The 57,671-nt window shown below is 42.4% G+C and carries 53 protein-coding genes and 3 pseudogenes (1 of these 56 running past the window's edge); 26 read left to right on the plus strand and 30 right to left on the minus strand.

What is annotated here, in order from left to right; genetic code table 11:
- Positions 1–464: pseudogene (locus tag F6K49_RS06050) on the plus strand (sodium:glutamate symporter); the annotation flags it as partial.
- Between the two features lie 98 nt (positions 465–562).
- On the opposite strand, the gene F6K49_RS06055 reads toward F6K49_RS06050, so the two are convergent.
- Complete coding sequence (locus F6K49_RS06055) at positions 563–877, minus strand: hypothetical protein (protein ID WP_293019022.1); 315 nt, start codon at positions 875–877, stop codon at positions 563–565.
- 17 nt (positions 878–894) lie between these two features.
- Between F6K49_RS06055 and F6K49_RS06060 the strand changes: the two genes are divergently transcribed.
- The 3 genes from F6K49_RS06060 (at position 895) to F6K49_RS06070 (ending at position 2,085) form a co-directional block, all read left to right on the plus strand.
- Complete coding sequence (locus F6K49_RS06060; RefSeq protein WP_075903588.1) at positions 895–1,272, plus strand: GIY-YIG nuclease family protein; 378 nt, start codon at positions 895–897, stop codon at positions 1,270–1,272.
- Between the two features lie 4 nt (positions 1,273–1,276).
- Positions 1,277–1,483 (plus strand): hypothetical protein, encoded by a 207-nt coding sequence (locus tag F6K49_RS06065; RefSeq protein ID WP_071106566.1) that lies wholly within the window; start codon positions 1,277–1,279, stop codon positions 1,481–1,483.
- A gap of 308 nt (positions 1,484–1,791) precedes the next feature.
- Entirely contained in the window at positions 1,792–2,085 is a 294-nt protein-coding gene (locus tag F6K49_RS06070; protein WP_075903592.1) for a Uma2 family endonuclease, read from the plus strand.
- Positions 2,086–2,590: 505 nt separating this feature from the next.
- Here the strand turns inward: F6K49_RS06070 and F6K49_RS06075 are convergent.
- A complete protein-coding gene (locus tag F6K49_RS06075) occupies positions 2,591–2,956 on the minus strand; it encodes a 2OG-Fe(II) oxygenase family protein (RefSeq protein WP_293019024.1) in 366 nt (121 codons plus the stop codon).
- Positions 2,957–2,995: 39 nt separating this feature from the next.
- Complete coding sequence (locus F6K49_RS06080) at positions 2,996–3,214, minus strand: hypothetical protein (protein ID WP_293019025.1); 219 nt, start codon at positions 3,212–3,214, stop codon at positions 2,996–2,998.
- A 125-nt stretch (positions 3,215–3,339) separates the two neighbouring features.
- On the opposite strand from F6K49_RS06080, the gene F6K49_RS06085 reads away from it, so the two are divergent.
- Positions 3,340–3,561 (plus strand): hypothetical protein, encoded by a 222-nt coding sequence (locus F6K49_RS06085; RefSeq protein ID WP_293019026.1) that lies wholly within the window; start codon positions 3,340–3,342, stop codon positions 3,559–3,561.
- A 169-nt stretch (positions 3,562–3,730) separates the two neighbouring features.
- Here the strand turns inward: F6K49_RS06085 and F6K49_RS06090 are convergent.
- The 4 genes and pseudogenes from F6K49_RS06090 to F6K49_RS06105 all read right to left on the minus strand — a co-directional run.
- Positions 3,731–3,838: pseudogene (locus tag F6K49_RS06090) on the minus strand (IS1 family transposase); the annotation flags it as partial.
- A gap of 118 nt (positions 3,839–3,956) precedes the next feature.
- Positions 3,957–4,409, minus strand: a complete 453-nt coding sequence (locus F6K49_RS06095) for a class I SAM-dependent methyltransferase (protein ID WP_293019027.1) — start codon at positions 4,407–4,409, stop codon at positions 3,957–3,959.
- Between the two features lie 20 nt (positions 4,410–4,429).
- On the minus strand, positions 4,430–4,576 hold the full coding sequence (locus F6K49_RS06100; protein WP_293019029.1) for a hypothetical protein: 147 nt from the start codon (positions 4,574–4,576) through the stop codon (positions 4,430–4,432).
- Positions 4,577–4,611: 35 nt separating this feature from the next.
- Entirely contained in the window at positions 4,612–5,157 is a 546-nt protein-coding gene (locus F6K49_RS06105) for a hypothetical protein (protein WP_293019030.1), read from the minus strand.
- A 211-nt stretch (positions 5,158–5,368) separates the two neighbouring features.
- On the opposite strand from F6K49_RS06105, the gene F6K49_RS06110 reads away from it, so the two are divergent.
- Positions 5,369–5,740, plus strand: coding sequence for a zinc ribbon domain-containing protein (locus tag F6K49_RS06110; protein ID WP_293095026.1), 372 nt, complete (start codon positions 5,369–5,371; stop codon positions 5,738–5,740).
- A gap of 69 nt (positions 5,741–5,809) precedes the next feature.
- Here the strand turns inward: F6K49_RS06110 and nblS are convergent, their stop codons facing one another.
- Positions 5,810–7,822, minus strand: a complete 2,013-nt coding sequence (gene nblS, locus F6K49_RS06115; protein WP_293095310.1) for a two-component system sensor histidine kinase NblS — start codon at positions 7,820–7,822, stop codon at positions 5,810–5,812.
- Positions 7,823–8,526: 704 nt separating this feature from the next.
- On the opposite strand from nblS, the pseudogene F6K49_RS06120 reads away from it, so the two are divergent.
- The 4 genes and pseudogenes from F6K49_RS06120 to F6K49_RS06135 all read left to right on the plus strand — a co-directional run.
- Positions 8,527–8,934: pseudogene (locus F6K49_RS06120) on the plus strand (transposase); the annotation flags it as partial.
- A gap of 166 nt (positions 8,935–9,100) precedes the next feature.
- Positions 9,101–9,610, plus strand: a complete 510-nt coding sequence (locus F6K49_RS06125) for a methyltransferase domain-containing protein (protein ID WP_293019032.1) — start codon at positions 9,101–9,103, stop codon at positions 9,608–9,610.
- 20 nt (positions 9,611–9,630) lie between these two features.
- Positions 9,631–10,989, plus strand: coding sequence for a guanitoxin biosynthesis MATE family efflux transporter GntT (gene gntT / locus F6K49_RS06130; protein WP_293019033.1), 1,359 nt, complete (start codon positions 9,631–9,633; stop codon positions 10,987–10,989).
- Positions 10,961–12,790, plus strand: a complete 1,830-nt coding sequence (locus tag F6K49_RS06135) for an ABC transporter substrate-binding protein (protein WP_293064309.1) — start codon at positions 10,961–10,963, stop codon at positions 12,788–12,790. Before gntT ends, F6K49_RS06135 begins: the two co-directional genes overlap by 29 nt.
- A 33-nt stretch (positions 12,791–12,823) precedes the next feature.
- Here F6K49_RS06135 and F6K49_RS06140 read toward each other — a convergent pair whose 3' ends face one another.
- Positions 12,824–13,645: a sulfotransferase domain-containing protein gene (locus F6K49_RS06140; RefSeq protein ID WP_293095030.1), complete on the minus strand. Its 822-nt coding sequence runs from the start codon at positions 13,643–13,645 to the stop codon at positions 12,824–12,826.
- 1,333 nt (positions 13,646–14,978) lie between these two features.
- On the opposite strand from F6K49_RS06140, the gene F6K49_RS06145 reads away from it, so the two are divergent.
- The gene (locus F6K49_RS06145; RefSeq protein ID WP_293064318.1) at positions 14,979–16,190 is read left to right on the plus strand and encodes a VCBS repeat-containing protein; all 1,212 of its coding nucleotides are present in this window, start codon (positions 14,979–14,981) and stop codon (positions 16,188–16,190) included.
- 93 nt (positions 16,191–16,283) lie between these two features.
- The gene (locus F6K49_RS06150; RefSeq protein WP_293019040.1) at positions 16,284–16,973 is read left to right on the plus strand and encodes a class I SAM-dependent methyltransferase; all 690 of its coding nucleotides are present in this window, start codon (positions 16,284–16,286) and stop codon (positions 16,971–16,973) included.
- A gap of 273 nt (positions 16,974–17,246) precedes the next feature.
- On the opposite strand, the gene F6K49_RS06155 is transcribed toward F6K49_RS06150, so the two are convergent.
- From F6K49_RS06155 to F6K49_RS06175, 5 genes are all read right to left on the minus strand, one after another.
- On the minus strand, positions 17,247–18,047 hold the full coding sequence (locus tag F6K49_RS06155; protein ID WP_293019041.1) for a phytanoyl-CoA dioxygenase family protein: 801 nt from the start codon (positions 18,045–18,047) through the stop codon (positions 17,247–17,249).
- The gene (locus F6K49_RS06160) at positions 18,044–19,243 is read right to left on the minus strand and encodes a macrolide family glycosyltransferase (RefSeq protein WP_293095035.1); all 1,200 of its coding nucleotides are present in this window, start codon (positions 19,241–19,243) and stop codon (positions 18,044–18,046) included. Before F6K49_RS06160 ends, F6K49_RS06155 begins: the two co-directional genes overlap by 4 nt.
- A gap of 79 nt (positions 19,244–19,322) precedes the next feature.
- Positions 19,323–20,246 (minus strand): hypothetical protein, encoded by a 924-nt coding sequence (locus tag F6K49_RS06165; protein ID WP_293019045.1) that lies wholly within the window; start codon positions 20,244–20,246, stop codon positions 19,323–19,325.
- A gap of 32 nt (positions 20,247–20,278) precedes the next feature.
- Positions 20,279–21,199, minus strand: a complete 921-nt coding sequence (locus F6K49_RS06170) for a hypothetical protein (RefSeq protein ID WP_293095038.1) — start codon at positions 21,197–21,199, stop codon at positions 20,279–20,281.
- A gap of 925 nt (positions 21,200–22,124) precedes the next feature.
- Positions 22,125–23,411 carry an MFS transporter gene (locus F6K49_RS06175; RefSeq protein WP_293095041.1) on the minus strand — a complete coding sequence of 429 codons (1,287 nt, stop codon included), beginning with the start codon at positions 23,409–23,411 and terminating at the stop codon, positions 22,125–22,127.
- A gap of 281 nt (positions 23,412–23,692) precedes the next feature.
- Between F6K49_RS06175 and F6K49_RS06180 the strand changes: the two genes are divergently transcribed.
- Positions 23,693–27,886: a DUF2157 domain-containing protein gene (locus F6K49_RS06180; RefSeq protein WP_293095044.1), complete on the plus strand. Its 4,194-nt coding sequence runs from the start codon at positions 23,693–23,695 to the stop codon at positions 27,884–27,886.
- 328 nt (positions 27,887–28,214) lie between these two features.
- Here F6K49_RS06180 and F6K49_RS06185 read toward each other — a convergent pair whose 3' ends face one another.
- Complete coding sequence (locus F6K49_RS06185) at positions 28,215–29,420, minus strand: phosphoglycerate kinase (protein ID WP_293095047.1); 1,206 nt, start codon at positions 29,418–29,420, stop codon at positions 28,215–28,217.
- 191 nt (positions 29,421–29,611) lie between these two features.
- On the opposite strand from F6K49_RS06185, the gene F6K49_RS06190 reads away from it, so the two are divergent.
- The 3 genes from F6K49_RS06190 to F6K49_RS06200 all read left to right on the plus strand — a co-directional run bounded on the left by F6K49_RS06190 (position 29,612) and on the right by F6K49_RS06200 (position 32,393).
- Positions 29,612–30,028 carry a universal stress protein gene (locus F6K49_RS06190; RefSeq protein ID WP_293019054.1) on the plus strand — a complete coding sequence of 139 codons (417 nt, stop codon included), beginning with the start codon at positions 29,612–29,614 and terminating at the stop codon, positions 30,026–30,028.
- 128 nt (positions 30,029–30,156) lie between these two features.
- A complete protein-coding gene (gene ylqF, locus F6K49_RS06195) occupies positions 30,157–31,023 on the plus strand; it encodes a ribosome biogenesis GTPase YlqF (RefSeq protein ID WP_293095050.1) in 867 nt (288 codons plus the stop codon).
- 152 nt (positions 31,024–31,175) lie between these two features.
- On the plus strand, positions 31,176–32,393 hold the full coding sequence (locus F6K49_RS06200; protein WP_293095053.1) for a transposase: 1,218 nt from the start codon (positions 31,176–31,178) through the stop codon (positions 32,391–32,393).
- A gap of 788 nt (positions 32,394–33,181) precedes the next feature.
- Here the strand turns inward: F6K49_RS06200 and F6K49_RS06205 are convergent.
- Positions 33,182–33,691, minus strand: a complete 510-nt coding sequence (locus F6K49_RS06205; RefSeq protein WP_293072185.1) for a peptidase C15 — start codon at positions 33,689–33,691, stop codon at positions 33,182–33,184.
- A 67-nt stretch (positions 33,692–33,758) separates the two neighbouring features.
- Here F6K49_RS06205 and hisH point away from each other — a divergent pair, with 67 nt between their 5' ends.
- Together hisH and rsmD are read left to right on the plus strand one after the other, a co-directional pair.
- Complete coding sequence (gene hisH / locus F6K49_RS06210; protein WP_293095058.1) at positions 33,759–34,415, plus strand: imidazole glycerol phosphate synthase subunit HisH; 657 nt, start codon at positions 33,759–33,761, stop codon at positions 34,413–34,415.
- A gap of 71 nt (positions 34,416–34,486) precedes the next feature.
- Entirely contained in the window at positions 34,487–35,026 is a 540-nt protein-coding gene (gene rsmD / locus F6K49_RS06215; protein WP_293072183.1) for a 16S rRNA (guanine(966)-N(2))-methyltransferase RsmD, read from the plus strand.
- A gap of 35 nt (positions 35,027–35,061) precedes the next feature.
- Here the strand turns inward: rsmD and petG are convergent, their stop codons facing one another.
- The gene (petG, locus tag F6K49_RS06220; RefSeq protein ID WP_070395274.1) at positions 35,062–35,175 is read right to left on the minus strand and encodes a cytochrome b6-f complex subunit V; all 114 of its coding nucleotides are present in this window, start codon (positions 35,173–35,175) and stop codon (positions 35,062–35,064) included.
- A 440-nt stretch (positions 35,176–35,615) separates the two neighbouring features.
- Between petG and F6K49_RS06225 the strand changes: the two genes are divergently transcribed.
- A complete protein-coding gene (locus F6K49_RS06225) occupies positions 35,616–36,005 on the plus strand; it encodes a cytochrome c (RefSeq protein ID WP_293063866.1) in 390 nt (129 codons plus the stop codon).
- A gap of 380 nt (positions 36,006–36,385) precedes the next feature.
- On the opposite strand, the gene F6K49_RS06230 is transcribed toward F6K49_RS06225, so the two are convergent.
- From F6K49_RS06230 to F6K49_RS06240, 3 genes are all read right to left on the minus strand, one after another.
- The gene (locus F6K49_RS06230; RefSeq protein WP_293095062.1) at positions 36,386–37,813 is read right to left on the minus strand and encodes an HlyD family efflux transporter periplasmic adaptor subunit; all 1,428 of its coding nucleotides are present in this window, start codon (positions 37,811–37,813) and stop codon (positions 36,386–36,388) included.
- A 164-nt stretch (positions 37,814–37,977) separates the two neighbouring features.
- Entirely contained in the window at positions 37,978–40,344 is a 2,367-nt protein-coding gene (locus F6K49_RS06235) for an ABC transporter permease (RefSeq protein WP_293095065.1), read from the minus strand.
- A 283-nt stretch (positions 40,345–40,627) separates the two neighbouring features.
- Positions 40,628–41,338 (minus strand): ABC transporter ATP-binding protein, encoded by a 711-nt coding sequence (locus F6K49_RS06240; protein ID WP_293046773.1) that lies wholly within the window; start codon positions 41,336–41,338, stop codon positions 40,628–40,630.
- Between the two features lie 241 nt (positions 41,339–41,579).
- Between F6K49_RS06240 and F6K49_RS53225 the strand changes: the two genes are divergently transcribed.
- Positions 41,580–41,894 (plus strand): hypothetical protein, encoded by a 315-nt coding sequence (locus F6K49_RS53225; protein ID WP_366514135.1) that lies wholly within the window; start codon positions 41,580–41,582, stop codon positions 41,892–41,894.
- 258 nt (positions 41,895–42,152) lie between these two features.
- Here F6K49_RS53225 and cobU read toward each other — a convergent pair whose 3' ends face one another.
- Positions 42,153–42,758, minus strand: a complete 606-nt coding sequence (cobU, locus tag F6K49_RS06250) for a bifunctional adenosylcobinamide kinase/adenosylcobinamide-phosphate guanylyltransferase (RefSeq protein ID WP_293068854.1) — start codon at positions 42,756–42,758, stop codon at positions 42,153–42,155.
- A gap of 107 nt (positions 42,759–42,865) precedes the next feature.
- Here cobU and F6K49_RS06255 point away from each other — a divergent pair, with 107 nt between their 5' ends.
- Positions 42,866–43,591, plus strand: a complete 726-nt coding sequence (locus tag F6K49_RS06255; protein WP_293019094.1) for a hypothetical protein — start codon at positions 42,866–42,868, stop codon at positions 43,589–43,591.
- Positions 43,592–43,631: 40 nt separating this feature from the next.
- Here the strand turns inward: F6K49_RS06255 and F6K49_RS06260 are convergent, their stop codons facing one another.
- Complete coding sequence (locus F6K49_RS06260) at positions 43,632–44,879, minus strand: RNA-guided endonuclease TnpB family protein (RefSeq protein ID WP_070394933.1); 1,248 nt, start codon at positions 44,877–44,879, stop codon at positions 43,632–43,634.
- On the opposite strand from F6K49_RS06260, the gene F6K49_RS06265 reads away from it, so the two are divergent.
- Positions 44,878–45,174, plus strand: coding sequence for a hypothetical protein (locus F6K49_RS06265; RefSeq protein WP_293095072.1), 297 nt, complete (start codon positions 44,878–44,880; stop codon positions 45,172–45,174). The two genes, F6K49_RS06260 and F6K49_RS06265, sit on opposite strands and share 2 nt — an antisense overlap.
- On the opposite strand, the gene F6K49_RS06270 is transcribed toward F6K49_RS06265, so the two are convergent.
- A complete protein-coding gene (locus tag F6K49_RS06270; protein WP_293095075.1) occupies positions 45,149–46,282 on the minus strand; it encodes a two-component regulator propeller domain-containing protein in 1,134 nt (377 codons plus the stop codon). The two genes, F6K49_RS06265 and F6K49_RS06270, sit on opposite strands and share 26 nt — an antisense overlap.
- Before the next feature lie 491 nt (positions 46,283–46,773).
- Between F6K49_RS06270 and F6K49_RS06275 the strand changes: the two genes are divergently transcribed.
- From F6K49_RS06275 to F6K49_RS06285, 3 genes are all read left to right on the plus strand, one after another.
- Positions 46,774–48,204 (plus strand): form I ribulose bisphosphate carboxylase large subunit, encoded by a 1,431-nt coding sequence (locus F6K49_RS06275; protein ID WP_075902873.1) that lies wholly within the window; start codon positions 46,774–46,776, stop codon positions 48,202–48,204.
- Between the two features lie 81 nt (positions 48,205–48,285).
- Positions 48,286–48,675: a chaperonin family protein RbcX gene (locus F6K49_RS06280; RefSeq protein ID WP_293051483.1), complete on the plus strand. Its 390-nt coding sequence runs from the start codon at positions 48,286–48,288 to the stop codon at positions 48,673–48,675.
- A gap of 84 nt (positions 48,676–48,759) precedes the next feature.
- Positions 48,760–49,110 (plus strand): ribulose bisphosphate carboxylase small subunit, encoded by a 351-nt coding sequence (locus F6K49_RS06285; protein WP_293019099.1) that lies wholly within the window; start codon positions 48,760–48,762, stop codon positions 49,108–49,110.
- A 125-nt stretch (positions 49,111–49,235) separates the two neighbouring features.
- Here F6K49_RS06285 and F6K49_RS06290 read toward each other — a convergent pair whose 3' ends face one another.
- The 7 genes from F6K49_RS06290 to F6K49_RS06320 all read right to left on the minus strand — a co-directional run bounded on the left by F6K49_RS06290 (position 49,236) and on the right by F6K49_RS06320 (position 56,490).
- Entirely contained in the window at positions 49,236–50,054 is an 819-nt protein-coding gene (locus F6K49_RS06290; RefSeq protein WP_293095078.1) for a hypothetical protein, read from the minus strand.
- A 13-nt stretch (positions 50,055–50,067) separates the two neighbouring features.
- Positions 50,068–52,002, minus strand: a complete 1,935-nt coding sequence (locus F6K49_RS06295; protein WP_293095081.1) for an iron uptake porin — start codon at positions 52,000–52,002, stop codon at positions 50,068–50,070.
- Positions 52,003–52,052: 50 nt separating this feature from the next.
- Complete coding sequence (locus F6K49_RS06300) at positions 52,053–53,123, minus strand: serine protease (protein ID WP_293095085.1); 1,071 nt, start codon at positions 53,121–53,123, stop codon at positions 52,053–52,055.
- A gap of 53 nt (positions 53,124–53,176) precedes the next feature.
- A complete protein-coding gene (locus tag F6K49_RS06305; RefSeq protein ID WP_366514137.1) occupies positions 53,177–54,163 on the minus strand; it encodes a serine protease in 987 nt (328 codons plus the stop codon).
- Complete coding sequence (locus F6K49_RS06310) at positions 54,164–54,712, minus strand: COP23 domain-containing protein (RefSeq protein ID WP_293095089.1); 549 nt, start codon at positions 54,710–54,712, stop codon at positions 54,164–54,166.
- Positions 54,713–54,831: 119 nt separating this feature from the next.
- On the minus strand, positions 54,832–55,488 hold the full coding sequence (locus F6K49_RS06315) for a COP23 domain-containing protein (protein ID WP_293095092.1): 657 nt from the start codon (positions 55,486–55,488) through the stop codon (positions 54,832–54,834).
- A 36-nt stretch (positions 55,489–55,524) separates the two neighbouring features.
- Entirely contained in the window at positions 55,525–56,490 is a 966-nt protein-coding gene (locus tag F6K49_RS06320) for a COP23 domain-containing protein (protein ID WP_293095095.1), read from the minus strand.
- A gap of 447 nt (positions 56,491–56,937) precedes the next feature.
- On the opposite strand from F6K49_RS06320, the gene F6K49_RS06325 reads away from it, so the two are divergent.
- Positions 56,938–57,671 carry the 5' portion of a serine/threonine-protein kinase gene (locus tag F6K49_RS06325; RefSeq protein ID WP_293028730.1) on the plus strand. The gene runs 334 nt beyond the window's last position, so the window shows 734 of its 1,068 coding nt (coding positions 1–734); its start codon is at positions 56,938–56,940; its stop codon lies beyond the right edge, outside the window.

The following is a 57,671-nucleotide window of genomic DNA, read 5'->3' on the forward strand; positions in this document are numbered from 1 at the left end:
GGGTAGCGTTAGATGTGGTAATTGTGACCGCATTAGCGTCGATTTCCCTAAGAGTGCTGGGAAACAACCTCCTGCCATTTTTAATTCTTGCGATCGCTGGCATCGTCTGGAACATCTGGGCATTTGTTTTCCTCGCACCCCGTATACTCCCCAGATACTGGTTTGAGCGTGGCATCGGGGACATGGGACAATCCATGGGAGTGACAGCAACCGGTATTTTGTTGATCCAGATGGTAGACCCAGATAACCATACCGGTGCTTTTGAGAGTTTCGCCTACAAACAGTTGTTTTTTGAACCAATAGTAGGCGGTGGCTTATTTACTGCTGCTGCACCAGCACTGATTGTGCAATTTGGCCCTTCGGTAGTGTTACTGCTAACAACAGGATTACTAGCCTTCTGGTTAATCTTTGGTCTGTGGAACTTTAAGCGGATGAGAAAGACATTCAGGCAAGCTAATCTATAAAGGGTTAGTCCGTTATATTAGATCGTTGCCTATTGCTTAATTTTCTGCTATTTTTGACCAGCGATCACAGAATAAAATATAGGTTGGGTTGAGGTTGGTTAAATCCAATAAATCAAGGTAAAAGAAGCCAGAGATGATGTTGGGTTTCGTTGCCTCAACCCAACTACAAGATAATGCGTTCGCGTAGCGTGACCAAAGGTCAATCGCGTAGCGGCTCCAAAGGAGCATCGCTTAGTGATCGGATTATCTTGTCGATTGGGCAAAACAAATATCTTTAACAATTGAACTGATAGATTGCCGATTTTTGCCCACCTCAAGTTACGGCTAGTAGCGAGGGATTGCCTACGGCACCAGTGTGATCGCAAAAAGCTGGCAACCATCACATAATCTGTGGGAGCATGGCATCTGTGCAAATAGCTCCGATGTTTCCATGCCAAAGAATAACTCTGAAGTAAAAGACCAAGCACGAAGAATCTTGGACGCAATAGCCTTCACTCCCTTTGACCAATGCCAACTCTTGAACCGTGATTTTAGCCACATCCCTGCTCGTCCTGGCATCTATGCCATCAGGCATAAAACTGATGGACTGCTTTACATTGGTAAGACCAAGAGCTTGCGAGGTCGCTTCAGTGGTGGACACAAAGCTTTTTTGTGGGCATGGCTCGACAAATATAGCGACGAAGATGTTCGTATTGCTATGCAGACAATTTCCTACTGGCAAAACCCTGCGCTACTATTGGAGCTAGAAGCTATCATCTTGAGGGCTACCGAACCTCCCTATAATGTCAAAATCCCAATGGAGCAGTAAACTTATGCAGGTAGAACTTTTGGGGCGAATCTCCTCCACTGATGCAAAGGTCATCTTGGAACGCCTGCCCGAACATATTCAGGCTGCTCTCGTTGAGCGTGCTGCTGAAATTGAGTATCCAATTGAAGCAGTTATTGAGATGGCAATTGCCAGCTTTCTCGATACCGAAGCATTAAGTTTTGTAGACTGTAAACCGGGGCGTGGACAATAAGTCCAGCCAGTTATCATCGGTTGCAGCTAGGCAAGGCTAGGGCTGAGGTCTTATACCAAATCCGGTTACTATAGGACACATATCTTATTGATAAAATTTTGATATATATGGATTCTAATTGACTTGTTTGTGGTCTGGCTAAACCAGATTTGGTATTACTCTTCAAAACCACCGACACTTGAGAATCAGACAACATATAGGCTAAACGTTCTTGAGGATAGCCCAGATCAAAGGGAATGTAAGCTCCCCCAGCCTTTGTAGACTTTTTCAGCAAACGCTAGCTAGACAAAATTTAAGTTTTTCAGCTAATACCTGAACGTGAGGTTCACCATCAGGACGGATCCCTTGATGGATCACCCGATTGGCTGATTGAAATTCGTTCCCCTGACCAAAGTACTTTAAACTTGCAAAATAAGATTCTGCATTGCCTCAGTAATGGAACACAATTAGCCTGGTTAATCGATTTCGCTCGTCAGCAGATTTGGGTCTGGCAGGGAGATGACTTACCCATAATCTGTTCAGGAGCAGAGATTCTGCCAAGTTTAGGCATTCTACCCGAACTTACGGTCAACGGGGTAATGGCTATGACTCGCCGATCATAGCTCGTTGCCCCTTGCTTGATTTTATGCTATTTGTTGCCAGATATCAGGGAATAAAATATAGGTTGGGTTGAGCTTGGTGAAATCCAATCAATCAAGATAATGCGTTCGCGTAGCGGCTCCTTTGGACCATCGCACTTTTAAGATGATTTTGGTAAATTGTGGGTAGCATTTTTAGTTATATCATGTCGGCATAATTACCCTTAATAAAAATCTCCCCATCTCCCGATCTCCCCATCTTCCCACACTTCCCACACTTCCCACCCTCCCCTTAATTATGGGTATTCAACCAGACTTGATATTAGAGGCCTTTTTGTCACTCCCCCCGGAATAACTGGCGATGATGTTCTAAACACTGCTCATGTGAATCAAACAGGATTTGATCATTAATGTAATCTCGAATAGGAATATTAGTATTTGGTCCTTTAAAAACACCTATAGAAATACGTTCCTCATCTGGTATGCGAACTCGATGTATAATTGAGTTTATCCTTCCGCCTAGCATTTTTTATAAGGTTTCAGACAGAAATAGCACCCCATACCCTGGTTGGGGATTAACGTCATGCCATTGATCATCCCAAAACACTTCTAATCCTGGCTTGTCCATCAAAATTACAGTCATCAAATCATAGTCTTTATGAGCTTTCATTCCACTATTGCTTTTCTTATTTGTATTTACATTAGCAGGATAATAGGCAATTGAGAATGATGAAGAGAGATCACTATCAATCACGACTTCCTCGAAATAGTCTTCAACACCAAAGTAACTAAATATCTCTTTTAACAGAACTATAATAATACGCTCTTCACAATAGTTTGAAATTTTAAAAACTGAATTGCGACACTCTTTAAAGGGGCCACTGGGATTATTCAACCTAAATAAAAACTGTTGAACCGAATGTATGTCATCAATTCAACGGTCGATATAACCTTCAACTTTACCATGGGCAAACCATTTTTGTTTTTGGATTTCGTCCTGCCTGAAAAAAGCTAAAGCCTCTCTTTTTAGAATTTTAAAATGTTGAAAAATTTCTGGTTCTGGTATTCTGACATAGCAGCAACCCAGATTAACAAGGGTGTTTATTTCTTCTCGCGTAACCCTATCTACAGCATTGAGAGTTGGTAGTTCCATGATTCAGAAAACAAAAAAAATAACTCAACTCAGGTAATTATACCAGGATTCTGGGAAGTTTATCTAAGTCGCGATCGCCCAATACAGTATAATAGGATTTGAGCCGCAGAAAAGACCAGTATATAGTGAACTTACAAGAGCGAATAGAATCTCTAGAAGCGAGAATATATAGTCCTTCCGACTTTCCTCTTGCCCAGTTGAGTCAAACCGAACTCGACAGTTTACTCACATTAATTAACTATAGGAATCTAGAATCAATCTACCCCTTGTCGCCGAGGCAAGAAGGGATGCTGTTTGAGAGTCTCTATGCTCCTGAATCGGCGTTGCTGAATATGAAAATGGTTTAACCAGAAAGGGGGATTTTATGATCTCTTAAATAAGAGCTGATTCGTAAAGTAAATCTTAAGAAGTCTGAAAGCCTTGCTATGATTGTCTTTTGGTTATTAAATAGTTCAAATGTTCTATTTGATCGCAAGCCTTATCCTACAAGGATTACAGCGAGTTTACGAATCAGCTCTAATAAATAATAAGCCTAATTGATAACTCCAACATTTCTTCAGATTTAGAGTAACAAAGAGTTCGTCGATGTAGTCTGGCTAAATAATGTCTCAATCTTGTATTTTTATTCGGCGTTGCTGAATCAAAGAATGCTATAATGAAAATAAAAACATGACATGCGCGGGCATTCCATAGTTTTCTTTTTAGAATACCATTTTTTTATTCAGCAACGCCCTATTTCCCACTAATATTGCACTCGATTAAGGGCCACAATTACTAACCAAGATTGCTGCTCACAGGGTAAACCAGGTGGGCGGTAGTAATAATCAAAAATCTCAAATCCTGCTTGTTCAACACAGGGAGCCAAGCTTTTATATTCCCAACCTACAACATAGCGATAGCCGGTTGGACGAACACTATAACCCTCATGATCACCACGAATCATTGACATAACTATGGCACCATTGGTAACAAGCGATCGCTTTAAATCCTTAAGTACCCTAACCATGGAAGCACGGGGAATATGAATCAGGGATGCATTGGCAAAGATCCCATCAAAGCTCTTTGGTGGCAGCTTGAGGCTCAGAAACGATTGCTGCCAAACCTCGCATCCTGAAACTTGTTGCGCCATATTCACAAATGCTGGTGTAGCATCGAGACCAATTACTTGATGACCCTGGTCTTTAAAAGCAACCAAGTCTCTACCAGGACCACCTCCTAATCCAGAATCTTGCCTGGATTACGGGGCATAGCATCCACCAAGGCGTTGCGATTTTGAGACACATCGTGATTCCAGGTGCCTTCCCGGAAAGATTCTGCTGTTGCTTGATACTCAGCAATTGTCACTATTTCGTGATCTTCCACAATAGTTCAACCTGGTAATACTCAAGCAAATTTTACTATTTAACTAATAACTGGATAATAAACTCAGCCGCAGTGATATAAATTCGTTCTGGGGGTTGCTCACCTCTAGGCACCTGAACCCACCAGCCTTGGCATCTGGGCGATCGCCACAAATCCAAATGGGCAATTGGTGGTGAAGCATAGAAACTGTCTTCCCCTGCCCCCAATAGCCCTGAACTCCAGTGGGTAAAGTAATCGTGACTAATCCGGTGGATGGGAAAATTGCCATACAGAGGGACACCCCAGCCATCAATAGCGATCAATGCTTGGATGTTTCCTCCCAGTAGCTGCCAACCCCAAGCTGCTGCGATCGCACCCACTACCCCAGCACTGAAGCTGATCAAGACTATGGGAGTCTTCACCAAACCAATGTGACGTTGCAAGAACTCTAAAATATGAATAGCTGAGTAAGCTGGGTAGTCCTGAGCTGGAAAAATTAAGACTTTCTCAGTCCAGGGACTTGATAGCTCCAAGCTTGCTAAAAAATCCTGGGTCAGTTGGGGCTCATGGATACCGGGGCAAATAATTAAGTACGGGGACATGATTAAACGCTAAAGAGGCAAAGAAGGGAAATCAGCTGGATGTATAAGACAGTTAAGATTAAGAAATGACTATCAGGACTTACGCGGTTAAGTTGATTTCGCCCCCCTAGCCCCCCAATTCTGGGGGGTAAAGATGTCAAAGTCCCCCAGAATTGGGGGATTTAGGGGGCAAATGCGTAAGTCCTGACTATTGAGAAATGACTAATGACTAATGACCAATTGTCCCAAATGCCATCAACCTATCAATAGCAAGGTAATTACCTGTCCCCATTGTGGAGCAATCCTTAAAGCCTATGGTCATCCGGGGATTACCTTACACCAAACCACAGGAGATACACCCTTGTGTGAAACCTGTACCTATCATGCTGATGATACCTGTACCTTTCCCCAACGTCCCTATGCTAAGGAGTGTACCCTTTACGAGGATAGTTCTGAAAGTACCTCAGAGCCTGAGCAGATTTATAATCCCCAGCGTGGCTTACTCGAATCCCTCAGGCTTTGGTGTCAAAGAAACCCAGCCTTACTAGGTCTATTGGTATTAATCGCTGCTAGCTTTTTGCTAGCCCTGATGGCAAATAGTTAAATTAAACTAAGTTTAATTTAACTAGTACTCCGTCAACATTGAATCGACTAGACATGATAGTACTAAGCACTACGAAATTGACAGATTGCTAGCAGTCGCTGAGTCGGTTGGTGTTGTCTGTGAGGTGTCTACTTGCAAATGTTCTTTAACCGTAATTTTTTTTTCTTCACACACCTCTAAATCAAACCAGAATGTTGTCCCAACTCCCACTTCACTAACTAAGTTTACTCGGCTATGATGTCTTTCGATAATGTTTCTGACAATTGAAAGCCCCAATCCCGTCCCTTCCAGGGTATGAACTCGGTTTTCTACCCGGAAAAATCGGTCAAAAATTGCCTTTTGGTCTTCTGGAGCAATGCCAATTCCCGTATCAGAGATTTCAATTCGCACCCTGCCTTTTCCTTCTTTGGGATTGAGTTCTGGTTCTAATTGATAAGCACGAATTACCACTCGTCCACCAGGCTCCGTGAATTTCAACGAGTTGCCCACTAAATTAGCCAAGACTTGGAGCAACAAATCGTAGTGACCCATAACTGGTGGTAAATCTGGTTCAATCTCCTGAGCCAGTTCAATAGTTTGGTCACGAGCATTGAGCTGATAAGTGCGCAGGGTTTGCTCTATAGGTCGAACAATGTCAAAGGGTTCAAGTTGATAAATTCGACAAGATTCCAGCCGTGATAAATCTAGGACATCGTTAACGAGACGGGTTAGTCGGTCAGTTTCCCGATTAGCCGTGTCAAGAAACTCCTTCCGCTCAGCTTCGCTAAGTTCTTCGCCGTAGTCGTGGAGGGTTTCGATAAATGATTTAATGTTAAATAGAGGTGTTCTGAGTTCGTGGGAAACATTGCTGATGAAATTGCTTTTTGCTTGATTAAGTTCCACCTCACGGGTGATATCCTGAACAGTGATAGCAATTCCCTTAATATTTTCCCGGGATTGGTTGAGTACCTTACTTAAAAGAATGCGAACTGTACGAGAGACCGGTTTGGTCAGAGTAATACGAAACTCTTCACCTTCGCGGGATTCCCGTTCTGTTTCTGTCTGTTTCTCCGCTGTAGCCATTTGATAAAGCGGTCGTGTTAGTTCCATTGTTACCACATCAGGGAGATGGTATAAGACATTTTTACCGATAATGTCTTGCTCATGCCAACCAAAAATCCGCCGTGCTGTCGGGTTGACTAACATTACCTGAAAATTGGTATCAATCAGTACAGCACCATCAGCAATTGTGGAAACTAGAGTCTCTAACTTAGCTTTTTCTGCGGTAAGTTCTTCAATATTTTGCTCCTCATAGCGTTCTAAACGCTCTGCCATGTCATTGAAGCTAGACACCAATTCCTTTAGTTCTACTCCCAAAGGCATCTCAATCCGCTGTTTGAAATTACCAGCAGCAATATTTCTCACCCCTACTAGTAGTTCTTTAATGGGCTTAGTGATAGTCAAGGCGTTGCCCACTGCACCTAAAATCACCATCACCCAGATCGAGATAAACACAGCAATAGTAACATCTCTGGTTAAATTGGAGGAAACCACCACCGTAGGGTTAGGGTTAATGCCCACAGCTAAAACCCCTAAGTATTTGTTTTCCTCGTCGATTAGGGGAACAAACACATCAGTGACTTGACCATCAGGAGTCAGGTGCTGCCGTGCCATGGGCTGATCAGAGTTTTTGGCGTAGCCCTCCGGTAGCTCAATCCGACGCTTAATGGTTAAAGAATTCTTTACTTCTGCTGCGGAGAAAGGAATGCCAAAGATTATTTCCCCATCCTCGTCAGCATATATAATGTAACGCACACTGGAGGTACTACTGTAGAAGCGGCTGGAAAAGCGAGCTAGTTCGTCGAAATTATTTGCCGCAACATGAGGTTCAACGTTGGCAGCCAGCAAGAGACCGAGATCACGACCAAAGCGAGTGTCGTTCATCCTAGCATCCTGCTGAATCGTATTCACCGCCCAGAAGGTCAAGCCACTCATGAGCAATGAGACAACCAGAGTTGCTGCTGCCATTAGCTTGGTCTGGAGGGTAAACTCCGACCACCAACGCCTGATAATGTCGATAAGGGTTTTTAGCAAAGCTAGCAAGGTCGGTTCAACTCTCTCAACAGGGAAGACAACAACACTCTTTCCAAAGGTAGATGCTTTGATTGTGGCAAAGCATCTACTTTTGGCTATCCTCCAATTATAAAGCCAGAAAACCTTACCTCTTGAGTGGAAAATAAAGATGATAGGTGATAAGCGCGTTTGTATCATCGGTTGTGAACATACTCCCAAAGGCCAAGAGGCAAGAGGCAAGAGGCAAGAGGCAAGAGGCAAGAGGGGTTCGAGATCCTCAGTTTTATTGTCCAATAAAAAAAGACCTCCTAGGTTTACATCTCAAATACAAACGCTATAGGTGATAGGTCTTAGGTGTCGGGTTTTAGGATTTAACGCCTAATCATAAAGAAAAACAAGATTATTTATTACTCATAAAGAGAGTTTTATAATTCAAATATATACCCAAAGTTGGCTTTTTTTTGTTTACTTACTCAAATATGATGCATAATAATGCAAAAATCCAAGCTAACACATAACGGGATTTAGAGAAAATAGAAGAATAAAAAAGGGTATAATGATTTGTCGGCAAAGCTTTCACGCCAAAGTGACCCCTAATGAACGAGACAACCCCCGTAGCAATGCCGCATGGCTGAATCAAGGCATGAATATAAGTGGGGTGGGCATCCTCCCCGCCCGAGGCAGGAAACGGGCAAGATGCCCATTCCACAACAAGATGCCCATTCCACAACAAGATGCCCATTCCACAACAAGATGCCCATTCCACAAAACTAATAAAATCATTCCGCATTGATGCAACGCCAGCCATGTTTCCGTGTTTTGGAAAATGGTGGAAACGATTTGATGATCTATTTACTCATAAAGCTCAAAAAAGGGAGTTTGGACATTATTCAGGAGGATTATTGGGGTAATGTGAAAGAAAAAACCTATTTCAAATGGCAGAGAACGCTGTAGGTGTGACCTACCATCGTTTGTCGCATTTTTTAACAAAAGCACCCTGGTCTGGGACAAAGATCAATGAATGTCGCTTGGAGATAATGAATAAGTTTATTCAGACAATAATCAGCAGAGGTTTTAGATTGATAATTGATGATTATGGTCACCAAAAAAGTGACCACTTGACAGAGGGAGTGGGAAGACAGTTATGTCTTTTCGATTTTTTGATTGGTTAACCATGAATTGTAACGTTTTTGCCGTTGATCAAGCAAGTTTGGGCTTCATTCATTTGGGCTTAATTTTTTATAAGTAACGCTATTTCATTTCAATCAGCTTAATCGAGGTATTATGATTACTTGGAGTCGAGTGATAATGAATCAGGAAACGGCAAAGCTTCTAGAAGCTTTGCCGTACCCAGAATGGCGAGCATTGGAAATTTCTGGGCATACTTGGAGAGATTTTGGGTTCCGGGAATATCATACGATCAGTTATCCTGAGTACGATATTTGCTCGAATTCTCTAGCAGAAAGTTTTGATTTAATTATAGCAGAGCAAGTTTTCGAGCATCTATTATATCCCTATCGAGCTTGTCGGAATGTCATTTCTATGCTTTCTCCAGGAGGGTATTTTCTCATCTCCGTTCCCTTTCTAGTCAAGGTTCATAATTACCCCATAGACTGTACCCGGTGGACAGAAACAGGACTCAAATACTTTCTTCACGAATGCGGTTTTCCTCTAGAGACTATTCAAACAGGTTCTTGGGGAAATCGCCAATGTATTATTGCTAACTTCTCTCAATGGATTCCATACAATCCCCAAGTTCACTCGCTAGAAAACGAACCTGACTTTCCCTACCATGTCTGGGCATTAGCTCGTATATAACCTTTTAGCTAGCTGACACAATGAATTTTACTCTACCTTCCCAGTACGACTTTTTACCTCGTTTCTACCGACTCGTATTGACCAATATTCTTTCTAGCATTATTGTGCCTCTGTCTGGGTTAATAGATCTAGCATTCTTAGGACATTTGTCCGATATTCGTTACTTAGCAGGGGTAGCCTTGGCTGGGATCGTCTTTAGCTACTTGTATCGGGTTTTAAAATTCTTACGTTCTTCTACCACTGGTATGACTGCGCAAGCTATGGGAGCAGAGGATGACGAAGCTATGCTACTGATTCTACTGAGGAATGGTCTCATCGCTCTGGGACTCGCTCTCCTAATTCTGACTCTTCAGTACCCGTTACAAAAGCTAGGGTTCACTTTCCTCGTTGGTTCGATGGAGGTGAAAGATGCAGGTCTTGACTACTTTAATGCCCGTATCTGGGGAGCACCGGCTGTTTTATTAAACTTCGTCCTCATCGGTTGGTTGTTTGGGCGAGAAATGAACAGCTTTGTTTTAGTTTTATCTGTAATTGAAAGTGTCGCCAATGTGGTACTGGACTATATATTTATTATTAGGTGGGGGTGGGGCAGTACTGGAGCAGGAGTAACCACAGCCATAAGTCAGTATCTGATGTTGTTAGGGGGATTAACCGTAGTATGCTTCCATATCGATTGGTCAGCCGTGTTAGCAACAATCAAAAAGGTTCTGGACTGGTCGGTTATCAAAGCTACCTCTAAGCTGAACGGGAATCTGTTAGTCCAAAGTTTAACTCAGGTCACAACTTTATCCATTTTCACCAATCTGAGTTCAGCTATGGGGGTTATTGTACTGGTCCAAAATACTGTACTATTGCAAGCAGCAGCTTTATGCCTGTTTGTGGTTCAGGGTGTAGGATTTGCTACCCAAAGTTTGGCAGGCAACTTTAAAGGTCAGGGAGCTTCTTCGCAGTTGGCAAATCTTGCCGTGATCGCTGGAATGACAAGCTTGTTTATTGCCCTTTCTCTAGCTGGTGTATGTATACTCTTTCCAAACTCCGTATTTACGCTTTTAACAAACCATACAGAAGTGACTGAAAATATTTATCGCTATCTTCTGTGGCTATTACCTTTCCAGATTTTTTCCGCCCTGACTTCGAGCCTAGAAGGATACTTTGTAGGACTGACAGAAGGAAAAATTTTGCGCAATTCTAGCTTGGCGGCCTTTAGTATAGGATTTGTGCCGCTCGCAATTGCTGCTTGGTATTGGCATAGCAATAACCTGTTGTGGTTTGCAATGTGTTTATATTCGCTTGTAAGGGCGATCGCCTTGGGGGTAAAGTTGCTAGAGACGTTGCGGGACGATCTTGGGAATGCGACAACCACTTCGACAGCGAGTTGAGAGCGATCCATCTCGCAAATTAATCACGATTAATCTGGGGATAAATACATACAGGTCATTAAAAGCAACAGAGAAAAACATGATAATTTTAATCTATGACCTATATAAAAAACTGCGAACAAGACATCGCGTCTATTTAGTCCACACATTATTAGTCCACACATTAAATAAATGGAGCGATAGCTATTGTTACCTTAGCAAATTTATCGGTCTATTTTTTATTGGTTTTTGCTTAGTCGTTGCCTGTCATGACTCTGGGAACTATCAAAATTCAACTTCACATAAAAGCCAGAGAAGTGATCGCCTTACTATTGGAACGACATTAAAACTTCAAAATATCGACCCTGCTGCTACTTATGGATGGGCTGGAATTAATGTAGTTTATAACCTGAGCAACACTCTCTACGCTAACAAATTGGGCAGAGCCGAGCTAGAACCGCAACTGGCAACAGAAATGCCGGAAATAAGTGAAAATAATTTGCTCTACAAAATTCCTTTGCGGAAAGGAGTAACTTTCCACGACGGTACTCCTTTTAATGCAGAAGCCATGAAGTTTTCCTTGGAACGCTTTATCAAAAATGGCGGCAAACCTTCATTCCTGCTCTCAGAGCTGGTCGAATCTGTAGAAGCCACAGGAGAATATGAACTCAGCATCAAACTGAAACAACCATTCTCTGGGTTTACTGCTATCTTAGCTTTCCCTGGTACTTGTGCAGTTTCTCCCAAAGCTTATGAAATTGGTAAAGAAAAGTTTAATCCTAAAATCTTTGTTGGCACCGGCCCGTATAAGTTGGCTGAGTATAACACCGATTCTATCCGCTTGGATGTTTTTGAGGATTACTGGGGAGAAAAACCAGCTAATAAAGGGGTGGATATGCAGATTTACGCTGATAATCCCGCTAACTTATTTAATAGTTTTCGCACTCATGCCGTCGATATTGCCTATCGAACCCTGGAGCCAGAACAGATAAAAAGTTTGCAAAAAGGCAGCGCTAGAGGAGATTGGCAAGGGATCGAAGCCTCGGGAACTTCCCTAAGCTACATGGTATTGAATTTGAGGCAAGAACCCTTGAATAAACTGGAGGTACGCCAAGCGATCGCGGCTCTGGTCAAGCGTTCTTCGATCGTCCAGCGAGTCTTCCAGAATCAGGTAGAACCAGTTTATAGCCTACTTCCTACTGTCTTTAATGCTTATAAGCCAGTCTTTGAAGAAGCCTATGGGGATGGAGATTACGATCGGGCAAAAGAGTTGTTAAAAAAAGCTGGTTACTCGGCTGAAAATCCTGCAATTGTAGAAATTTGGTATCCTGCTGGTTCTAAAACTTACGAATTAGTAGCTGTTACTTTGAGAGCTTTGGCGGATAAAGAGTTGGATGGAGCGCTAGTTTTTGAGATCGAGAGTGTAGACACTGCCACTGCTGCTAGTAATCTATCTAAAGGAGTCTATCCCAGTTTTCTTTTAGAGTGGTATCCCGACTTTTTAGACCCAGATAACTATATTCAACCCTTTTTAGATTGCGATCGGGGCTCTGAGGTAACAGGTTGTAAGGAAGGTGCTGCTCAAAGTCTAGGTTCATTTTTCTATAGCGATCGCGCCAATAAGTTAATTGACGCGCAGCGCCAAGAGCGAGACCCAGAAGCTCGCCACAAAATCTTGGCAGAACTTCAAGACATCCTAGCTCGGGAGATTCCTTACATTCCCCTTTGGCAAAACAAGGATTTTGTTTTTGCTCATAATGGGCTTGAAGGCATCACAACCAATCCCAGTCAGTATTTGCCTTTCTGGACGATTAGGAAGTAACTCAACTTTTTCAGTTTCGCAAGCAAGCCCTAATTATGCCTTATATCCATAAAAATCGGACAGAGTGTCATTAATCAAATGATTAATATAGGCAATTTCTTTTTCATTTAAGTATTCTGCGAACCCGCCAACTTTACCCTTTCTAGTTTTGTAGGATTCTTCATCTTCTAGATTAGCAGGTTTTAGCTTAAGATCGAATTTTTGCGTTTTTTCCATATTTCGCATCTTCTCAAAAGAAGAGTAATTCACCGCTTCGTTAATTACCTCATCTCGGTATTGCACTCCCAAAAAATCTAGAACTATTCTTAATTCTTGGTGGGGATTTTCGTGGATATCTTCATAACGTACTAGCAAAAAATCTTTAGGTATATGTCGATTTTTTTTCCAGATATTGTAATATCTCAATAGAGTCTTTAAGCTACCTACATCTTCATAAATAAACTCTGACAAATTACCTTCATAAGGTTTAATCCTATCTAGGTATTTTTTTAAGCTTTTATCTTGTTTGAAACCATCTGCCCATAAATAAACCCGTTTTTTTTGCTCGAAATAAGCAGAAACAACCACATCTCTTGGATCTCGAACCAAAAAGATAACTTTGACATTTTTGTACCGATCTTTCGATGTTTGAAGTTCCTCTGGTTTGTTCCATTGGGGGTTATCATCGTGATCTATCAGAATTGTCGGAATGTTCGGGTGCAACTCCGCTAGGGGTGTCAATGATAACATTTTCTGTTTAATATCGGGATGAGATAAATCAAATTGTTGTTGTAGGGCTGTACCTATCATTAATCTCAACCATGTACGTCCGCATTTAGGGAATGAAATTAGATAAGCATCAACGTAATTATGCATGTGTCAATTGTCGCTGGGGTAGTGGATCGCAAGTAGTGTTTGAGCATCTCAAACCCCTTGGCCGATTGCGCTCAAGTTACTACATCTTTACTATTACCACAAAAAGTGGCATGGGACGTTTACATTTTTATTATTCCCAGTGGGACTTAAACGAAGTTTAAGCCCAAATAGACCCCAAACCCTCTTTGTGAGCAGCAAATACATCCCTATTTTTGGTCAGCCAATCGAATAAACTATCAATACATAGCTTTACGAAAAGCTTTATTAGCTTCAGTAAATGTCTTCAAATGTTGATTATAACATATTCTTTATACTCCTCCATTTAACTCATTAAAAATAATAAAAACATAGGCACAAAACACCAATAACTTCAAAAATCCTAATAAGGCTTCGTATTCCCTCATTTATATTTTTTATAATCATATTTTTCTTGGGTAGTTTCGATAACAAAAATTCCTCAGTTTATTTTAAATTAGGTTGATAATAGCCATTATGTTGTTACTTTTTCTGACTCAACATTTGTGTGTGATAAAATAGTCAATATCTGTCGCTTCTTCAAAAGAACTAGCATTCATTACGATAGCAAAAGTTCTTTATCCTGGTTCTTCAGTACCTGGTATGCTAAATTTCCCGTTAAAAAACTTATAAAGCTTACTGTATAAGGATTCTTAGGCTATTCAACTAACAAAATTTTCCTTTATACGGCCTCTGACCACTGTTCCCTGTTCCCTGTTCCCTGTTCCCTCTTACATACTGTTTATTTAGCATAACAAGTACGGAAGAGCCTTTATCCTTCTAGACTAGACAATCTCCCACTGAATGTTGCTAGCCAAACCGTCTTTAGTTTATCTAAACTTAAATTTATTTATTAAAATTACTATTATGGCAAGATTTTTTATAATTTACCTAGACTAAGTTTTATTTTAATTACTGATTTTTTGATTATTATTTTTTAGTTTTTAGCAACTACTACTATATATTTTAGCTTTCTTTTTTATACTTATTTCAAAAAGCTTTTATTGTTACCATACCCAGCATCAATTAACAATATTTTTGGTTGGTAACCTCTTGACAAGCTTCTCTCATTCCAGTTTTCAAGTAACTGGGGTGGCTTTGTCAACCCCAGTTACTTGAATGCTTACATTATAATTGCTTTTTTTGAACCCTAAAATCCTTGCTTAGCAAAGATTTTAGGGTTTATTTTATGCTAAATTAGCATAACTACCCCAGAAGAACCGGAATCATTAATCCAATGTCCCCAAGTTTTTTACCCTTGAAGAGAGCCAAATTCAAAATAGTGGCGGTAATTTTGATGAAATTATTGATTTGGGCCATGCTGTGGGCGAGCGCTCCAGCCAATGTCAAGGCTGAAGAAGCCGCCTCACCCTGGCAGAGACATACCATCGAGCAAGGTACTGATGAGGTGCGCGGTGCTGACGGAGTGCGCCTGGCAGATGTTAACGGCGATGGATTATTGGATATTGCCACCCCCTGGGAAGAAGCGGGTCTAATTAAAATTTATCTCAACCCTGGCCATAGTAAGTCCAAGGCCCCTTGGCCTCAAGTCACTGTAGGTAAAGTTGCTTCCCCAGAAGATGCTGTATTTGCAGACTTGGACGGAGATGGAGTGATCGATGTAATTAGTTCCAGCGAGGGGGAAACTAAAACCTTATCCGTACATTGGGCACCGAAGGAAAAAACAGATTATCTCTCAGAGTCATTCTGGGAAACCAAGGCCATTCCTGCAAGCTTGAATAAGCAGCAGTGGATGTTTGCCTTGCCCTTACAGCTCGATGGCAAACATGGCCTCGATTTAGTAGCTGGAGGCAAAAATAGGAAAGCTCAAATTGGTTGGTTCGAGGCTCCAGAGAATCCCCGAGACTTATCGGCTTGGCAGTGGCATTCTCTATACGACGCTGGCTGGATCATGTCTTTAGTAGCGGCAGATTTAGACAGAGATGGGGATTTAGATCTTGTAGCCTCCGATCGTCTGAGCCAAAATCGCGGTTGTCTGTGGTTCGAGAATCCCAGTTTGCCAGGAGCGATGGCCGAAAAATGGCCCCTCCATCGGATCGGTGATGTAGAAAGTTATGGCGATCGAGAGGTAATGTTTCTGGAGCTTGTCGATTTAGATAAAGATGGATTGCTTGATATTTTAGTCGCCATCAGAGGGCAAGAATTAATTTACTTTCGTCAAATTTCAGCTAAACTCGACCAATGGGAAGAATTTACGATTAACTTACCCGAAAATACTGGAAATGCTAAAAGCCTGAAAGTTGCCGATATTAATTTAGACGGAAAGCTAGATATTGTTTTCAGCAGCGAAAATGCACGGGATAAATCCTCTGTAATGTGGCTATCGGATGCAGCACAATCCATTAACTCCGATTTAGCAGCTTACGACATTAGCGGTTTAGAGGGGATTAAGTTTGATTTAGTGCAATTAATCGATTTAGATGGAGATGGAGATTTAGACGTACTTACCAGCGAAGAAACCACTAACTTAGGAGTGGTTTGGTATGAAAATCCAATTCTACCCAGATAGCGGGGATCGCTAATATTGTTCTGAACGATCGTGTCAAAATCAACTCATGAACTGCTACCATAGTAGGGTGGCTTCGTTAATTTAACAATATCGATGACAGATTTGGGGATAACTGCTGGAGAAAACTATAACGATTATGTGGGTCCCGCAGAAGAGTACGATTTCATGGGAGCATCTCAATTTCGGTTGCTCTGTACACTGGGACTTCGGTCCAAGCATAAATTGCTCGATTTCGGCTGTGGCTCACTTCGTGCAGGTCGGCTTTTCCTGACTTACCTTGATGAAGGTTGCTATTACGGGGTCGATCCTAACAGGTGGTTAATCGAGGATGCGATAAAATTTCAAGTTGGACAGGATCTCCTCCGTATCAAGAAACCGTTCTTTAGTTACAATGATCAATTCTCTTTGGCCGAATTTGAAACCCATTTTGATTTTATCCTCGCACAGTCCATATTGACTCATACTGGGATTGACCTAGTGAGGCTTTGTCTCCAGAACTTTGCTAGATATTTGAAACCTGATGGTCTCATCCTTGCTACCTTTTTGGAGGGAGATTCTGACACTGAAGGAGATAGTTGGGAATACCCGATGTGTGTAACATTTCGACCATCGACAATTAGGCAATTAGCACAGGATGTGGGGCTTGTAGGAATTTCAATCCCCTGGTTTCGTCCAAGACAAACTTGGTATGTTTTTGCGAAAAATCCAGACCGTCTTCCCACTGAGGCTATGTTTCCTTATCTTCATGGTGCTGTCTTGTTTGATTCGATGTTGCGGAGTTGAAAAAAATAAAAGGCTCTATCCCTGGGGTCTCCTGGGTTTGTGCTTGAAAAGGTTCGCCATCATACAAAAAACTACTTGCTTTACACGAAAAAAAGTCTCCATTCAACGGCTTCAGAATTGATAAGCTTGCCTTACGATTAAAAACTCAGGAGACCCTATTCCTGTTTAAGGAAGGCTGAGGTTGAAAACCCATCAAATCTTTGCCAGAAAAAGGTTTCAGGATGGAAGTCGGCCTTAATTGAGACATCTGCTCCTGGGATTTGCCATAATTAGCTACCCTTTGGAAGTCAAATAGCGATTAGCCTCATCTTCACTAAGCAGAACTAGCGGCGATCGCTCTGGATCTGAAAAGAAGGCTGGACTTTCCTTTTTGGGAAGGGCGCTCTGTTCAAGTGAGCTGTATGTAATTACAAAATTTCGACGCTCAAAGGGAGAAATGTTGGCAACTGAACCATGCAATGTATCGTAATGTACGAACAAAACTGAGCCAGCAGGACCTTTCGGCGCTGAAATCCCTGACTTCTCTACAAATTTCACAAACGTTCCTCGATCTACGGTCAATGGTACACTGGCTGTGGGACTCTGTACAACGCTGTGATCCCAATCCAGTAAACCTTGTGTGTGAGACCCAGGTATATAATAAATTGGCCCATTGAACTCATTAACCTCGTCTAAAAAAAGGATGACATTTCCCCCTTTCGGCGCGGAAATTTTTTCGTAATGCTGTGCGAAGGCTGAGTCTTGATGCCATCCCCACATTCCTCCTGTAAATGCTGACTTCATCACTATTTTGCTACGGAAGACGTATAACTCACGACCGAAAAGCTGTTGTGCGGGTTCAAGTAAGCGCGGGTGACGGACTAAACTGCGAAAAATCCGGTTGGTGAGATGAATTCCGTAAAGGGTGCGTAAGGTTTCCTCATCTTCTTCCCAAGCTCGCCCCAATGTCTCATCAGCTACAACGATTGGTACTTGAGCGCGGATTGCCGAAACTTCCTCGGAGGAAAAACACTCTGAAATGAATAAAAAACCTTGTTCTTCATATTGTTCTATCTGATCTTTTGTTAGTTTCATTTCTTGTACTCCAAAATGATATCGACAGCTTTTTGGATTCCTCCTGCTTCTCGAAATGATTTGCTTAGCCGTTTGATGCTATCACGAATTTCATTATCTTCTATTACCTGTTCAACAATTTTTTTGAATTCTCTAGGCTGAATACTTTTCTGCTTCACCCATCGTCCTAACCTTAATTCTTCCACTCGATTAGCAACTAGATATTGATCTCCTCCTTGAGGAAAAACAATCATTGGAACTTGGTTAATAATTGCCTCCCAAGTGCTGTTTGTTCCTCCATGGGTAATAAAAACACTAGCGTGCTGGAGAATACTTAGCTGCGGTACATAATTTCTTACTATAAAGTTAGATGGAATCTGTCCGAGCGATTCAACATCAACCATCTCACCTACGGCCATCACTATCGTGCGATCGCTGTCTTTGAATGCTTGTAAACACTTTTCATAAAAAGGATATTTTGTATTATAAAATTTAACTGATCCTAAGGATATATAAATGATTGAGTTGTTCTGAATTGTTTTTAATGGTAGCTCGGGTTCTAAAGGTCTATCGATATAGCAGGGTCCAGTAAAATGATAGTTTTTATTGAATTTCGAACGCTGGATCTGAAACATTTCGGATGCATAGACAATATTTAAATCCCCTCGTAAGTTCATACAATTCGGTTGCAGCTTAAAAACATCACGCTCTTCGATCCGCTTGAGTGGGTACTTTTGTATCAATTGTCGCCAAAGCTGCCTATCTCGATTAAAGAGGCGTAGATGTCGAGGAGTTTCAGCAATCGGATAGGCTTCTAGTAAAAGCTGTATTGGGGGAAAAAAACTAGGCGGTAGTAGGAAATTCGTGTGAATGCAAACTGTTGAGAGATTGAGTAAGTCACCCAGCACAGCTCCCCATAAGCATTTTGATGTAAAAATGAGTAACTTGGGTCGATCACGTTCGAGTTGTGCTAACAAAATCGGTACAGCATCTAAAGTGTACTCTATAACGCGGGATTGAAGCGTCACATCCTCGGGTGCTTCCTTCATCTTGGGAAGATTACAGAATCTTGCTCCATGAGACTCGATCAGATCTCGCAATTCCTCAAAGCAGTAACAAGCTATTTCTTCTCCACGCTGAGCTAGTTCATTCGTTATTCCAACCGTTGTCGCCATTCGCGAGTAAATTGGAAGGTCAAAGAAAACAATATTGGACATTGGATAATGAGAGGGCCGGATTCAAAAATCACGAATTGCTTCAAGCTGTCTCTGAGGGTTTATCAAAACCAATTAAATTTTAAACCAGTTTCAAGGTTTTAGAGATAAAGTCAATATGAGGACTTTTATTGGGAATTCCCGTTCCTAAATGCATCCCATAAATTCCTTCATTCATAACCGAATTGACTTCCCAATCCACACAAGTTACTATACCAGTATTACAACCAAAAGCCATCTCCGTGAGACTTAGTTGTCTTTCTGGATGAAGTTCTACATCAAGTAATGCAGAGGTTTCATCGCGACCATCTAATACCAAGCGAGTTACAGAGTTATCTTCCAGCTCTATATATTTTTCTTGACTAGATGCGATGCGCTCGGATAGGGCTTTTAAAGCCATCTGGTTGCGCTCTTTTATCACTCGCTTATTTGCAGAATAAAGAATACCGTCGAAATAAAAAATCCCTTCCACTGAAAAACTGGATTTATTTCCTTTGATATTTACGACCGAACTTTCCCATAACTCAGCAATGGAGTAAAACCAACCTGCTTGTAATTCATCTTCAGCATTAGCAACCTCCAAGCTTTCCGCCAACTGACACTTTAGTTGACTACCTCTGTCATCGGACAAATATAGTCCCCCTTGAACCTCAGCAATTTTATTATAAGTCTTACTTCTCAGCACTAGCCCTTGTTCGAGATTGAGGCTATTAGCCTCTAGCAGCCGCTCCAACGAATAAACAATTCCCTCAAAACTGCCATCAAACTTGACTGCTGGCAAATGGACAACCGTACTTTCGGATACATTCCATAGTTCTTTCAGACGGTCATGATAGTCGTAGTCGGAAAAGACAACAAATGCGGCCTCTCTATTTCTAAAATCATAATCATCAAACAGAATGGTTTGATATCCTTCCCGATCAAGGTAGGAACGCAATTGATGATTATCAACAATGATCATCATCTTCTTGCCGATTAGGGACTCGTAAAAATCTAAAATACGCATTAATTTATTTAAACTTTGCTAATTTATCGCCTTTAATCCTCAACTATTTTGATAGTCTGGGAGATAAAGTTAACATATGGACATTTGTATGCTGTTCCCATCCCTAAATGCATGCCATGTATAACTCGATTAATTATGGAATTTACTTTCCAATCCACTCTTTTTATTAGCATGGCATTACAACCAAAACCAATTTCGGTAATGCTCATCTTCCTCTCAGCATCCAGATCTAGGTCTAGCAATAAACTCGTTTTATCCTGACCATCTATCACTAGTCGAGCGATTGAATTATCTTCAATATCAATATATTTTTTCCGGCTGGATGTTACAGCCCTAAATAAGCAGCTTAATGCTTCTTTGTTGCGCTCTTTCGTCTCTGGTAGGGTAGAACCGTGTATCATTCCATCGAAAAAAAGCCTTCCTTCTACCGAGAAACTGGATTTATTACCTTGAATATTTACTATCGAAGTTTCCCAAAACTCAGAAATAGAGTAAAAATATCCTGCTCTAAGACTATTTTCGCTATTGACAACTTCTAAAGTTTCTGCCAACCAAAACTTCAACTCACTGCCTCTTTCATCAGCTAAATATAACTCCTCTGAGCTGTTGGCGATTCTGTCATATATCTGACTCCTTCGCTCTAAATTTTCTTCAATTTTGCAACCTAGAACCCGATCGAATGCATAAACAATTGCCTCCAAGCTTTCATCATGCCTAACTGCTGCGAGTTGTACGATTGTACTTATCGAGCTATTGGATAGAGCTAGCAATCGCCTGTAGCAGTCATAATCTGAAACTATGGTGAAGACAACTTGATTTTTTGTAAAGTCATAGTTTTCAAACAATATCGTTTCATATCCTCGATCTCCGAGGTAAGTAAGCAGCTGAGAGTTATCTACAATAATTGGAACTTGTTTTTGAATTAACGATCTATAAAAATCTCGAATATCCACCTTAATGTCTTACTTATACTCACCTAGATTTGCTGGCTTACAATAAAGCCTTAAACTCAGATATAACAGTATTTTTTTTTTGGGTGGAAAAATGAAAATCAAGTCGCAAGCAAATTGCTTTAGGAGATCTTTACAAACTCACTACTATAAGTAAGAAACTTCCCGATATCAACGATTCCCAAGCAAGATTTATTAGAGTTCGCGACCGCACGGAAAGAAAAGTTGGCAAAGATCTCTTTGTTCCCTAAGCAAGGCAAACGCATCTAAATTATAGAAGCCTTACTCAGCAAAGATTTCAAAATTAATAAGCCAAAATACTTATCCTATGAATCTCATATCTAGTAGGCATTTCAAAATAAGATGCGTTTACGCTGGTTTGCTAGGTTCTAAGCCAGTTCTGACTTACCAGTAAACATTACCCAGTTTACTGCGGGTATTCTTGTCAACTTGTTCGAGTTTACGCTTTTTGCTTGCGGTTTCTTTGTGCTGTGTTTCTTTTTTGATTTCTTTTTTCATTGGATTTACTCCCGTTCGTTGGGAATTAGTGTACTGCATCCGAAATTTCAGATGACACTGTTTATTTTGGATGGAAACTAATGAACACCTTTTATTCTTTATGATTTCTTTATATTATCTTTAATTTTGTTTACATTAAAACTATTTGCCTTGCCCTGCTTGACTGACAAAAGTAAGAGCTGGAGGTCTTCCCCAGGGCAAGCGCATCTAATTTTGTAGTCAAAAATACAGAGTATTTTTAACAATTGTGATTAATCGAGAGATTTGAGTATTAAAGATGTTAAGTATTAGGCTAAGAGAGTAAAGCATCTATCCTGATTGACTGACAAAACTGGCAGTGGTAAAGTTGTAGTGCTTTGAGTAGGGTTTGGTCAAGGTAACGGGAGCGAAAATCACTACTTGTGTACCACTACCCACCTATAACCTCATCACTCTTCTTGCCCAGATAGGACAAAATCCCAAGACCTAACCCAACACTGCTAGCAGTCACTAACCAAAAACCACTGCTAAATTCTGGAGATTGATCCAATGCCCAACCTCCTAAAAACGGTCCAATAAAGTAACCTACTGCCCAACACTGAGATTCAAGAGAAAAGTAAACTCCTCGCAAAGATTGTGGAGCTAAATCCCCCACCAAAGAAGAGGCAGAAGGGATATAAATCACCTTAGCTAAGGCTAAGAGTAACAAAGCACAAAATGCTGGAATAACTGCAAGATTATCAACAATTCCTGTGAGCCACACTAACACAAATCCTCCAGACCACAGCAGTAAAGAAACCATCAAGATATTGGTGCGTTTAAACTGGTTTAGAAAGCGGGCAACAGGTAGTTGGAAAATGGCACTAAAGGCGACATGCCAGAAGAAAATAAGACTAATCGTTTCTGGAGCTAATCCGGTTTCTGTTCCTCCTCCTGGAACAAAATTTGCAAAATATAGGGGCATAATGCTATTGAGTTCAGCATCATAGGTAGTGAAGAGAGTATTCCCTAGTAACCAAATCATCAAAAAGCGATCGCTTAGTGCTTGTTTCCAGGATTGGGTAGGGGATTGAGGCACCTCTTGAACGTTATTTGTTTCTGCGATCGCTAAATAAATCACAACGAAGAAAATCACATAAAAAATACTTTTGAGCACAAATAAAGTACGGTAATTCCCAGAAGCAGCAATTAACTGCCCTGCCCCAATAACTCCCAATCCTAGTCCCAAGCTATCAGCTAAACGAGTCACTGAAAAGGCTTCATTACGCTGAACAGGAGTAGTTAGATCGGTAACCACTGCCTCAGTAGGCGGCCAATATAGACCAATCCCTAAACCCATCAGTAAGTTAGCAATAACCAGAGTTTGAAAATTATAGGTAAACGCTAAACAAAGGCTTGCTAGAGCAGAAACAGCTGCCGAGAGTAGCAAAGTTTTCTTGCGTCCCCAAAACTTGGAATCAGCCAAAGTTCCTGATATCAAGCGTCCTAGTACTCCAGAAATTGAAGAACTCCCTAGAGCAATCCCAACTTGGGTGGCGGATAAACCAATCTGATTAACAAAAAAAATCGAGGCATAAACTAAAGTAAAGCCTTGACCGATGTGCAATAACAATCGACCGGTTGCTAGAATCCAAATCTCTTGCCTTAATGCTGGGAGCAAAGATAATAATTTATTGAGCAATTTCGGTAAGGTTAAAAGGTTGAGGGGTTGAGCCATTGAGCAGCCTTTACAATTCTTTACATCTAAGTAAATAGTATAGGGTAATCGCAATAATCAATCAGGAAGAATTATGCTAACGACTATTGATCAAGACGTGCAATAGTGCTGATCATCAAGGCTTAATAGGGTCATAACTGCCAACCTTAAGATTCTATTGTGACAGTTGACAGGGTGGAATGTGGTATCTAGCAAGGTTCCGGCTCTTTAGTAGACAATAGTAACTACCTGTATCCTAAATCAGCCCCCCTTGCATTCCTATTTCACTAGGAATATTGCTTATGTCATCGCCACGGGAGGGTTCTATCACTATTGCCCTCAACACCAATACTTCTCAGTCTAAACTGTTGGAAGCTTTAGCCTTATGGCAAGAGCTAGGTTTACTCTCTGAGACTAGCATCGACATCATATTTAAAACTAAAGCTTCCCATCCCGCCCTTTTAGAGGGATTAGATGCTTGGTTAGGTTTGGGTTTGCTTCAGGAAACCTTTGTTAAACGGTTGTGTCGAGAACATCTCACCTGTGCTTTACCAGAACCTAGTGTAACTCCAAAGGTTTCTGCTCTACCAGTCTCGAAACCAGCGCGTCAACTAGTCTCACCCTTAGCTAGTAATGACTTTGCACCGGAGACACCCAAAGCGAAGAAACCCAACTGGATTGCTCAAATGTGGCAATCCCTTCAAGCAGAATTCAGTGTCCGCTGGTTGCTATTCCTGGGTATGTTTATGGTGGTGGTATCCTCTGGGGTACTGGCTGCTAGTCAATGGGACAATTTCCCAGCTGCTGGACAGTATGGAGTATTGCTTGCCTATACCTTGAGCTTTTGGGGGATTAGTGCTTGGACAACCAAACAAGGGAATTTACCGTTAACGGCTCAGACCTTGCGAGTTGTAACTCTGTTGCTGATCCCAGTCAATTTTTGGGCAATGGATGGCTTTGGTTTGTGGCGTCATCCCTTAAATTGGCTAGTGGTAGCAGTGGCGACAGTGGTACTAAGTGCGATAGTACTAAGTTCGATACTCTTAGGTCGCGGCTACGGGAACGGATTTTTACGATTACGACAACAAAAATCATTTCCCTTACCCATTATTAATTATTTAGGTCTGAGTTACCTAAATTGGGCTTGGGGTATCCCTGGATTTCCCATAGGAGCAGTTTATTTGGGCATCGGTAGCACCATCGCTACCTTATATATAGAATCCAGAAAGAAAAATTCAGCATTTATTTTTGATGTTGCTGGCTTCCCCATCTTAGTTTATGGCATCGGCATCCTGCTATTTAGAGCAATTTTTGTCATAGGTGTCGATATTGAACAACTGGGATTAGCTATCGGGATGTGTGGTTGGTTTCTCTACTGGCTATCCCAAAAGCCTCAGGCACCATCTGTCCCGGTCTCCCCGTCTCCCCGTCTCCCTATGATTTGGTTAGGGGGTAGCTTGCTGGTGCTGGGTTGGCTAGTTTGTGTAACAGCTGAGTTTCCTTGGCAAGCCATGATTGTCAGTGGGCTAGGGGTGTGGTTATTTGTCAATCGTTTACTAAAATTTTGGCGACGTTCCGATTTAGCCGCCATATTAGCCATTGGTTTACAGATGGTTTGGCTTTCATGGCGATTGATTCCGCCATCAATACAAACCTCGCTACTGGAAACAGCAACTACGTTAACCCATTCCCAAGAAACTCCCTATGTATTGTTGAGTTTAGTACTGTTTCCCTATCTGGTTTTAATTGTTGGGTTAGCAGATTGGTTATATCAGCGCAAAAAACATGATCTGGCAGAATTTGCAGAAGTCATTGCTCTAGGAATAGGAGTTAATCTGACTACTCTGTGTTTTTCCAATCCCCTGTTACTCACGATTAATGGTATTAATTCTGCTATCACTTTAGGGATTGTGACTCAGCGACGGAGTAGGTTAGGGATTAAGCATCATCTGCGCTTAAGGGTCTACCTAACCCACAGTACTGCGATCGCAACCGTTATCAGTGCCATTAACTATCTTTTTCCCAACCTACATCTAGGGGGCTTTTCAGCAATTTTATTAGCCCTGATGGTAGCAGAATGGAGCTTGAGTTTAAAGATTCCCGCTACTTCTGACTATGTCAAGATCTGGCGAGAGAGTGCTTGGCACTTAGGTTTAACTTTAGCTGGTCTGAGTTATGTATTATTGTGTGTTAACTATAGTGCCTACGACGTTAACCCAGATAGTTACCTGAGAGCATGGGGTCTGTTGTGGCTAATCACTCCATTATCTCTGACTGGAGTAGCACGTGGTTATCGCAGTTGGCAACCCCCTCAAGACAAGTTTGTAATCCGGTTGAGTGTAGTTGCTGTCATCCTATCCCAATTGCTGATCCTAGGAATACCAGGAATGAGGTTAATCAGTTTAGCGATCGCTACAGCACTGATGTTGGTTAACACCCGCTATTTAAAGCAATTAACATCAGCAGCAATTACCGTAGGATGCGGCATCAGCTTAGTCGGATTCCTGCTTTGGGATGGCATCCCTGGCTTTCCCCAACCGTCCGGAGAAGATTGGTTTGTTGTGGGAGCGATCGCTATTTTAACCTTATGGTTATGGCGAAGCTGGTTACTTCGTATTAGCAAGATACAGGATAACCAATCAAAATTTAAAACTTCAAATCAACAAGCCAACCTACCCGAAGGGAACGCCAAAGGCGAACAACAAACTAACCTTCAACCTTCAACCCTTCAACCTTCAACCCTTCAACCATCCAACCTTGGCCAAAAGGCCACGCTACGCGAACAACAAACTAACCTTGGCCAAAAGGCCACGCTACGCGAACAACAAACTAACCTCCCAAAACTCTATGCACAAGCAATGGATGGGTGGGCGATCGCACTGTGTATTTTTCAGCTAATTCTGCTGACTTGTTATTCTCTGATAGTCTACATTGGGTTTTGGTCACCAACATGGTTTATGCTCATTGTAAATGCAGTGACCTTAGGAGCGATCGCCTATCGCAGTTTTCCTTATCCATCCAACTGGGCGATTTATGGGATTGGTTGGAGTGTGGAACTCTTAACTACAGAAGCGCTGGGCTTATTTGACCATTCACTGATTAATTTAGCCGTTGCTAATACAGTATTAGGACTAATTGCTCAATTGTTAGGAGATTGGTGGCGACGCCGATCTAATCTCGACAAACTACCTAGTAGCTGGCATATTATTCCCCTGCTATACGGTAGCTTAGGACCGCTCTTAAGTTGGGGAAACTTTACCAATTGGACAGGTTTATTGTCTTTTGCCCTAGCAATAATTGCCATTGGGGTAGGGCGTCGCCGTGCAGAATTTAAACCTCTAATTTACCTTGCTCTATTTGGGATATCGGTTTCTGCCTATCAACTGTTGTTCTATCAATTATCCCAATTAGGAGGAGGAGCAAAAGGGGATGGATTGATTATAATGGCCGTGCTTGGCACTAGTATCATGTACGCCTATCGGGTATTGTCTCCTTGGCTGAAAAGATATCTACATTTTACCCCCAAAGAACTAAAGGTTATTTCCTATCTCCATTGGATATGGAGTAGTTGTTTGTTGATAGCAGCAACAACTGAGCCCATTGAATCCGCTATGATGCTGGGATTTAGTACTGGCGCGTTTTTAGTTATCTATGCTATTTCTCAAGGACGGAATCGGTCGAATCCCTTGCTTGGAGAAATCTGGGTTTATTTAGGTTTTGCTGAAGCATGGGGGATGCGGCTGTATTGGATTAATACCCCTGTGGCGCGTCTGTTATCCGGACCATTAGTGCCTTGGAAAGGTGCGATCGCATCCTTAGTCGCTTACTTTCTGTATTTCCTACCTTGGGAAGATTGGGGTTGGTCAAAACGTCCTTGGCAAATCGCTGCTTTCTTAATCCCCCTGATTGCCATTGCAGAAAATCCCTATAGCGGTAATTTAGCTAGTTTGCTGATTATCGCAGCTTTCTATATTATTCTCGCAATTTTTAATCAGCAAATTCGGTTTACCTTTATCAGTGTAATAGTAATTGACTGGATGTTGCTCCGCTGGTTTGGACAACTACACTTAACTGCTGCTCTTTGGTATGTTCTCCCCTTGAGTTTATCCTTACTCTATATTGCCCAAGTCGATCCCTATCTAAGCCAACCCCCCCAAAAACAAATACGTCACAATCTCCGGTTAATCGGGACTAGTATGATTTGTTTGGTTTCCTTTTGGACTGCTCAATGGCTTGGGTTATTAACTGGGGGAATTAGTGTAGTGCTAATTTTTGCTGGATTGGCGATGAAAGTAAGAGCATTTCTTTATGTTGGGACGGGAACATTTTTAATTAATGCGATCTACCAACTACTGATTTTTAGCGTTGATTATCCATTTTCTAAATGGGTGGTAGCGCTGTTTGTGGGAATTGGGTTTATCTGGATTGCTGCTACCTTTGAAACTCGCCGTGATCAGATTACAGCTTGGATGAATCAATTCCAAAGTTGGGAATAAGTTTTGGTTGGAAGTTGAAGTTTTAAGGTTAAATGTTGAAGGTTAAAGGTTAAATGTTGAAGGTTGAAGGTTGAAGGTTGAAGGTTGTAGGAACAATGCTGCATGAGGTTGACCAAAAAATCACTGATGGTGATGTTTCCGCTATGGTCTGTTTTTTATGACTTTTTCGCCCTTAGTCCCAATCTAGTATTTCTAAATAGATCATAAAAACCAATGCTGATTGATTGGAAACCCAAAAATTTCACCATCAAGATAATGATAAATAGAGAGACAGAAATGCTATCTCCCTATTTAAAACTATTATTTAAAACAATGCGTTAAAAAATAGTTAGGCATCATTTAAAGCAGCAATTCCAGGTAGAACCTTGCCTTCGAGTAACTCAAGGCTGGCACCACCACCGGTGGAAATGTGGCTCATTTGGTCAGCAACACCAACTTTTTCCACGGCAGCTACTGAGTCACCACCACCAATGATGGTAGATGCACCTGTCTTGGTCAGCTCAGCCATAGAGTTTGCGATCGCTTCTGTGCCCTTGGCGAACTTATCAAACTCAAACACTCCCATCGGACCATTCCAGATTACAGTTTTGCAATCTGCTAAAGCATCCTGAAACACCTTTACAGAATCTGGACCAATATCCAAACCCATCCAGCCATCGGGAATAGCTTCAATACTGACAGTCTGGGAATTAGCATCAGGGGCAAAATTATCTGCGATGACCACATCAGTGGGCAACAGCAATTCTACACCGCGCTCTTTTGCCTTAGCTTCTAAAGTTTTCGCCAAATCGAGCTTATCGTCTTCCACCAGGGACTTACCCACACTCATACCACGGGCCTTGTAGAAGGTAAAAATCATCCCACCGCCAATTAGCAGTTTATCCACCTTCTCCAGTAGAGTGTCAATCACCCCAATCTTACTGGACACCTTAGAGCCGCCAATAATTGCAGCTAGAGGCTTTTCGGGATTTTCTACAGCATTTTGTAAATACTGCAGTTCCTTCTCAATCAAGTACCCAGCTACAGAAGGACTCAGGTAATGGGTGACTCCCTCAGTAGAGGCATGAGCCCGGTGCGCTGTTCCAAAGGCATCATTGACATACAAATCAGCAAGGGATGCCAACTGTTTGGTGAATTCTGGGTCATTCTTTTCCTCTCCAGCGTGGAAGCGGAGATTTTCCAGTAAAGCCACCTGACCATTTGCCAAAGCACCAACTTGGGCAGCCACCTCGTCTCCAACACAGTCTTTACACATGGTCACCGGTTGACCCAGAAGTTCTGAAAGACGCTCAGCAACGGGGGTTAGACGTAAACTTTCCTTCACTTGTCCCTTGGGTCGTCCCAAGTGGCTACACAGGATTACCTTTGCCCCTTTCTTAAGTAAATCTTGAACAGTGGGTAAAGCAGCACGAATGCGAGTATCATCGGTGATGGTGCCATTGTCATCCAGGGGTACATTCAGGTCTGCTCTGACCAATACCGTTTTTCCGGCTAAATCTGATTCACTTAAATTGGCTACACTTTTCTTGGACACAGTATTAATCTCCTAATTGCTATTGCCTGCGAATCCCCGACTATCAGCCGTCTTGCCGGATGATTTGACGTCAGAGAGTTCGCTGTACATTAACTGGTAAGTCACCAGCTGAATGACCAGGACAAAAGGTATTCTTTTGTTAAGACCGTTCACATTTTACCGGAGTCCGGATCCTGGAGGAAATCTGTGATATGTTCAATACCGTTGTATTTCCCATTGACTCAAGTCGAGAAAGCCGTGAAGCTGCTGAGGTTGTTGGGAACATAGTGCAAAAGTACGGCAGCAATCTATATCTGCTGTCAGTGGTTGAAAAACCTGACCCTGGCCAGGGTACAGCTGCTGCTCCCGAGGCAATGACATCCCCTGAAGTAGTAACAGAACTGCTTAACGGTGCCAAAGCACTATTTGCTCAGCAAGGCATTGAAGCCAAAACCCTGGAGCGGGAAGGAAAGCCTGCCTTCGTGATCTGCGATGTGGCTGACGAAATTGGGGCAAATTTAATTGTCATGGTCTCTCGGGGGCCAGGCTTGACAGAGGAAGGTATACCTAATAGTGTGGCCGATCGAGTGATTAATTTATCCCCTTGCCCAGTTTTGATTGTTCCCTAATTTGTGATTAGTCATTGGTCTCAATAAAATTGCTTGCTTGTTAATTGTCAATGGTCAATGGTCGATTTTCAATTAACTAATGACCAATGACTAATCAGCAATGACTAATGACTAATGGCTAATAACTCATGACAATCCAGTGGTATCCCGGACACATTGCCAAAGCCGAGCGAGAACTCAAGGAACAGTTGAAGCGAGTGGATGTGGTCTTAGAGGTGCGGGATGCTCGGATTCCCCTCTCTACCCATCATCCTCAAACCGACCAGTGGGTGGGTAATAAAACTCGGGTGTTAGTGATCAATCGGGTGGATATGATTGAGCCAAGGATGCGCCAACTTTGGGAATCGTGGTTTCAACAGCAGGGGGATATCCCTTATTTCACTAATGCTCAACAGGGTAAGGGTATCCGCGCTGTGGCTAAAGCCGCCCAGACAGCTGGGGAGGAAATCAATCGACGTAGGCGCTCACGGGGAATGCGACCTCGTCCTGTCCGAGCTGTGGTAATTGGATTTCCCAATGTCGGTAAATCTGCTTTAATTAATCGACTTTTGGGACGTCGTGTGGTAGAGAGTGCTCGTCGTCCCGGTGTGACACGCCAATTGCGTTGGATACGTATTTCTGACCAACTCGAACTACTTGATGCTCCTGGTGTTATTCCTGCCAAGTTAAACAATCAGCAGCAGGCGCTCAAGTTAGCTATCTGTGATGACATTGGTGAAGCATCTTACGACAACCAACGGGTAGCAATAGCACTGATTGCATTTCTGAAAGATTTAGATAAGATGAAGGAGTACACTTTTTTATTAAAGTCTTCTTTACAAAAGAGGTACCAACTAGACCCAAACCCATTAACCGCTGAAGATTACTTACATGGTCTAGCCGACTATCGCTATCAGGGAAACATCGAACGTACAGCGCGGCAACTATTGGGGGATTTTCGCAAGGGTTTACTCGGAGCAATTGCATTGGAAGTACCACCAGAAGTACTACCCTAAGTACCACCAATGTAAATCCTTAGCTAAACCGCTCTTATGCCCCACGTCTCAACCCGTAGGGTGAGCGTGGGATGAATGGCGGACAGCAACTTTCGATTCATATTGAATATTAATTGTCGGAAATAGTAGAATGGTAAGGGAGGTGATTTGCCATGAGAACAGCCTATCAGTACAGATTGCGCCCGACTCAGCAACAAGCAGCATTAATTGACAGATGGTTGTCAATGTTATGCGCTCAATACAATTACTTATTGGCTGATAGATTCAACTGGTATGAGCAAAATCGCTCACCTGTTAATGCCTGTCCTCTGATTTGTCACTTGCCTCAACTAAGAATCAACCCTAATTACTACTCTCAAAAGAAGACTCTGCCTCAACTTAAGCAAGAACGACCTTGGTATAAGGATATTCATTCTCAAGTTTTACAGGATGTAGTTAAGAGAGTTAAGCTAACCTTTGACAGATTCTTGATCGGAGATAGTAGCGGCAAAAGAAGTGGCAAACCCAGGTTTAAGCCACTCAGTCGTTACAGAACTTTCACCTACCCTCAAATCAAACAATCCTGCTTGCAAGGTAATCGCATTGACTTACCAAAACTGGGTAAGATTAAGGTTGTGTTGCATCGTCAAATTCCTGACGGGTTCAAAATCAAGACGGTTTCTATCAGTAAAAAAGCTGACGGATTGTACGTTACACTTTCTCTTGAGGATAAGACCGTTCCTGAAATTAAAACAGATATCAATCCTCACTTAATCATTGGTATTGATGTTGGTCTAAAGGATTTTTTGACTACTTCGAGTGGTGAAACAGTTACAATACCTCAGCACTACCGTAAAGCTCAAAAAAGACTGCGGCTTATTCAGAAAAAAGTATCACGTCGAGAGAAGGGTGGTAATCGTAGACTCAAGGCTATTAAGTTGTTAGCTAAACAACATCAAAAAGTAGCTAACAAGCGTAAAGACTTCCACTTCAAAACAGCTAATCAATTGCTGTCAAAGTATGACGTTATTGCTCATGAGACTTTGAATGTCAAAGGTCTTGCTCGTACCAAATTGGCCTTATCTGTGTTGGATGCTGGGTGGTCAAGCTTTCTGTCGATACTGACAAACAAAGCCTTAAATGCTGGTTTGTTGGTTGTCCCAGTAAGTGCTCATAACACCTCACAAAATTGCTCCAGTTGTGGAGAGAAAGTACCGAAAAAGCTGCATATTCGCTGGCACGACTGCCCTCATTGTGGGTGCAGTCTTGACCGTGACCACAATGCAGCGATCAATATAAAAAATAGAGCGGTGGGGCATCCCGTTCTTAAAGCTCAGTTAATGTCCGACGGGATACCGGGAGTCGCTGAGAAGCCCACACTTACCCGATAGGGAAGTGTGGGAGTATGTCACCATCTACAGCATCTACACAAGTAAAATTGCAAGCCCGATTCTACTAGTGAGTACTAGCTAGTGAGCGTCCTACTAGGGAGTATTACTAGGGAGTCTTTCTAGATAGTCTTTCTAGGGGGCCTAAGTTCCCTATGGATATGTTTGTCTATAAAAGGAAAGAATTTAAGTCTTATTGAACCAATATTGTCAATATCTATTGAAAAAGAAATACCAGAACTTAAGCGAGGAAGCGAATTGAGGAGCTAAACCTAACTTGAGACAGATGACTTGAGCTAATTAGCGTAACCAACTTCAGTAATATTGCCGAGGGAAAAGTTTTTCAATCAGTCCTATAATCAGTATTGAGCACCGAAACAGCTGATGCAGGGCTTACGCAAGAACTCTACAGGTAGTGTTAACAGTTACCCTTTAACCCCTACAGGTAGTGTGTCGATGGCTGAATTGCGTAAGCTCTGTTTACCTGTATTAATATATACTGCTATAAGCATCAAGATTTATTAACTAAAGTTTGTATTTGTTGACGGTTGACGGTTGTCTTGATTAGACCTATTGCAAAAGTATTGTCTTGATGCCGTGCCGAATTAGGGGAACCACGGCAGTCGCTCATGGGGGAGACCCCCGCAGGTCGGCGCTGCCTCCCCAAGATCCCAGTGGCTCCCTTTGACAGCGCTACCTTGCTGCATCGCTTTTCTGATACTGTTTTTCATAAATTTTGTCTGCTGATCGGAAGTTCCCCGATCCGAAGTTGCAAACAACAGCAGCTAGGTCTATTGTGCCATTTGTTCCAAAATTATCCTAAAATCAGCCAAAATACCAGGCAAATTGTCTAGATTCAGCACAGGTACATGAACAAAGATACAAGAAGTATTGAGGTGATGTTCTCCAAGATACTTCAACACTTCGTAATAGAGTCCTTCGCAGACAAATTTACCAGCATCATGGCTAATCTCACATCCACTCAAGGCAGCTACTAGTTTCTCTAAGTTCACTGGGGTTTGAAGGCAGGCATCTTCACGAGTAGCACAGGATTCGACGGTTAATTTGTTCCGCTTACAAGCCATGCCACAACAAATAATCCCATCGGGTTGTATTTGATCAATTGTGGCAATTACCTGAGCACTAGCTTGGGCAATATCGACGGGCAACTGTCTAAGAAAAGTCAGGGAAGCAGATAAATTATTGATTTGAGCAATTTTCCCTAATAAATCATCAGAGGAGTTAGATACCTGATCCGGTAGCCAGGTTTGAAAGGATGTCAGGAGGATTTTTTTGTTCATTCAACAGAACCAATTAAAATAAAAATAGCTTGAATATTCCAATGTAAATGTAAGGGAAAGCAGGTTAATGCCAGTAATTGCGGTTGTAGACTACGACATGGGGAACCTGCACTCTGCCTGTAAAGGGTTACAGAAAGCTGGTGCAACTACCTTAGTGACAGATTTAGCAGCAGATATAGCACAGGCGGATGCGGTGGTACTACCGGGAGTGGGGGCGTTTGACCCAGCGATACAACATTTGCGATCGCGTAACCTGGAGCAACCGATTAAACAAGCCATTGCCAGCGGTAAACCCTTTTTAGGTATTTGTCTAGGTTTACACATTCTGTTTGAGGCTAGTGAAGAAGGCACAGAACCTGGATTAGGGATTGTGCCTGGCACAGTGCGCCGCTTTCGTCGAGAACCAAGTATTACGATTCCCCATATGGGTTGGAACCAGCTAGAGTTTACTCAACCAGATTGTCCCCTTTGGCAGCATTTATCGGGCAATCCCCGAGTCTATTTTGTCCATTCTTATTATGTTGACCCAGTTGACCCTAGGATTCGAGCCGCAACTACTACTCATGGGAGTCAAACCGTGACGGCTGCGATCGCTTACAATAATGTCGTAGCAGTACAGTTTCACCCGGAAAAGTCTTCTACTACAGGACTGCAAATTTTGTCTAATTTCGTGGCTCAGGTCAAGAGTTACTGCCATGATCGTACACTTGTCACCAAAGCCTGAAAATTATTCTTCTTAAAATTCTGCTACTACTACTGATTTAATCAGCACGCTCCCCACTGTCCTGTGTTTGGATGAGAATTTACGGCAATCGCCAACTGAAAACTTTGCCAGGACAAATTACCCGCCCGACACCAGCACGGGTGCGGGAGGCAGTATTTAATATTTGGCAAGGCAGTGTAGGGAATTGCCGATGGCTGGATTTATGTGCTGGTAGTGGTTCAATGGGTGCTGAGGCTCTATGTCGGGGAGCTGCTTTAGTGGTAGGGATTGACAAATGGGCAAAAGCTTGCTCAATTATTCGTCAAAACTGGCAACAGATGGCTCAGGCGCAGCAAGAATTTCGGGTGTTGCAGGGGGATGTGGTCAGGCGATTGAAAACCTTGGCTCCTCAGCAGTTTGACCACATTTATTTTGACCCCCCCTACGCTAGTGATTTGTACCAGCCAGTGTTAGATGCGATCGCTCAATACCAGCTCCTCGACAGCCATGGTGAGTTAGCTGTTGAGCATAGCTCTAACTACTGGCAACCACAACCAATCCCCAATTTAGAAATTTGTCGCCAGAAGGTCTATGGCAATACTGCCTTGACCTTCTATTGCCCATTAGTTTAAGTCAGGGGTAATGGTCAGCTCATGGGAAGGAAAAACTAACCCCCAAGTTGGTTACCCCGTTGGTATTGCATATAGGCAGCAAAAAATAACCCCAATAGAGTAACAGGTATTAAGCCAAGGACAATCCCAACAAGCAACGGTTCTACCACACTAAGTCTCCTAATTAAGTTTTTTTACCTGTTTCTCATATTACTAGGTCTGATCAACCTTAGGGTGCTGCTGGTGGTCAAACACTAATTTATCAAGCATCCTGAGTTCCATGGGTTGAGATTGCTCAGTCACACTTAGGAGGCTCTGACCTAATGACCTAAGCCCTGACTTGACTTGAGTACTTTTTCCTATATCCCAGCTTATATACTAAAATGTATACCTTAGATCTATTCCCTTAGTATCAGGTATATAGAGGGAGGCATAGTGTAGCATATAATACAAATACAACACAAGATCTTGATTAATGACTCCATAAATTTTAAGCTATGTTTATAAACAAAAATAATACTTAGTCTAAGTATTTACTTATCATTGCTTAACACAACTTAATCAATGGTTCAGTTTTATCGAGATTACAAGCGCTTTATCGATAGTCAACTTGACAGGAGATCCTTTGGAAAACCAGCTTGTCCAACCTAGAGTTCTAGTGCGGCGAGTCACCTTGATAGTACTAGTGGCTTTGCTTGCTATAAGTCTTAGCCTGATCGGAATTCCCATGATGCAGGATTCGGATCCTTATGTACAAAAGGTTTTGTCCCTGAACGGTGATCCAGTCCGAGGTAATGCTATTTTTCAAATCAACTGTGCTGGGTGTCATGGAGCCAACGGGGATGGTAATGTAGGACCAAGTCTACTGAATATCTCTAAGAGAAAGTCTGACGTCAGCCTGATTCAGCAAGTGATCAGTGGTAGAACACCACCAATGCCTAAGTTTCAACCTCAAACTGGAGATATGGCAGACCTGTTGAGTTACCTGGAGCAATTGTAACTAACGGTTAAAGGTTGAAGGTTAAAGGTTGAAGGTTAAAGGTTGTCTGTCAGAATGCAGAATTAAGAATTAAGAATGTAGAATTCCAAATTCTTAATTCTTAATTCTTAATTCAAAAAGGTTGTTCGCCTTTGGCGTTCCCGTAGGGTAGGTTAACGAAGAGCGCTGAAGAAAAAATATGCCAGTTAAATGTTGATTAACTTATAATATTTCCGGCGTTGCTGATTGATTTGTGATTTAGCCTACGCTAATTTGGCTAGTTTAAGATTATACCTGAATTCAGGAACGCCAATCCCTTTTGCTATCAATTAAGTTTCACATCTCAAATGTAAATTATAGAAATTAAAATCACTGATTATAGCTATTCAACGGATAGCTAGTCAACGGGGTGCAACTTGTTTTCCTTCCTGAATTTGTTCAGTGGGATGCAAGATGACTATTTCTCCTTCTCGAAGTCCTTGTTGAATCACTGCTTCAAGATTACTGCGCTGACTAATTATAATCTGACGTTTCTTGGCTTGGTTGTTTTCCACCACAAATGTACACCAGGTCTGGAAATTGGAGCGCTGGATACTCCCTTGATGATCTGAAAATTGCTTACTTCCCTGTGTTCCCCCTGTTACAGACACGGACAAATCATCCCTATTTTGTTGTGAGTCACATCGGAAAATGGCACTTAAGGGAACGACTAGCACATCTGAGCTTTCCCAAACTACAATCCGTGTTTCTACCCGGTAGCCATCACCTAAAGGAATTGGGGAATCTACAAAATTAGCGATCGCATTCACTCGCTGTTCTTCTACCCCAAGAGCTGAAATTTTGGTAAAGGCTGAGGGTTCGACGTACTTCACCTGAGCGTTTAGGGTGCGCTCTCCCCCCCAATGTTCAATGAGCATTTTTGCTCCTGGCTTGACTTTGACTGCATCAGTAGAAAGCAAATCAACGACAATCTCTAGGTCGGCAGGATTCCCTAGTTCCAACAGGGGGGTTCCGGCTTGTACATATCGAGCACTTTCCTGATTGACTCGTAGCACATAACCATCAATTGGGGAGTAGATTTCAGCACGGGCTGCGTCATCAGCTAGCTTGGCAAGTTCAGCTTGAACACTGGCAATGCGAGCATTGTAGACATCAAGTAAATAGTCAGGGTCTCGCTGTTCGGCTTGGAGAATGGCACGGGCTTCTTTGGCGGCTACGACTTCAGCGGCCACACTATCCACTTCCCGTTGCGCTGCTTCTAATTCCCTCTGGCGGGTAGTTTCTAGCAATTGAGCTGTTTCGAGCTCTTTACGAGAGATTGCGCCATCAATGTGTAACTGTTGGGAGCGTTTGCGATCGCGTTTTGCTTGCTCTAGTGCTGCTAATGCTTGCTGGACCCGAGCTTGAGCTTCTTGCTGTTGGGCTATTGCTGACCGGATGCGGGCTTGAGCCTGGAATAAAGCTTCTGGTTTTGGTCGCTTGGTTGCTACCCCATCACGCTCTGCTTGCCATTGCCTTAGCCGTGCTTGAGCTTCTCGGACGTCTGAATCTAGAGGAAGGCGGTCAATTTGGGCAATTATTGCCCCTTGTTTAATTTTATCTCCTTCATCTAGTTTTATCCTCGCCAGCCGACCGGCAACAGGAGCTGAAACTACGAAGCGGGAGCGGATACGGGTCTTTCCCTCTCCATCCACTGTTACTTGCAAACTACTCCGTTTAACTTCGGCTAGATCAACCCTAATCGGTGCAGGACGAAATCCTAGGACAACTACTGTGATGATGCCAACTCCAACCATAAGGTAAGTTAGCCGTTGAGGAAGGTGCTTCATGAAGTGTCTCAACTCGCGGAATCGATTGTGCGATCGCAACAGTATTTCATTACTACTATTTAATTATTACTATTTCATTACTACTATTTAATTACTACTGTAAGCATTAGCTTATAGCTGATAACTGATAACTGATAGCTTACTAACTATCACGATGTTGATGCTTATTCCCTGGTTTTCAAAACAGCGATTAAGTCCAGACGATTCAGCTGTCTACGGATAATTAACCCAGAACAGAATGCTGCTACTATTACGATAACAAATGTAAAAGCATAGGTATCTTTAGTAATAATTAAGGGAAAACGGTAAAGTTCAGAATTATAGGCAAGAGACATTAAAGCAGCTAAACCGTATCCCAGTCCAAAACCAATAGGAAGGGCGAGTAGGGTAAGAATAACTTGTTCACCTAGGAGAATAAAGGCAATTTCAGCACGAGTGAATCCCATAATCCTGAGACTGGCTAATTCTCGTCCTCTTTCTGATAGGGCAATCCGTGCTGAGTTATAGACTACGCTGAAGGTAATAATGCAGGCAAAAATTACTAGTACTGCTGTAAAGACTTGCAGATTTTTAGCACTAATTTCCTCAAAGCTTTCTAGGCTGGCTTCACGGGTGGCAATACCGGTAATGGCGGGTAGACGTTTGAGGCGATAGTAAAGCTGACTAGCAAGGTGAGGATCAACGGAGAGGTAAGCACCAGAAATAGTTTGTCCTTCTCGCATCAGTCGGTTGAGGGCATGGATATCCATATATGCTGAGACACCGAGGAGTTCATCCACCAAGCCGACTACAGGAACTTGACGCACGGGACGGCTTCCTTCCAGGACTTCCACGGTTAGGGTATCTCCAGGAGTAACACCTAGGATTTCGGCTAGTTTGGTAGTCATGACAACTCCGTCTGGGGGTAGATGCACGGTGTACCAATTCTTGTCTATCAGACGGCGGAATTCTCCGGCTGGGTCGATTCCAGTTAAAGCACTGCGATAGGTATGATGGTCAAAGCGTAAACGTACTGGTACGATGCGGAAGGGTTCGGAACGAATAACTCCTGGTAAGTGAGTGATTTCGTAACGGGTACGTGCGGGACGGGGTTGATTAAAGATAATGGTGAGATCTTCCCGTTGCACTTGGCGGAATTGAAAATCCATCAGGTATGTCAGTGCATCTCCCATGTAAAACCCAGTCAGGAGAATTGCTACAGCAACAGCTATTCCCATAATGGATAGGAAAGCTTGGATGGGCTTGCGTTCCAAATTACGTAGGATAATGCGACCGGCAGGGGAGAAAAACTGCTGTAGACCTAGCCGTTCAATAATGGTAGGTTTGAATTCAGCTGGGGGTTCGGGACGCATGGCTTGGGCTGGAGGAAGGGAAATTGCCCGACGTACCGCCATTAGTCCACCAATTGCTGCTGCGGTAAAGCTGACTAAGATTGCGGTGGCGACTAAGTCTGAGCTGACGTTATAGCGTAGTAGGGGAAAGCGATAAAATTCAGCATAAAGTTGGGTTAGTCCATTACCAAGCCAAAGACCAACTAGGGTGCCAAGGATACCTCCTACACTGACAATGGCAAGGACAAATTTAAGATAATGGATACCGATGGTTAGGTTACTGTAACCAAAGGCTTTGAGCACAGCAATTTGCTCCCGTTGGGTTCCGATCAGGCGAGAGAGGACAACATGCAGTAGGAAAGATGCGATCGCTAAAAAAATCGAAGGCATAAAGGTAGCAGAAACTTCCAAACTGCTGAGTTCATCTGCTAGGATTTGATGGGATAACTGATCTTCCCTTCCATAAGCACCTAACCCACCATAGCGTTCCAGTAATCGATCCAAACGGCTAATAATTTCCCTTTCTTGAGCTCCTGGACTTAACGAAAGGGTGACATCATTAAAGGCACCATCAAGGTCGAAGGCTTTACCCAAGGCTTCCCGACCTATCCAAACCACTCCAAATCGCCGATTATCTGGGAAGATTTCTCCAGCACCTCGCACTTCATAAACGTATTCTGGTGATAGCGCCTTTCCTACTATTCGCAATTTTTCCCAACGTCCATTAATAATGGCACCCATGGTATCACCCAAGTTGAGTTGATTGGCTTGGGCGAAAGCTTCACTTACGAGTACTTCGTCTCCTCGTCCTGGTTCAATATAGCGACCCTGACGAATAAATAAGTCATTGAGTATGGAAATACGACGCTCAGGAATTGAGATTAGTCTTCCTGTGGCTGGTTCTGTTAAACCAGGGACATCAAGGGTGACATCAACCACAATCCGAGTTTGGGTTTGGGCAATACCGGGAATAGCAGCAATTTGGGCTTTGAGGGTTTCTGGGGCGCGTTTGAGGGAAGCGAAAACTTGGGCAAAATGGTAGCGGTTGTAATATGTGTCTTGGGTTAGTCGCAAAGAGCTATACGCACTCCTGGCTAGAACGAAGCTAGCAATGCCACAGGCTACTACTAATGCGATCGCTATTACCTGACCTCGCAATTGCCATAGGTCACGTAAGAGTTTACGGTCTAGGGAATTCATGGAAGTGTAAGACCAACTTCAAGAGCCAATCAGCTTAAAACTAGTGCCTTGTAATGGGTTTCAAAAGATTGGCGGATTTTTTATAACTGCTTCTCTTCTTTGTAAAACAAAGCTTCACACACTAACGTCAAACCAAACAGAAAACAAACTAAGAAAGTTGTTAATAATATTGCTATCATAGCTAACACCTCTTACTTTGTGACTCCCCCTAGTTCTTTTATACCTCCCGTTTTCTATCGAGCGAAGTAATTTGATTTAATTCTTAACGTACTCAATCGTTCACTTACCAGTCTAAATCCTCAGGAGCAATCTTAGTCTGATTACCATGTACACTAATAATCTCACCACTACGCATGGTAATCACCCGATCTGCCATAGCCGCAATTCCAGCATTGTGAGTAATTACAGCAGTAGTTGTTCCCAATTCCTGATTCACTCGCTCCAATACATTTAATACTAGCTTACCGGTCTGAAAGTCTAACGCTCCGGTTGGTTCATCACATAGGAGCACTTGAGGACGTTTGGCAATAGCACGAGCGATCGCAACCCGTTGTTGTTCACCCCCAGATAATTGAGCCGGAAAATGGTTAAGGCGATGGGCTAGTCCCACTAGTCCCAAAGCTTCCCGAGGACGCATCGGACGAGGAGCAATTTCGGTCACCAGAGCAACATTTTCCTGAGCCGTCAAGCTGGGAATCAAATTGTAGAATTGGAACACAAAACCCACGCACTCCCGACGAAAGCGGGTAAGAGCACGATCATCAGCACTTGATAGATCACGATTATAGAATTTGACTTGTCCGAAGGAAGGAACATCAAGTCCTCCGAGAATATTCAGCAGAGTGGACTTGCCACTTCCAGACGGACCAAGCAAGACTACAAATTCTCCTGCATAGAGGTCAATAGTAACTGATTTTAGTGCCTGAACATTCACCTCCCCCATCTGATAGGTTTTAGTCACGTCACGCACTTTAAAAATAGGTTCATTGTTCATATAGCGGTTGGCGACTTTATTAAGTACGTATTTCTAGGTTTTTAGGGAACAGGTAACAGGGAACAAGGAACAGGTAATAGAGTATTTAGCATTCAACCTAAGTTATTTATTATTGCCAATTTCAAAATTTAATTAATCTTTTTTATTCCATTCATTTTTATAATTAAAATATCTACAAATTGCTCTAAGTCATGATTAATTATTTCAATAGTAATGACTAGATATAATTTCTAAATAAATTGTGATAATTATTGTCTACTATTCCCGATTCCCGATTCCCGATTCCCGATTCCCGATTCCCGATTCCCGATTCCCGATTCCCGATTCCCGATTCCCGATTCCCGATTCCCGATTCCCGATTCCCGATTCCCGATTCCCGCTTCCCGATTCCACATTCCTGATTCCCGATTCCCGAATCCCCATTCCCGATCCCCCATTCCCGCTTACCCATTCCCCATTCCCCCTTCCCCAAGGCATATCACAACGGGAACAAGGCAGTATATCCCACTTGGGTGTTAATAAATCCGCAATTGTTTCATCAGTTCCTTCCAGGTAACAATCACCAGTCTCTGGTGAAATAGCTAGCTGCCAAATCGTTTCAAATTCTTGGCTGTAGTGCTTGCCATTTGTAAGTGATTGTGGCTGCATAGCTAAAAAACCATTGTGCATCACAACTTTTTTGCCTAACTGGAACCAGTAGGTGAGATAGCGTTTGACTTGTTGTTCAGATGCCATGGCTTTGTTAGTAGTTATTTGTTAGGAGTTATTTTTAATCCCCACTGCTGGTCTCTTCCCCCTCTTGCCATGGATTGGATTAGGTTTGAGGTGATTGGCCAACAGTACCATTATAGGGTAATGGTTGACCCAAAGTACTGAGATTAAGCACATGACCACCGGTGACTAAGTAGACTGGGTTAGCCAAGTGCCCCAAATGACGCACCACATTTCCCAAGCGATCGCGAAACGCCCTACCCATAGGATAAGCTGGCACCACTCCCCAGCCAGCCTCTTCTGCAACAAAAATTACAGAACCTTTAACTTTGCTCAAACTATTCCATAAGCTTTGTAACGTTTGGTGCCAAATCGTATCATTCTGTTCTAAGCAATTAGCAACCCAGGTTCCTAGAGAATCTACTAACAGGCAGTGATTGATGTCAGAATAGTTGGTAATTGTTCCTGCCAAGTCCAGTGGTACCAAAAGGGTTGTCCACGAACTGGGGCGTCGCTGCTGATGTTTTTCAATCCGGGCCAGCCACTCTGGATCATCCGGGTTGGTTGTGGCAGTAGCAACGTATATTACCGATTTCCCAGTCTGCATCGCCAGGGTTTCTGCCCACTCGCTTTTGCCAGACCTGGATGGTCCGGTGACTAAAATTAAATTAGTGCTCAATTTGGTACTGGTAAATTTGGTACTATTCAAGGCTATTGGGAGTTATATTGCCATTGCGCGAAAATTAATAAAGCTTATAGTTCAATAATGGGCATCTTCCCCCTTGAAATCAACTATATTTCCTCAAATCAGTCTTCATGAAATCAAAATTGCGACGGATCGAGACAACACTAAATCAGTTAGCAAAAGCTAGTGCCACTGATTCATCAAAACCATCCCCAGCTGTGGCTGATCAAACTAATCACCAACAAGCAGGTGTAGTAAGTCGTAGAAATAAAAAGGAACCTTCTTTCTCTATGGCAGTACAACCGTTCCCTACTCGCCAGGATGAACAGAAGATACCGACTCTGCCTAGATTGAAATACCCTAAACTGGGAAACCATCGCCATGGTGCTAATCCAGCTTTGGCCATGAATCTGTTGCAAGACATTGAGGGAATTGTTCTGGGTTGGCAGCAGGAACTGCACAAAATCCTCCGGCAAATTCAAGACCTATACTTAGAAGGACCAATTGTTGATGGCTGGTTAGAGTCTCAAGCGAGTCAACCCCAAGATGCCATAGGAACCGTAAGACTAGCCCATGGTGACCGGATGATGGACTATGTGGATGAAGGGGTTGAGGTATCGAATACTAATGTTACGTATCAATCTCCTCGTACTGGTTACCGTCTTTGTGGCTTGGATGAGCAGGGTCAATCTTGGTCAAGGTCTTGTCCAGCAGATCAGGTTCCCAGTGTGAGCATGGCAATCGCTCGTTATCAAAAACTGCGACAACTGTTAATTCGGAAAAAATACCTCGAAGATCGCCTTAGTCAACTAGCAGAAACATTAACTGTGATGCACTCTCAGCTAAATAGGCCTTGACATCCTCCCCACCCTATAGAGGGATGGGGATTCCGAAGAATCACTTCTTGGAGTTCCTGGTTGTTCCCTGGCGGGATTTCGGCACTTGGCTAGAGGTTTGAGCCCCCGCTAGTACGCCTGCACAGGCAGTTTCCATTCCCCGATTGCCCACGGGTACTGAGTTTACTCCACGCCATAACACCATCTCGGCAGCCGCATGATCGCGATGAGTCTGGTATCCACATTCAGGACAATGATGAACCCTTTCCCCAAGGGGCTTACCCACAGTTGCGCCGCAACTTGGACAGGTTTGACTTGTACCGTTGGGATTGACTCGCATAAAAAATACCCCCCGTTTCCAGCACACCCATTCCAGGCGAGAAAGAAACGCCCCAAAGGATGCATCAATACACTCTTTGCGGAGCATCCCTCGGTTGAGTCCAACTGTATTCAGGTCTTCTGCAAAAATGGTTTGAGCTTGGTCACAAAGGTTATGTGCCGTTTTGTAATGGAAGTCTTTGCGCTTGGCGGTAATCTCATTATGCAATCGCGCCACCTTGATTTGAGCTTTTTCCCAGTTAGCAGAACGCTTTTGTTTTCGTGCGGCTCGACGTTGCAGCAATTTCAGCTTGCTGTATTGAGACTTCAAAAACTTAGGACGTTCAAAAAAGTTGCCATCAGATGTGGTGGCGAATCGCTCCAATCCCAAGTCAATGCCAATCGCTCTACCATGAACAGAAATATCGGGAATCGACACTTGAGATTGAATCGAAACAATTACATACCATTGGGTTCCACGAGCCTTAGACAACACCCTTACTTGCTTGACTTTAAATCCATCTGGAATTGGGCGACTATAGCTAATTAGGATACTTCCAATCTTGGGCAGTTTAATTTCAAAGCCATTAATTGGGTTGTCTTTGAACTGTGGAAACAAGAAAGACTTGAATTGTCCAAACTTCTTAAACCTTGGAAATCCAAAACCACGTTTTTGAAATGCTTTCCATGTGTCATGCAACCTCCGAATCGTAGTTTGCAACACTTGAGAATAAACATTCTTGAGGTCTGGCCAGGTCTGTTTCAATTTAGGCAAATCATTTTGCTGACGATGATAAGATGGAAAAGGGACGTCGGCGGGAATAATGTATTCCCGATTCAATGAACACCTATCCATCAAACACTTACGGGAGTTGATCCAGTCCTTAAGTTCGCCCAATGCACGGTTATAAACCTGGCGCGACGTTTCCAGCCATTCGAGCATTGTTGCCGATTGGTGCAGGTCTGGATAAATACGGTAAGTGTAGTTCATGGTAAGCATAACCGGATTTTACCACACAGCCGCACGAGTGTTAAAATCTCAAATACTAAAAATAATTGGCTTAGCAACGCCCTCCCTATCCATCCCCACCCTGAAGAAGGATGGGGAATTCCGTGAAAAAAGGTTAATCAAAGCTGCTGATGGGAGCGTCAATTTTTTTTTGCGATTGACCTTTGGTCACGCTTTCGGCAAAGCCGACGCTGCGCGAACGCGATCGCACTCACTTAGGGTTTACTCAATTAGAGCCGATGCTTCCCAAGCTAAAAACTACCTGGAATCTCTCTAACAAAGCCCAAATGGGGTTCGATGCGACCTGTACTCATGCTCACCCAAGCTAGTCCTTCCGAAGTTCCGATCCACAACTTGTTACCAGTATTAGGAGCTAATGCCAGAATACGACTAGAAGGTAGCTTGCCTAGTTTAGCCAAAACTTCTCCACTGTCTCGTTTAATTTTAAATAAGCCATTATCCGTACCAACCCAAACATTACCATCTAGATCAAACTGCACAGCAGTGACATTACGTCCTCTTAGGGGAGTTACAGACCTGAACACTTCGTAAGTGTCTGGGTTAATCACCAGTAAACTATTAGGAGTGCCAGCCCATAGCATTCCCTCCGGTCCTCTGGTCAAGGTTTGTACCGTGTTTCCTGGTAAATCCTTGATGCGAGCAATCACAAAAGCACTAGCAGTATCGACTCGCACTAGCCCTTCTAGAGTCCCCACCCACAGCTGACCCTCTTCATCTAGAGTCAGAGCATTGGCACTGACACCAGGTAATTCTTGTAACGTTGTCATCAACAATCCCTGGTCAGGGCTAATCAGAGCCAGACCGCGATCGCTTCCCACCCAAAGATAGCCACGAGTGTCAATCAATAGGGACAACACATTATTAGACGGTAAGGTAAAGTTTTGGGCATTAATTTCATTATTACGAGGGTCTATACGCAATAGTCCTTCATAGGTTCCTACCCAAATCCGCCCTACCCGGTCTTGAGTTATAGCACCAACAGTGTAATTCGGCAGACTGAGGCGAGTGCGGATTTTTCCAGTATTAGGGTCAATTCTAGTTAATCCTAGCCAAGAGCCCACCCAAAGCTCACCAGTAAAATCCGGTTGCAAGGCAGACACCCGAAAATCTGCTGGCAGGGGCTGGGTTTCTTGCCTGAGGCGTTGATCAGGCAAAGGTCTAGTGGGAGGCGGAGGGTTTCCCCCGGAGGTGGGGGGGGATACCTCTTTATTTACCGAGTTAGTGGATAACTGTGTCTGAGCGATCGCTGTTGAAAAATATGATAAATAGTTGTTTGGCTCACTGTCTGGGATTGACACAGGTAAGATTTGCCCCAGCAGTGTAGCACTGACTACCAGGCCGATACGGTTAGTTAAGCATGCCATTATTTTCAGCATCTTGATTAAGTCTTTTGTTGATCAGGAATTACTGTCACAAGCCCCGCTGCCCAACCTTGTCAAGGAACCTATTATAGTCAATTTTATCGTTTTTGTTACAAAAATGTGATAAATATTTACATTTCGTCACGTTATAAGAGGAGCTGATACATTCCTAAAGAATATTTGAGGTTCAAGTGATCCAATTACCTGGTATATTTCAAAATGATTAAGAAATTCTGAATTGCCTTAGCGACTTGACCCACTAGCAACCCTGGAGCAATCAGCGGAGCGGTCGGGTTAGTAAGTAAAGCTACAGGTAATCCCCAACATTAGCCACAAACAGGTGATTGTGGAATCGGTGTTGTGCCCTTCTTCAGGCTTAGAAAACAAGCCTAGATGGGTTGTTTGTTCTCTTAGCTAGGAGCAACACACAACACTAAGAAAAGAAAATCTATTCTAGCGATAGCAACATTCAGTAGTTCCTAAGGAAGCAACGCATGTCTTACTCATCAACCAGTACTCAGACAAAAGCTGGCTACGATGCCGGTGTAAAAGACTATAAATTAACCTATTATACGCCAGATTATACTCCAAAAGATACGGATATTTTGGCAGCGTTTCGCGTAACACCGCAGCCTGGTGTACCTCCGGAAGAAGCCGGTGCAGCGGTTGCAGCTGAGTCTTCTACGGGTACCTGGACAACAGTTTGGACTGACTTGCTGACTGACCTAGACCGTTACAAAGGTCGTTGCTACGACATCGAACCAGTACGTGGGGAAGACAACCAGTTCATCTGCTTTATTGCCTACCCACTGGATCTGTTTGAAGAAGGCTCAGTCACCAACATGCTGACCTCCATCGTGGGTAACGTGTTTGGTTTCAAAGCTCTGCGAGCACTGCGCTTAGAAGACTTGCGGATTCCCATTGCTTACCTCAAGACCTTCCAAGGACCTCCCCACGGAATTGTTGTAGAGCGGGACAAGCTGAATAAGTATGGTCGTCCTTTGCTTGGTTGTACCATTAAGCCCAAGCTAGGTCTATCCGCTAAGAACTACGGTCGTGCAGTATATGAGTGCTTGCGCGGTGGTCTGGACTTCACCAAAGACGACGAAAATATTAACTCCCAGCCCTTCATGCGCTGGCGCGATCGCTTCCTGTTCGTAGCAGAAGCAATCCACAAATCCCAAGCTGAAACTGGGGAAATCAAAGGTCACTACCTCAACGTCACTGCTCCCACCTGTGAGGAGATGATGAAGCGGGCTGAGTTTGCTAAGTCCCTGGACATGCCCATCATCATGCACGACTACCTCACTGGTGGCTTTACCGCCAACACCACTCTGGCTCGTTGGTGCCGTGATAATGGCGTTCTGCTGCACATCCACCGCGCTATGCACGCTGTGATTGACCGTCAGAAACACCACGGTATGCACTTCCGCGTCTTGGCTAAGTGCTTACGCATGTCCGGTGGTGACCACCTCCACTCCGGTACTGTAGTCGGTAAGCTTGAAGGTGAAAAAGGTATCACCATGGGCTTCGTTGACCTGATGCGGGAAGACCACATTGAGCAAGACCGCGAACGGGGTATTTACTTCACTCAAGACTGGGCTTCCATGCCTGGTGTAATGCCAGTGGCTTCTGGTGGTATTCACGTTTGGCACATGCCTGCGCTAGTAGAAATCTTTGGTGATGATTCCTGCCTACAATTCGGTGGTGGTACTCTAGGTCACCCATGGGGTAATGCTCCTGGTGCTACTGCAAACCGGGTAGCTCTAGAAGCTTGTATCCAAGCTCGTAACGAAGGTCGTAACCTGATGCGTGAAGGTGGTGACATTATCCGGGAAGCTGCTAAGTGGAGTCCTGAGTTGGCAGTTGCTTGCGAACTGTGGAAGGAAATCAAGTTCGAGTTCGAGGCAATGGATACCGTCTGATGCAGTTTGAGGTGTGAAGTTTGAAGTATGAAACGTCATACTTTAGACTTCATAACTTTTTCTAAAAGACTGGGTTCAACCATGGATTTAAAACGAGTTGCGAAAGATACAGCCAAGGTGCTGGCTAGCTATATGACCTATCAAGCACTGCGGACAGTGGTAAACCAGTTAAGAGAAACCGACCCTCCCCGAGCGCTTTGGCTACAGTCTTTTTCCTCACAACAAAGTATCCAAGATGGAGACGCTTATCTTGAGGAATTACTGCGGGCTAAACCTGAATTAGCGTTGCGGATTATGACTGTGCGGCAACATATCGCAGACGAAGTGGCCGAGTTCTTACCTGAAATGGTTTGCACCAGTATCCAGCAGTCGAATATAGAACATCGGCGTCAGCATCTTGAACGCATCACGCAATTCACTATTCCAGATAACCCAACTAATTCTGAGCAGAAAACTGATTCGGACACCTAATTGGTTCAACCGATGAAGTGATCTACTATCCCCCAAATTTCATACCTATACTTCAACAGAGAATCAAACAAAGAATCAAAATCTATGAAAACATTACCAAAAGAGCGTCGTTACGAAACCCTTTCCTACTTACCCCCCCTGAGTGACGCTCAGATTATGCGGCAAGTGGAGTACATCTTAGCGGAAGGTTACATCCCTGCGATTGAGTTCAACGAAACCTCTGAACCAGAGACTTACTACTGGACATTATGGAAACTGCCTTTGTTCAAGGCTACCTCACCTAAAGATGTGCTAGCGGAAGTGGATGAGTGTCGCTCTGAATACCGCGAGTGCTATATCCGAGTTGTAGGTTTTGATAACGTTAAGCAGTGCCAAGTTCTCAGCTTCATCATTCACAAGCCCAATGACGGTGTTAGCCGCAGCCGTTACTACTAAAGGCTAAGGCATTGATGCTTGCCTGAAATATTATTATTAGCCCCCCGATCACCCTCGGGGGGCTGGCACAATAAAAATGGCAACTAACAATTAATAATTGGCCATTTTTCTGGCGCTTACCCTGATTATCGATCTGGCATAGAACCTCTCATCACACCTCCAGGAAGAGAAATTATTGGCACTTGACCGGTAGGAACACTCTCAGGAGTAACTCCAGCAGAAGTAACGCTAGAGGAATCATCAGGATTGATGACAATACCAAGCATCCGGAATACTGTTTGGTTTTCGTCTGGTGATTCTGAAATTGCTCTGACAAAGTTGTTTCTGACATCCAAGGATTGGTTAGCAGTAAATTCTGTAGTTCCAACGTTGAAAGTAAACACAGAATCGGGCAACCCACCAATATGAGCCCCACCCATGGACGACGAAACGACAGGGTCCATAACATTAAAAGTAAAGTTTCCTAGAGCATCAAGCTGACCCGGAAAACTGATCATCATAGGTGCAGCACTAGGAGAGCGAAGACTTTCGAAAGAGATGGGATTAGTTACACCACCAGCAGGGTTATTAACATTAACATTAAGAATGGCATCAGCATTGATACCTGGTCTTAAGGCAGTGCCAATTTGGGTATCTGTGCTTCCTCGATCAAGCAGAGGGTCACTGACTCCATTGAGAGCATTTTGTAAGAAAGATTTTATTTTTCGGATATCCCGACGACAGTCTATGTCTATTATTCCTTCTGGTGGTTGTGATTGTTCTGTTTCAGAAGGGTTGGTTGAGTCAGCTTGAGCAACCCTATTGTTGGTACAAGTTCGGTTATTGCTGTGTACCTCGTCTGCTTTGACAATATTGCCCAAAGTACTATTGAAACCGTAAAAGCATATTCCGACTAAAAAAGCTTGTCGAATAAATTGCCAAGAATATTTGTGCAGTTTTAACATAAGCTATCCTGTTTTAGAAACGAAAAGTGGCACGGAGTACACCGATATAAATATCGTTGTTTTCTTCTATATGTCCAGGATCAGTAACCATAAAAAATCCTGGAGTAATATAGATATTGTTGCTAAATTTGTGGCGATAGAAAATTTCATAGTGAATTGAAGTGGCGTTATCTTCTCCTAAAAGTAAACCATTGCCGTTCTCTAATTTTAGAGGTTGACCAATGATTAAGCCTAGTAAACTTCCTTCTTGACCAAAGGGATCTGAAAAGGCTAAGGAAAGCAAGTAAGTGCTGGCATTAGCAAAATCATCTGATGCCAAAGCATTAGTGAAGGTATATCCTCCCCAACCCGCAAAGGTAAGGTTATCAGTAAAACGCCACTGTAAACTACCGCCCACAGCATGGGTCTGAGTTTCTTGAAGCAGTAGACTAGAAGTATCAGCGTTAAAGCTACCTGCGAAAGTATTTAACTGACCATCATTGGCGTAGGCATTAATATAGTGTAGTCCAGCCGCCATGTTATTGGCTGGGGTAAACAATAATTGCACTCCTAAAGCACTATGATCTGGACTAATAAAACCCTCACTAGGGCTACTGCTATTCCGGGTTCCGTAAGCAACTTGTAAACGGAGTGGATCTGCTACAAACCAGTCTAAACCAACCCCCGCATCGAGAGCGCCAATTTTGAAAAGTGGACTGGCTTCGCCGAAACGAGAGATAGAACCTATACCCACATCCAAGAAGGGACTATTAGCAGTAAGGACACTACCTAAACTAAAACCGACTGGTTTTATAGTAAAGACAACTCGGTCACTAATGGCAAAGCGGTATTCTAAGCTATCTAAAACCACATCATTATCGAGATCGTCTTGGTAAGACAGTAAGGCGGCAAAAGTATTGAGTACATTGGGGTTGGCAAAACCACCATCATCGAAATTACCGGAAGCTAAAACAATACGCAGACGATCTCTGCCTGTGAATGAAGCAACAGTTCCAATGCGGGCAAGATAATTAAGAACAGTGTTAGCATCTCCTGTGCCTGGTGGATTGCCTCCTTCAGCAGCAGCTAGGCCAAAAATAACTTCTCCTCCAAATTTGACAGTGGTGGAAAACTGATGCTCCTCTAGGAAAGCAACTCGACTGTCTAGGTTATCTACCCGTGTTTTTAGTTGGGCTAATTCTGGGTCAAATTGATTAGCTAATTGTTGTAATGTGGCTAAATCTTCTTCAGAAATACGATTAGCACTTTCAACCGCAACCAGTCTCTCAATCTGTTCCATACAGGCGTTCAAACCTGCGGCAAATTCATAGCGAGTTAAGGCTCGGTTGCCTTGAAAAGTCCTATCTTGGTATCCGGCAATACAACCATAGCGTTCTATTAAATTTCGTAGTGCTTCAAATGCCCAGTCCCCCGGTTGCACATCTTGGAGTTGGACAATATTGGTTACCTGAGTCATGGCTGTGCCATCAATTTCAGGTGATGGTTCCAGGGATGTTGATTGTTCTGGTAGTTCTGGAACTGTTGATGTGGCTTCGCTGAGTTGATCAACCCTGGGACTGACTGGGTTGGTTGTTGTTGTTGTATTAACACTCTCGATCTTGTCTAATAAGACTATACCCAGTTCTGCATCAAAATCCTTAAGCAGTCGTTCTAGTCTGGCTCGGTGATGTTGAATAACTGCGTCTTCTGATACGGCGCTATAAGTTTGGGCGATATGCTGTTGACAAGCACTTAAGATAGCAGCAAATTCAGAACGGGTTAAGGCTTCATTGTTTACAAAGGCGCTCTTGTCCGTGGTACAGCCAGAAAATTCAACTAGTTCTCTCAAGGCTTCGTAAGACCAGCTTCCAGGTTGTAAATTGTCGGTTAGTGCCCAGGTTTTGGGGGCAGTTAATAGCAATCCGGTTACTCCTGATAGGAAAAGGAGTAAGAGTTTTTGAGTTTTCATGGTCACTCCTGCACACTGAAAAAAGGTAAAATATCGGTTGATTCAAAACTTTATCTCTCTGTTTCCATAAATGATGGTGTTTTATTTTCAATTTCAGGACATAAGAATAAAATCTCATTAATATTCTCAATAACACCATCATTTTCTTTCCCCTCATCAATCAACTCCTGACTAGGTGGGTCAAAGTTTAAGTCTGATAGGCTGATAAGTGAATTGCCTTGACCAATGAGTTCAAGAAAGTGCTTGATTCTGATTCCTTGGCCCCCATCTTTTGGTTTATTTGTAATTCCTTTCCCATGAATACCTACTAAATAACCTTGCTCATTAAGTACAAGTCCACCGCTCATACCTTGGACTGTTGGATTTGTATAAGCAAAATCGTAGCCTCCATCTGGTTGAGGAGCATCTAACGACTTTACAGTACCAGAAGTAGATTTCATGATAGTATCAATATCCTTATCATTATTATTATCATAATTTTCTAAAATTTTCTCACTTGGAAAGCCAAATACAAAGACTTTATCATCTTGTTGAATACTGTCTGAATTATCTATAGATACGGTAAAGTAATTACGCTTACTTTTAAATTTAATAATTGCTAAGTCAAATCCATCTATATCAGAATTTTTTTTAGGATCATAATTACCAAATGATTCAATATAATCGTCGCATTTTTGTTTAGACATTGGGTTCACAGGATAAACTCCCTCTCTTTGTTCCTTTGATGATTTTTTTGAGTCTCTAATAATTTTATGGATATAATCACATCTGTCCAATATAGGTGTCTCAAGTACATGAACATTTGTTAACGCATAATAAACATTATCTTGTTTGCGTTTGCCTACAATTTTGGCTATAATGACACCTGAACCTATAAATTTATCTAAGTATTTTTGTAAATAATTAGATTTAAACAAGGAATCTTTAATTGTTCGACTATCAAGTGATTTCAAATCTGGGCCATGAAAAACCACCGTCATTTTAGCTATTGCTTCAATGTCATTTTGACTCAGCACTTTAGTTTGAGTCTGTGATAAACCTTGAAAATTAGGTATTAGTATTAAAAATAAAGCTGTAAAAAATCCTAATAATAGTATCAAAATTCGATAGAATTGATTCATGGTTATCCTCACACATTTATTTATTGGTCTAAAACCTATAAATTAAATCTAATTTAATCATCAGCTTCGACTGTTACTGTTGGTAAGTTGATTCCTTGTATACAGCGTTTTTCATAACTATGAGGTACACAGATTTTTTTTCCTGTTACCTCTTTCCTGTTCTGACTTCCTTGTTGTGACTTCCCTGTTCCGAAGTCCCTAAAACCTAGGAGTTTATAACTAACCCAATTTAAAACTGCTGTAAAAGAGTCGATAGTTGGGATATAGCTTGGTTGAACTGATTGAGTTTTTATATCTGTAAGACTTCCAGATATTTTAGTTCCTTCTTGAAAAAGACTAATGGGAATTGCCGAACTCAAAGCATTCATTTTATGGAACAGTTCAGGAGAAGGATATGTGCCATCAGTCAGAGCAAATATCTCTATTCCTTGAATCGGATATTTTCCTCGACCATTCAGACCAATAACTTGACCTTTAGAGTCTAAAACAGGGCCGCCACTCATTCCTACTTCGACCTCATTAGTGTAACCCATTTTATAACCTTCAGGTAAAGATGGTTCTGACATTAACATTTCCAGTGTTCCTATTGTTATATGAAATGCTCTTAAACCCCAATCAAAAGTTTCTATAGAGCCTTTTGAGTTGTAGATATAGTTAGGAAATCCTACGGCATAAACCTGTTCTCCAATTGTGATTTCAGAATTCCTTAAAACAGCAACCTCGTAGTCGATATCACTGATAAATTCTACTAAAGCTAGATCAATGCCCTTAAAATTAGAAAGATTCTTCCGACGTGCTGGATGACTCTGACCATCTCCTGTTAAAATTGTATATTGTTGATCAGAACTGCCATCAGCTACATGAGCATTAGTTAAGACAGTATAAGTTTGTCCTTGACGCTTTATAATAATTCCAGAACCTGCTCCAAGCTGGGTGAAAATACGAACAGTTATTTGAAGAGCATTTTTTTGTATGGATTCGTCAATTGTTGAATCATAAATAGCAAATTTATCTGTAGGATTTTCAACCTCAGAAGTAATTTATATTAATGAGGTAGAGTTAACATTGTCTAATTCTGCTAATTGACTTTCAATTGTTGCTCCTAACTTTAAATAAATAGGAGCAGATCGCAAGGGAATATCTACTGATAAGAAATTATCAGGAATATCAAATAGCTGTCTCAGAACTATCTTTGGATCTTGAGCAGATGGAAGAACAACCAATAAATTACTACCGTCGCCTTTGCAAGTGTATTTAAAATCGTAAACCCAACAAATAACTTCTTTACCGTTGATAAAGTCAGTCGTCAGTAACAAGTCTGACATTTTATTTGGATGATTAGCTACGATCAGGTTTAATCGTTTAGTAACTTCTTGGCACTGTTGTTGACTAGAAAAAGAGTCAGCAAAGATGCTAAAGTTCCAATGAATTAGAGTATTGGTTTGTTTACCACTTGGGCTAACAGCAATAGTGGCATAACCTTTGTCTGAATTAATACACTCGAAATTGATTCTGCTAGATACAGATTGCTTAGTTGAAATTACACTGGCTAGGGTAAGACTGGTAACTAGCAGTTGAGTAAAAGACATAAGCATGAAAACTGGAATATTAGCAGAGATTGAACCAAACTCAACCGAAAGAGTGACTTTAGTTTAGTTCAACCCCTAGTCAAGACTTTTTTGATTTCAATTAATTTTTTATTACTTTTCTATTGAAAAGGATCCTCCCAATCACTAGGGCTATCTCCTATTCCAAGATCCAAAAAGCTCTCTATATCTACTCCAAGGTTTAGATGATCTAAGGGAATTGTAATCTCAGTAATCCCACTTTGCCGTAGAGGAGGTTGATCTTCACCTTTTCTATTAGCAGCATCCTCAAGACGATTCTTTAGAGTCCCAAGAGCTATTTTGGCATCTTGCAATGTTTTTCCACCCAGAATAGTAACCAGGATGTTATCACCGTTACTTTGACAACTGCCTTGAGGATTTGAAGTATAGCAAATTACAGGAAGAGAATAATTCCTATCTTTAAAAGGAAAAGGTTTATGCATACCAGGTACTAATATTATTTTCCTCATTTGGTAGTTAAACTCAACATAGGCATCATTAAGCCTCTGAGAAACTACTGCACAACGTTCTTGAGGTTGCCAGTCTAGTGCTTCCATGATTTCCCAAGTAATTATTGGTGGTGTTTTTTTTCCAGTTTCAACAGCAACAGCAATTGTTTCATGACCATTATTTGAGTTAGGCTGACATTTAAATTCTGCTCTTCGAGTATTAGCTAATACAGAAGTACCTGTTAGATAAAGAAAGCTAAAAAAGGCAAAACTAGCAAGCAAATATTTAGCAAAAAATTTTATTTTCATGGTAAATTACTGATTCAACTAAAAAACACAAAACTTTTATTTGAAAGGATCAATAGGATTAGGAGACTGGATAGGACTGGTATTTAAAGTTAGAGACTCTTCTACGAAGTCTCCTAATCTAAATACATATGGAGCACCAGGATTCTGAGGAATTAGAATTGGGAAAATATCTTGATATCTTTCCCCAAAAGTTAACAGTAGATTGCTGCCATCACTCATACAGCGCTGTTTCTCACTATTCACAACACAGAGGACACCCAAACCATTAAGACGACCATTAGTAAGATATAGTTTTCTTAATTGGTAGTCATTTTGAGCATAAAAGTTGTTGAGCCTATTGGTAACATGAAAACAGCGTTGCTCTGGTGTCCATGAATTCTGATAAAATATATAATCTCGCCAAACAAAAATAGGGGCTGTTTTTTGTCCACTAGCGATAGAAATAGCAATGGCTTCATAACTGTTATCGTTTTTGTTATAGTTACAGGCAAACCTTACAGTTGGAGGATTTACACTGACAACTTCGCCCTCAGAGGATGGAGAATTCGGTAAAATAACTCTACCCTTGCTATCCGTTAGCTTAAGAACAACTCGATAGTCTCCTTGGCTGTTATCAACTGAAGACACAAAGATTCTCCAAGTTCCTGTTTCAGCCGTATTATCATCCTTAAATTTTTCTCGCTTTCCTACTCCCTCCTGATCAATCGATTTCAGCAACCTGCCATTGGGATCAACTACATATAACTTCAAATTAACCCCAGAATCCGCAACAGGAATTGCCTCTAATTCGATGTCGTAGCCTGAGATTGTTTTGAAATGATACTCATTACAGATTTTTTCTTGAGTCAAGTGACAAGTGGGCGTGTCAGTGAAGCTAATTCTTCCCCAAACAGGTTCAGTAGATTGCAACTCCTGAATTGCCCAAACCGTCTTCCCAAAGCCCAAAAGAGAAATTCCGGTAATGGCAGCAGTAGTAATCCTATGGAACAAGTTGCTCTTCATGAGCAGATATCCGAAAATTTGACAAGGGTTTAACCTAAAGCTTTCGTCAACCTTCGGGAGTAATAATATAGTTAGATTGGAATCAGCGGCAACTAAAGTTTACAATTCTTTACTTTTTAGAGGCTCACTTACTTTTAAATTAAAGAGTTAGTAAGGTTGTTTTAGGGGATATAGAGGCAACCTGGGAGCAGATCAGCTTTGTGGGCTGGGTTTTTGGAACGTAGGTGTGAAGCCAAGCGATCGCGACCTAAGGAGCGTCAGCCTTCTCGAAGAGTAACCCAGCACCTGGATCAATGTTGGGTTTTAGGTTTCGTAGCGCTTATGGCCAAGCAAGCTACAGCCAAACTTACCTGAATAGGTATATCCAAAACTGACATACTTCCGGAAATCTCGGCTCATAGCCTCTAAATCAATACACCAAGACTTACACAGTACAGGGTGGATTTGATGTTAGGAACAACGATAGGCGGACGCTATCACATTATCGACAAACTTGGCGAAGGTACATACGGTCAGACATGGTTAGCAAAAGATCGACATTTACTGGACTCTCCCTACTGTGTAGTTAAACAATTGAAGCCCGAGACTACCGACGCCTCTGAGTGGGAGATAGCCAAACGATTATTTGAAGAAGAAGCAAAAACTTTGCAAGAATTAGCCAAAAATGACCTAATTCCGCAAATAATGGCTTATTTAGAAGAAAACGATCAGCGCTACTTAGTTCAGGAATATATTCAAGGGCATGATCTAAGTAAAGAACTGAATTTAGGGGAAAAGTGGCAGGAAAAACGAGTTATAGAGCTTTTACAACAAATTTTACAGGCATTAGAAGTTATTCAACAGCATAACCTTATCCACCGCGACATTAAACCGTCTAACTTAATGAGACGTGAGCAAGATAAGAAAGTGGTTCTGATTGACTTTGGAGCCGTAAAAAAGTGGCAACCTGATAACCAGCGTAGAGCAGGGACTGTTAGGATTGGCACACCAGACTATATGGCTCCTGAACAAGATCAGGGTCATCCTAACCTCAGTAGTGATCTATACGCAGTGGGAATGATTGGAATCGAAGCACTTACAGGAGAACTGCCCAACCCCCTACAATCGGATGAAAATGGCAAAATAATCTGGCATAATAACCAAGTCAAGGTCAGTAATGAACTAGCAGCAGTTTTAGATAA

This window comes from Moorena sp. SIO3I6 (assembly GCF_010672095.1).

Bases quoted from the DNA above. Each gene is read 5' to 3' on its own strand.
- F6K49_RS06110 (WP_293095026.1), top strand. From the start codon at position 5,369: ATGACCAATTGTCCCAAATGCCATCAACCTATCAATAGCAAGGTAATT.
- F6K49_RS06080 (WP_293019025.1), bottom strand. From the start codon at position 3,214: ATGGAACTACCAACTCTCAATGCTGTAGATAGGGTTACGCGAGAAGAA.
- F6K49_RS06155 (WP_293019041.1), bottom strand. From the start codon at position 18,047: ATGAAACTAACAAAAGATCAGATAGAACAATATGAAGAACAAGGTTTT.
- F6K49_RS06255 (WP_293019094.1), top strand. From the start codon at position 42,866: ATGAAATCAAAATTGCGACGGATCGAGACAACACTAAATCAGTTAGCA.
- rsmD (WP_293072183.1), top strand. From the start codon at position 34,487: ATGAGAATTTACGGCAATCGCCAACTGAAAACTTTGCCAGGACAAATT.
- F6K49_RS06285 (WP_293019099.1), top strand. From the start codon at position 48,760: ATGAAAACATTACCAAAAGAGCGTCGTTACGAAACCCTTTCCTACTTA.
- F6K49_RS06235 (WP_293095065.1), bottom strand. From the start codon at position 40,344: ATGAATTCCCTAGACCGTAAACTCTTACGTGACCTATGGCAATTGCGA.
- F6K49_RS06315 (WP_293095092.1), bottom strand. From the start codon at position 55,488: ATGAAAATAAAATTTTTTGCTAAATATTTGCTTGCTAGTTTTGCCTTT.
- F6K49_RS06270 (WP_293095075.1), bottom strand. From the start codon at position 46,282: ATGGCATGCTTAACTAACCGTATCGGCCTGGTAGTCAGTGCTACACTG.
- F6K49_RS06275 (WP_075902873.1), top strand. From the start codon at position 46,774: ATGTCTTACTCATCAACCAGTACTCAGACAAAAGCTGGCTACGATGCC.
- F6K49_RS06200 (WP_293095053.1), top strand. From the start codon at position 31,176: ATGAGAACAGCCTATCAGTACAGATTGCGCCCGACTCAGCAACAAGCA.
- F6K49_RS06065 (WP_071106566.1), top strand. From the start codon at position 1,277: ATGCAGGTAGAACTTTTGGGGCGAATCTCCTCCACTGATGCAAAGGTC.
- F6K49_RS06295 (WP_293095081.1), bottom strand. From the start codon at position 52,002: ATGAAAACTCAAAAACTCTTACTCCTTTTCCTATCAGGAGTAACCGGA.
- F6K49_RS06265 (WP_293095072.1), top strand. From the start codon at position 44,878: ATGGTAAGCATAACCGGATTTTACCACACAGCCGCACGAGTGTTAAAA.
- F6K49_RS06190 (WP_293019054.1), top strand. From the start codon at position 29,612: ATGTTCAATACCGTTGTATTTCCCATTGACTCAAGTCGAGAAAGCCGT.
- F6K49_RS06205 (WP_293072185.1), bottom strand. From the start codon at position 33,691: ATGAACAAAAAAATCCTCCTGACATCCTTTCAAACCTGGCTACCGGAT.
- F6K49_RS06150 (WP_293019040.1), top strand. From the start codon at position 16,284: ATGACAGATTTGGGGATAACTGCTGGAGAAAACTATAACGATTATGTG.
- F6K49_RS06060 (WP_075903588.1), top strand. From the start codon at position 895: ATGCCAAAGAATAACTCTGAAGTAAAAGACCAAGCACGAAGAATCTTG.
- ylqF (WP_293095050.1), top strand. From the start codon at position 30,157: ATGACAATCCAGTGGTATCCCGGACACATTGCCAAAGCCGAGCGAGAA.
- F6K49_RS06230 (WP_293095062.1), bottom strand. From the start codon at position 37,813: ATGAAGCACCTTCCTCAACGGCTAACTTACCTTATGGTTGGAGTTGGC.
- F6K49_RS06320 (WP_293095095.1), bottom strand. From the start codon at position 56,490: ATGAAGAGCAACTTGTTCCATAGGATTACTACTGCTGCCATTACCGGA.
- F6K49_RS06300 (WP_293095085.1), bottom strand. From the start codon at position 53,123: ATGAATCAATTCTATCGAATTTTGATACTATTATTAGGATTTTTTACA.
- F6K49_RS06175 (WP_293095041.1), bottom strand. From the start codon at position 23,411: ATGGCTCAACCCCTCAACCTTTTAACCTTACCGAAATTGCTCAATAAA.
- F6K49_RS06290 (WP_293095078.1), bottom strand. From the start codon at position 50,054: ATGTTAAAACTGCACAAATATTCTTGGCAATTTATTCGACAAGCTTTT.
- gntT (WP_293019033.1), top strand. From the start codon at position 9,631: ATGAATTTTACTCTACCTTCCCAGTACGACTTTTTACCTCGTTTCTAC.
- F6K49_RS06310 (WP_293095089.1), bottom strand. From the start codon at position 54,712: ATGTCTTTTACTCAACTGCTAGTTACCAGTCTTACCCTAGCCAGTGTA.
- F6K49_RS06105 (WP_293019030.1), bottom strand. From the start codon at position 5,157: ATGTCCCCGTACTTAATTATTTGCCCCGGTATCCATGAGCCCCAACTG.
- F6K49_RS06240 (WP_293046773.1), bottom strand. From the start codon at position 41,338: ATGAACAATGAACCTATTTTTAAAGTGCGTGACGTGACTAAAACCTAT.
- F6K49_RS06165 (WP_293019045.1), bottom strand. From the start codon at position 20,246: ATGCGTATTTTAGATTTTTACGAGTCCCTAATCGGCAAGAAGATGATG.
- F6K49_RS06125 (WP_293019032.1), top strand. From the start codon at position 9,101: ATGAATCAGGAAACGGCAAAGCTTCTAGAAGCTTTGCCGTACCCAGAA.
- F6K49_RS06160 (WP_293095035.1), bottom strand. From the start codon at position 19,243: ATGTCCAATATTGTTTTCTTTGACCTTCCAATTTACTCGCGAATGGCG.
- F6K49_RS06145 (WP_293064318.1), top strand. From the start codon at position 14,979: ATGCTGTGGGCGAGCGCTCCAGCCAATGTCAAGGCTGAAGAAGCCGCC.
- F6K49_RS06135 (WP_293064309.1), top strand. From the start codon at position 10,961: ATGCGACAACCACTTCGACAGCGAGTTGAGAGCGATCCATCTCGCAAA.
- F6K49_RS06280 (WP_293051483.1), top strand. From the start codon at position 48,286: ATGGATTTAAAACGAGTTGCGAAAGATACAGCCAAGGTGCTGGCTAGC.
- F6K49_RS06260 (WP_070394933.1), bottom strand. From the start codon at position 44,879: ATGAACTACACTTACCGTATTTATCCAGACCTGCACCAATCGGCAACA.
- F6K49_RS06140 (WP_293095030.1), bottom strand. From the start codon at position 13,645: ATGCATAATTACGTTGATGCTTATCTAATTTCATTCCCTAAATGCGGA.
- F6K49_RS06180 (WP_293095044.1), top strand. From the start codon at position 23,693: ATGTCATCGCCACGGGAGGGTTCTATCACTATTGCCCTCAACACCAAT.
- hisH (WP_293095058.1), top strand. From the start codon at position 33,759: ATGCCAGTAATTGCGGTTGTAGACTACGACATGGGGAACCTGCACTCT.